General features: G+C 68.2%; 48 protein-coding genes, 2 tRNA genes and 5 pseudogenes (2 of these 55 running past the window's edge). 22 read left to right on the top strand and 33 right to left on the bottom strand.

The window, feature by feature from the left end:
• Window positions 1–970, top strand: the 3' portion of a protein-coding gene (locus ACFQBT_RS05785; protein WP_377821075.1) for a citrate synthase. The gene continues 152 nt to the left of window position 1, outside the view; only the last 970 of its 1,122 coding nucleotides appear in the window; its start codon lies beyond the left edge, outside the window; its stop codon occupies window positions 968–970.
• On the opposite strand, the gene ACFQBT_RS05780 is transcribed toward ACFQBT_RS05785, so the two are convergent.
• Window positions 922–2,088 carry a citrate/2-methylcitrate synthase gene (locus ACFQBT_RS05780; protein ID WP_377821073.1) on the bottom strand — a complete coding sequence of 389 codons (1,167 nt, stop codon included), beginning with the start codon at window positions 2,086–2,088 and terminating at the stop codon, window positions 922–924. The two genes, ACFQBT_RS05785 and ACFQBT_RS05780, sit on opposite strands and share 49 nt — an antisense overlap.
• Before the next feature lie 53 nt (window positions 2,089–2,141).
• Window positions 2,142–2,504 (bottom strand): hypothetical protein, encoded by a 363-nt coding sequence (locus tag ACFQBT_RS05775; RefSeq protein ID WP_377821071.1) that lies wholly within the window; start codon window positions 2,502–2,504, stop codon window positions 2,142–2,144.
• 83 nt (window positions 2,505–2,587) lie between these two features.
• Here ACFQBT_RS05775 and ACFQBT_RS05770 point away from each other — a divergent pair, with 83 nt between their 5' ends.
• The 3 genes from ACFQBT_RS05770 (at window position 2,588) to ACFQBT_RS05760 (ending at window position 4,573) form a co-directional block, all read left to right on the top strand.
• The gene (locus ACFQBT_RS05770; protein ID WP_377821069.1) at window positions 2,588–2,803 is read left to right on the top strand and encodes a hypothetical protein; all 216 of its coding nucleotides are present in this window, start codon (window positions 2,588–2,590) and stop codon (window positions 2,801–2,803) included.
• Between the two features lie 64 nt (window positions 2,804–2,867).
• On the top strand, window positions 2,868–3,830 hold the full coding sequence (locus tag ACFQBT_RS05765; protein ID WP_377821067.1) for an endonuclease/exonuclease/phosphatase family protein: 963 nt from the start codon (window positions 2,868–2,870) through the stop codon (window positions 3,828–3,830).
• Entirely contained in the window at window positions 3,827–4,573 is a 747-nt protein-coding gene (locus tag ACFQBT_RS05760; RefSeq protein ID WP_377821066.1) for a hypothetical protein, read from the top strand. The genes ACFQBT_RS05765 and ACFQBT_RS05760 overlap by 4 nt, the downstream gene beginning before the upstream one ends.
• A 217-nt stretch (window positions 4,574–4,790) precedes the next feature.
• Here the strand turns inward: ACFQBT_RS05760 and ACFQBT_RS05755 are convergent.
• Window positions 4,791–6,472: pseudogene (locus tag ACFQBT_RS05755) on the bottom strand (ribonuclease J).
• A 37-nt stretch (window positions 6,473–6,509) separates the two neighbouring features.
• Window positions 6,510–7,348, bottom strand: a pseudogene (dapA, locus tag ACFQBT_RS05750) (4-hydroxy-tetrahydrodipicolinate synthase).
• Between the two features lie 410 nt (window positions 7,349–7,758).
• Between dapA and ACFQBT_RS05745 the strand changes: the two are divergent.
• Genes ACFQBT_RS05745 through ACFQBT_RS05735 form a run of 3 tightly spaced genes read left to right on the top strand, consistent with a single transcriptional unit; the run spans window position 7,759 to window position 10,027 of the window.
• Window positions 7,759–8,571, top strand: a complete 813-nt coding sequence (locus ACFQBT_RS05745) for a thymidylate synthase (RefSeq protein ID WP_377821064.1) — start codon at window positions 7,759–7,761, stop codon at window positions 8,569–8,571.
• Window positions 8,571–9,503, top strand: a complete 933-nt coding sequence (locus ACFQBT_RS05740) for a dihydrofolate reductase (protein WP_377821062.1) — start codon at window positions 8,571–8,573, stop codon at window positions 9,501–9,503. The genes ACFQBT_RS05745 and ACFQBT_RS05740 overlap by 1 nt, the downstream gene beginning before the upstream one ends.
• Window positions 9,503–10,027 (top strand): GNAT family N-acetyltransferase, encoded by a 525-nt coding sequence (locus ACFQBT_RS05735; RefSeq protein ID WP_377821060.1) that lies wholly within the window; start codon window positions 9,503–9,505, stop codon window positions 10,025–10,027. The genes ACFQBT_RS05740 and ACFQBT_RS05735 overlap by 1 nt, the downstream gene beginning before the upstream one ends.
• A 224-nt stretch (window positions 10,028–10,251) precedes the next feature.
• Here ACFQBT_RS05735 and ACFQBT_RS05730 read toward each other — a convergent pair whose 3' ends face one another.
• The 3 genes from ACFQBT_RS05730 to dapB all read right to left on the bottom strand — a co-directional run bounded on the left by ACFQBT_RS05730 (window position 10,252) and on the right by dapB (window position 11,854).
• A complete protein-coding gene (locus ACFQBT_RS05730) occupies window positions 10,252–10,701 on the bottom strand; it encodes a glutamine amidotransferase-related protein (protein ID WP_377821058.1) in 450 nt (149 codons plus the stop codon).
• Window positions 10,698–10,994, bottom strand: a complete 297-nt coding sequence (locus tag ACFQBT_RS05725; protein WP_377821057.1) for a hypothetical protein — start codon at window positions 10,992–10,994, stop codon at window positions 10,698–10,700. Before ACFQBT_RS05725 ends, ACFQBT_RS05730 begins: the two co-directional genes overlap by 4 nt.
• 116 nt (window positions 10,995–11,110) lie before the next feature.
• Window positions 11,111–11,854: a 4-hydroxy-tetrahydrodipicolinate reductase gene (gene dapB, locus ACFQBT_RS05720; RefSeq protein ID WP_377821055.1), complete on the bottom strand. Its 744-nt coding sequence runs from the start codon at window positions 11,852–11,854 to the stop codon at window positions 11,111–11,113.
• A 139-nt stretch (window positions 11,855–11,993) separates the two neighbouring features.
• Here dapB and ACFQBT_RS05715 point away from each other — a divergent pair, with 139 nt between their 5' ends.
• Window positions 11,994–13,790 (top strand): MFS transporter, encoded by a 1,797-nt coding sequence (locus tag ACFQBT_RS05715; RefSeq protein WP_377821053.1) that lies wholly within the window; start codon window positions 11,994–11,996, stop codon window positions 13,788–13,790.
• Window positions 13,791–13,801: 11 nt separating this feature from the next.
• The gene (locus tag ACFQBT_RS05710) at window positions 13,802–14,713 is read left to right on the top strand and encodes a cytochrome c oxidase assembly protein (protein ID WP_377821051.1); all 912 of its coding nucleotides are present in this window, start codon (window positions 13,802–13,804) and stop codon (window positions 14,711–14,713) included.
• Here the strand turns inward: ACFQBT_RS05710 and ACFQBT_RS05705 are convergent.
• From ACFQBT_RS05705 to ACFQBT_RS05695, 3 genes are read right to left on the bottom strand one after another with little or no spacing between them, the layout of a single operon-like run.
• Window positions 14,700–15,431, bottom strand: coding sequence for a glutamine amidotransferase (locus tag ACFQBT_RS05705; RefSeq protein ID WP_377821049.1), 732 nt, complete (start codon window positions 15,429–15,431; stop codon window positions 14,700–14,702). The two genes, ACFQBT_RS05710 and ACFQBT_RS05705, sit on opposite strands and share 14 nt — an antisense overlap.
• Window positions 15,428–16,105 carry a sirohydrochlorin chelatase gene (locus ACFQBT_RS05700; protein ID WP_377821048.1) on the bottom strand — a complete coding sequence of 226 codons (678 nt, stop codon included), beginning with the start codon at window positions 16,103–16,105 and terminating at the stop codon, window positions 15,428–15,430. Before ACFQBT_RS05700 ends, ACFQBT_RS05705 begins: the two co-directional genes overlap by 4 nt.
• Window positions 16,102–17,052 carry a methyltransferase domain-containing protein gene (locus ACFQBT_RS05695; RefSeq protein WP_377821046.1) on the bottom strand — a complete coding sequence of 317 codons (951 nt, stop codon included), beginning with the start codon at window positions 17,050–17,052 and terminating at the stop codon, window positions 16,102–16,104. The genes ACFQBT_RS05700 and ACFQBT_RS05695 overlap by 4 nt, the downstream gene beginning before the upstream one ends.
• A 36-nt stretch (window positions 17,053–17,088) precedes the next feature.
• Here ACFQBT_RS05695 and ACFQBT_RS05690 point away from each other — a divergent pair, with 36 nt between their 5' ends.
• Window positions 17,089–18,132, top strand: a complete 1,044-nt coding sequence (locus ACFQBT_RS05690; RefSeq protein WP_377821044.1) for a VanZ family protein — start codon at window positions 17,089–17,091, stop codon at window positions 18,130–18,132.
• 34 nt (window positions 18,133–18,166) lie between these two features.
• Here ACFQBT_RS05690 and ACFQBT_RS05685 read toward each other — a convergent pair whose 3' ends face one another.
• The 7 genes and pseudogenes from ACFQBT_RS05685 to mreB form a co-directional block, all read right to left on the bottom strand.
• Entirely contained in the window at window positions 18,167–20,572 is a 2,406-nt protein-coding gene (locus tag ACFQBT_RS05685) for a polyribonucleotide nucleotidyltransferase (protein WP_377821042.1), read from the bottom strand.
• A 122-nt stretch (window positions 20,573–20,694) separates the two neighbouring features.
• Complete coding sequence (gene rpsO / locus ACFQBT_RS05680; RefSeq protein ID WP_377821040.1) at window positions 20,695–20,964, bottom strand: 30S ribosomal protein S15; 270 nt, start codon at window positions 20,962–20,964, stop codon at window positions 20,695–20,697.
• 252 nt (window positions 20,965–21,216) lie between these two features.
• Window positions 21,217–23,579: pseudogene (locus tag ACFQBT_RS05675) on the bottom strand (phosphoketolase family protein).
• Window positions 23,580–23,704: 125 nt separating this feature from the next.
• A complete protein-coding gene (locus ACFQBT_RS05670) occupies window positions 23,705–25,675 on the bottom strand; it encodes a penicillin-binding transpeptidase domain-containing protein (protein WP_377821038.1) in 1,971 nt (656 codons plus the stop codon).
• On the bottom strand, window positions 25,672–26,130 hold the full coding sequence (gene mreD / locus ACFQBT_RS05665; protein ID WP_377821036.1) for a rod shape-determining protein MreD: 459 nt from the start codon (window positions 26,128–26,130) through the stop codon (window positions 25,672–25,674). Before mreD ends, ACFQBT_RS05670 begins: the two co-directional genes overlap by 4 nt.
• A gap of 32 nt (window positions 26,131–26,162) precedes the next feature.
• The gene (gene mreC, locus ACFQBT_RS05660) at window positions 26,163–26,945 is read right to left on the bottom strand and encodes a rod shape-determining protein MreC (RefSeq protein ID WP_377821034.1); all 783 of its coding nucleotides are present in this window, start codon (window positions 26,943–26,945) and stop codon (window positions 26,163–26,165) included.
• A 20-nt stretch (window positions 26,946–26,965) separates the two neighbouring features.
• Complete coding sequence (mreB, locus tag ACFQBT_RS05655; RefSeq protein ID WP_377821032.1) at window positions 26,966–27,970, bottom strand: rod shape-determining protein; 1,005 nt, start codon at window positions 27,968–27,970, stop codon at window positions 26,966–26,968.
• Window positions 27,971–28,230: 260 nt separating this feature from the next.
• Here mreB and ACFQBT_RS05650 point away from each other — a divergent pair, with 260 nt between their 5' ends.
• The gene (locus ACFQBT_RS05650; protein ID WP_377821030.1) at window positions 28,231–28,551 is read left to right on the top strand and encodes a MarR family winged helix-turn-helix transcriptional regulator; all 321 of its coding nucleotides are present in this window, start codon (window positions 28,231–28,233) and stop codon (window positions 28,549–28,551) included.
• A gap of 10 nt (window positions 28,552–28,561) precedes the next feature.
• On the opposite strand, the gene ndk is transcribed toward ACFQBT_RS05650, so the two are convergent.
• The 7 genes from ndk to ACFQBT_RS05615 form a co-directional block, all read right to left on the bottom strand.
• Window positions 28,562–28,972, bottom strand: a complete 411-nt coding sequence (gene ndk / locus ACFQBT_RS05645; protein WP_377821029.1) for a nucleoside-diphosphate kinase — start codon at window positions 28,970–28,972, stop codon at window positions 28,562–28,564.
• Between the two features lie 9 nt (window positions 28,973–28,981).
• Entirely contained in the window at window positions 28,982–30,325 is a 1,344-nt protein-coding gene (locus tag ACFQBT_RS05640; RefSeq protein WP_377821028.1) for a DUF2254 domain-containing protein, read from the bottom strand.
• 26 nt (window positions 30,326–30,351) lie between these two features.
• Entirely contained in the window at window positions 30,352–31,176 is an 825-nt protein-coding gene (locus ACFQBT_RS05635) for an undecaprenyl-diphosphate phosphatase (RefSeq protein WP_377821026.1), read from the bottom strand.
• Entirely contained in the window at window positions 31,173–31,586 is a 414-nt protein-coding gene (locus ACFQBT_RS05630) for a DUF4233 domain-containing protein (RefSeq protein WP_377821024.1), read from the bottom strand. The genes ACFQBT_RS05635 and ACFQBT_RS05630 overlap by 4 nt, the downstream gene beginning before the upstream one ends.
• On the bottom strand, window positions 31,583–32,974 hold the full coding sequence (locus ACFQBT_RS05625) for a bifunctional folylpolyglutamate synthase/dihydrofolate synthase (protein WP_377821022.1): 1,392 nt from the start codon (window positions 32,972–32,974) through the stop codon (window positions 31,583–31,585). The genes ACFQBT_RS05630 and ACFQBT_RS05625 overlap by 4 nt, the downstream gene beginning before the upstream one ends.
• Complete coding sequence (gene ileS / locus ACFQBT_RS05620) at window positions 32,971–36,225, bottom strand: isoleucine--tRNA ligase (RefSeq protein WP_377821020.1); 3,255 nt, start codon at window positions 36,223–36,225, stop codon at window positions 32,971–32,973. The genes ACFQBT_RS05625 and ileS overlap by 4 nt, the downstream gene beginning before the upstream one ends.
• A gap of 334 nt (window positions 36,226–36,559) precedes the next feature.
• Entirely contained in the window at window positions 36,560–37,153 is a 594-nt protein-coding gene (locus ACFQBT_RS05615; RefSeq protein ID WP_377821018.1) for a GAD-like domain-containing protein, read from the bottom strand.
• An 82-nt stretch (window positions 37,154–37,235) separates the two neighbouring features.
• On the opposite strand from ACFQBT_RS05615, the gene valS reads away from it, so the two are divergent.
• The 7 genes from valS (at window position 37,236) to ACFQBT_RS05580 (ending at window position 45,243) form a co-directional block, all read left to right on the top strand.
• Window positions 37,236–39,875 (top strand): valine--tRNA ligase, encoded by a 2,640-nt coding sequence (gene valS / locus ACFQBT_RS05610; protein ID WP_377821017.1) that lies wholly within the window; start codon window positions 37,236–37,238, stop codon window positions 39,873–39,875.
• A gap of 6 nt (window positions 39,876–39,881) precedes the next feature.
• Window positions 39,882–41,357: a cobyric acid synthase gene (locus ACFQBT_RS05605; RefSeq protein ID WP_377821016.1), complete on the top strand. Its 1,476-nt coding sequence runs from the start codon at window positions 39,882–39,884 to the stop codon at window positions 41,355–41,357.
• Window positions 41,358–41,816: 459 nt separating this feature from the next.
• Entirely contained in the window at window positions 41,817–42,065 is a 249-nt protein-coding gene (locus ACFQBT_RS05600; RefSeq protein ID WP_377821014.1) for a DUF4129 domain-containing protein, read from the top strand.
• The gene (locus tag ACFQBT_RS05595) at window positions 42,062–42,487 is read left to right on the top strand and encodes a hypothetical protein (protein ID WP_377821012.1); all 426 of its coding nucleotides are present in this window, start codon (window positions 42,062–42,064) and stop codon (window positions 42,485–42,487) included. Before ACFQBT_RS05600 ends, ACFQBT_RS05595 begins: the two co-directional genes overlap by 4 nt.
• Complete coding sequence (locus ACFQBT_RS05590; RefSeq protein ID WP_377821010.1) at window positions 42,484–43,485, top strand: AAA family ATPase; 1,002 nt, start codon at window positions 42,484–42,486, stop codon at window positions 43,483–43,485. The genes ACFQBT_RS05595 and ACFQBT_RS05590 overlap by 4 nt, the downstream gene beginning before the upstream one ends.
• A gap of 4 nt (window positions 43,486–43,489) precedes the next feature.
• Complete coding sequence (locus ACFQBT_RS05585; RefSeq protein ID WP_377821008.1) at window positions 43,490–44,728, top strand: DUF58 domain-containing protein; 1,239 nt, start codon at window positions 43,490–43,492, stop codon at window positions 44,726–44,728.
• Window positions 44,725–45,243 (top strand): hypothetical protein, encoded by a 519-nt coding sequence (locus ACFQBT_RS05580; protein WP_377821006.1) that lies wholly within the window; start codon window positions 44,725–44,727, stop codon window positions 45,241–45,243. Before ACFQBT_RS05585 ends, ACFQBT_RS05580 begins: the two co-directional genes overlap by 4 nt.
• A gap of 12 nt (window positions 45,244–45,255) precedes the next feature.
• On the opposite strand, the gene clpX is transcribed toward ACFQBT_RS05580, so the two are convergent.
• The 5 genes from clpX to ACFQBT_RS05555 form a co-directional block, all read right to left on the bottom strand.
• Window positions 45,256–46,533: an ATP-dependent Clp protease ATP-binding subunit ClpX gene (gene clpX, locus ACFQBT_RS05575; RefSeq protein ID WP_377821004.1), complete on the bottom strand. Its 1,278-nt coding sequence runs from the start codon at window positions 46,531–46,533 to the stop codon at window positions 45,256–45,258.
• A 147-nt stretch (window positions 46,534–46,680) separates the two neighbouring features.
• On the bottom strand, window positions 46,681–47,310 hold the full coding sequence (locus ACFQBT_RS05570) for an ATP-dependent Clp protease proteolytic subunit (protein ID WP_377821002.1): 630 nt from the start codon (window positions 47,308–47,310) through the stop codon (window positions 46,681–46,683).
• 56 nt (window positions 47,311–47,366) lie between these two features.
• Complete coding sequence (locus tag ACFQBT_RS05565) at window positions 47,367–48,008, bottom strand: ATP-dependent Clp protease proteolytic subunit (protein WP_377821000.1); 642 nt, start codon at window positions 48,006–48,008, stop codon at window positions 47,367–47,369.
• Window positions 48,009–48,195: 187 nt separating this feature from the next.
• The gene (gene tig, locus ACFQBT_RS05560; protein WP_377825375.1) at window positions 48,196–49,683 is read right to left on the bottom strand and encodes a trigger factor; all 1,488 of its coding nucleotides are present in this window, start codon (window positions 49,681–49,683) and stop codon (window positions 48,196–48,198) included.
• A 19-nt stretch (window positions 49,684–49,702) separates the two neighbouring features.
• A tRNA-Pro gene (locus ACFQBT_RS05555) sits at window positions 49,703–49,776 on the bottom strand.
• Window positions 49,777–49,893: 117 nt separating this feature from the next.
• Between ACFQBT_RS05555 and ACFQBT_RS05550 the strand changes: the two genes are divergently transcribed.
• Together ACFQBT_RS05550 and ACFQBT_RS05545 are read left to right on the top strand one after the other, a co-directional pair.
• Window positions 49,894–49,967, top strand: a tRNA-Gly gene (locus ACFQBT_RS05550).
• Window positions 49,968–50,109: 142 nt separating this feature from the next.
• On the top strand, window positions 50,110–50,322 hold the full coding sequence (locus ACFQBT_RS05545; RefSeq protein ID WP_377820998.1) for an antitoxin: 213 nt from the start codon (window positions 50,110–50,112) through the stop codon (window positions 50,320–50,322).
• A gap of 81 nt (window positions 50,323–50,403) precedes the next feature.
• Here ACFQBT_RS05545 and ACFQBT_RS05540 read toward each other — a convergent pair whose 3' ends face one another.
• From ACFQBT_RS05540 to ACFQBT_RS05530, 3 genes and pseudogenes are all read right to left on the bottom strand, one after another.
• Window positions 50,404–50,826, bottom strand: coding sequence for a PP2C family protein-serine/threonine phosphatase (locus ACFQBT_RS05540; protein WP_377820997.1), 423 nt, complete (start codon window positions 50,824–50,826; stop codon window positions 50,404–50,406).
• Window positions 50,827–51,596: 770 nt separating this feature from the next.
• Window positions 51,597–52,063, bottom strand: a pseudogene (locus tag ACFQBT_RS05535) (ribose-5-phosphate isomerase).
• A 26-nt stretch (window positions 52,064–52,089) separates the two neighbouring features.
• The gene (locus tag ACFQBT_RS05530) at window positions 52,090–52,695 is read right to left on the bottom strand and encodes a mycothiol-dependent nitroreductase Rv2466c family protein (protein WP_377825373.1); all 606 of its coding nucleotides are present in this window, start codon (window positions 52,693–52,695) and stop codon (window positions 52,090–52,092) included.
• 108 nt (window positions 52,696–52,803) lie between these two features.
• Between ACFQBT_RS05530 and pepN the strand changes: the two genes are divergently transcribed.
• The gene (gene pepN / locus ACFQBT_RS05525) at window positions 52,804–55,383 is read left to right on the top strand and encodes an aminopeptidase N (protein ID WP_377820995.1); all 2,580 of its coding nucleotides are present in this window, start codon (window positions 52,804–52,806) and stop codon (window positions 55,381–55,383) included.
• A gap of 6 nt (window positions 55,384–55,389) precedes the next feature.
• On the opposite strand, the pseudogene malQ reads toward pepN, so the two are convergent.
• Window positions 55,390–57,551: pseudogene (gene malQ, locus ACFQBT_RS05515) on the bottom strand (4-alpha-glucanotransferase).
• Window positions 57,552–57,591: 40 nt separating this feature from the next.
• Between malQ and ACFQBT_RS05510 the strand changes: the two are divergent.
• Window positions 57,592–57,671 carry the 5' portion of a mechanosensitive ion channel family protein gene (locus ACFQBT_RS05510; RefSeq protein WP_377820991.1) on the top strand. 871 nt of this gene lie beyond the right edge of the window, so only the first 80 of its 951 coding nucleotides appear in the window; the start codon lies at window positions 57,592–57,594; the stop codon falls past the right edge of the window.

Here is a 57,671-nt window from a genome sequence, read left to right as displayed (position 1 = left end):
CCTCGTGCAACGCCGCAAACGGACCCGAGCAGGGACCTTCGAGATCGCGGTCCAGACGCAGCTCACCCGGATCGATCCGGCCGGCCGGTTGTTCTATCGCGGGCGGGATGTCGAGCATCTCGCAGCCACGTCGCACTTCGAGGATGTCGCCGAACTGCTTTGGGACACAGAGGTTATCTGCCCCTGGCCCGCTGTCGACATCGGTGTCGACGAGCGCGCAATGCCCCACGGGGACCGCATCCGGGCCGCCATCCTCGACGCCGGTCTGGCCCGGCAGGACGACTTCCCCACCGCGGCCGTGCGGTCCATCAACGCCGCCATCGCGTCACTTCCGACGCTGGGTACCACGACCGGCGATTCCGTCGCAGCCCGCCTGTGGCCGAAACTCACTGCGCAGCAGGCAGATCGGGAACGTATCCGTGCGCTCGACGCGGCGCTCATCCTGCTCGCCGATCACGAGTTGGCCACCTCGACGGTCGTCGCCCGCGCCACCGCCGGGACCCGGGCCGACCCGTACCACGTGCTACTCGCCGGTGCCGCCGCCCTGGCCGGAGCGGCGCACGGCGCAGCCTCCGGCGCGGCGTACGACGTGCTGACCGGATCGCACGAACTGCACCAGGTGCCAGCCGGTTTCGGTCATCTTGTCTATCGCGACACCGATCCGCGATTCGATGCCCTCATCGCGAGGGTCGAGCCCTGGGCGCCGCAGGTCGTGAGCCGGGTCGACGACCTGACCATCGCCGTACGCCGTGCACATGGCGCCGCGCCCAACGTCGATCTGGCGCTCGCCGCGTTGAGCGTCGCTGCGGGAGCGCAGCGGTGGGCCGGTGAAGTCGTCTTCCTGATCGCGCGCATGGCGGGATTCGCTGCCCACGGGATGGAGGAGCAGGGCCAGCCGCTGCGGTTCCGGCCGCAGGCGGACTACGTCGGAGATCCCGGCACCGGCACGGGTGCGGCCGGGCCGACGTAGTGCGACGACGGGCGGATGATCTTGGTATCCGCCGCCTGCTCCAGGATGTGCGCGGTCCATCCGACCACCCGGCTGACCGCGAAGGTCGGCGTGAACAGCATGCGATTCACACCGCAGGCGTCCATGACGACTCCCGCGTAGTACTCGACGTTGGCCCGCAACATCCGGCCCGGTTTGACTTCGTCCAGCACGGCCACCACCTCGTTCTCAGCGGCGATCGCGAGTTGCGCTGTGTCACCGCCTAATTCGGCGGCGGTCTCACGCAGTAACTCCGAGCGAGGGTCCAGCCCGCGGTAGATCGCGTGCCCGAAACCCATCACCCGGTCCCCCGCCGCGAGCTGGGCGCGCGCCCACGCAGCGGCGCGGTCCGCAGTGCCGATCGCATCCAGGGCATCCAGCGCCCGGCTGGGTGCGCCACCGTGCAACGGACCGGACAGCGAGCCCAGGGCGGCCACGACGCACGCAGTCGTGTCCGCTCCCGTCGAAGCCACGGTGCGGGCCGTGAACGTCGAGTTGTTGAACCCGTGGTCGATGGTCAGGATCAGGTAGCGGCTGAGCGCCTGCACCTGCTGCGCTGACGGCTCCGCCCCGGTCACCATCCACAGGTAGTCACCGACGTGGCCCAGCTCCGGTCGCGACTGCCGGGGCTGCTCTCCGCGGGCGATCGCGTGGCAGGCCGCCACCAGCCAGGGCAGGCGGGCCGCGACAGCCAGCGCCGCCGACTCGCGTTGCGGCGCCGTCAGATCCCACAGCGGACGATCGTGGGTCAAGGCGCCGAGAGCAGAAAGAGCGGTCCGTAGATCGGCCAGTGGCGTCCCGGACGAAGCAGCCCTGATCGTGGCCAGAATCGAATCTCGCACTGCTGCAGGAATATCCGCGGCAGTGCGGATCGTATCGCGCCATGCGTCAGCGTCATGCTGCGTGGCCGGCAGCGCGCCCCGAAGGACCAGATGCCAAGCGTCCTCGAAGGTGCGGTGGCGCGCGACCTGCGTGGCGTCGTACTGGCGATAGTGGAAGAAGCCCTCCTGCCCGCGAACGTCACCGATCGTGGTGTCGGCGACGATCAGGTCGGCCAGTCCTCGCGGCGCGCGCGGCGCCGTCTGCGTGTCGATGCTCATGCGACACAGCCTCCGCGCGGTCTGCGGCCCGGCCAATGTTGACGTCGTCAACCTCACAGCCGGCGTAGCAGCGAAGCATCCCGCACGATCGCGTCCAGACCGTCCCGGTGTGCGCGCTGACTGACCGCCGAGGCCGAGATGCCCTCAGCCGCGGCGATCTCCCGCTTGGTCTCCTGCTGCAACAGGCGGTGCAGGATGCGCAGGGACCGCTCATCGAGCCGGGCCAGGAGATGATCCCGGGTGGCCAGCGCGGCGTTGACGGCGTCCTGCAGCTGCTGCCGGTCCGGGCCCAGGTGGGCGATCGTGCGCACCGTGCGTGTGGACGGGACATTCTCCAACCGCTCGGCCTCCTCGATGGCATCCCGGGCCGACCACCAGCCGGGGCCGTCCTGGACGCCGGTACGCCGATCGAGCACCTGCACACTCCCCAACCGATCCCGCAGCGCAGGTCGGCCTCCGGCTGCCCGATCCGTAACCGCGTGCGGATGAGCAGTGCCGCGTGCAGAGCGGCGCCGATCGTATCGAAGCCGCCCTGGAATTCGTCGCCCACCGTGATCTGCAGCGGTGCCGTCGCCACCAGGTCGTCGCGCAGCGCGTCGGCGCCGGTCTTCAGCGCACGGGTGAGACGATCGTGCAGACCTCGACGGTCGGCGGCCTCTCGCGACGCCACGAGGTCGCAGATCAGGGTCGCTATCACGTCACTCGGCACGAATGAAGGATATGTCTTCACATCTTAAAAATGAAGCATTCAGCTTCATTCGATGCATATGAAGCGATTCGTGCGAGGCCTCGGGTGGTTGGTCCTCGCGCTCACCACGGCAGCATTGTCCACCCGCTGGATCGACGTCGCCAGGTGGCGGGTCCCGGTCATCCAGTCCGCCTTTCCCGTCGCGGGCTGTGTCGCCGTGGCGCTGCTGGCCGTGGCGTTGGTGGCGGGCGTCGTCACCCGGCGCTGGCGGTTCGCGATCGCCGCCGCCATCGTCGCCGCCGTGCCGCTGGCCCTCTCCGGGGCAGTGGTGCGCTCGGACACGACAGCCCCCTCGGCGTCCGACGATGTCGTCATGTTCTCCAACATGCGGGCGGGCGGCGCGGACCCGGCCACCCTGGTCGGTCTGGTCACCCGGCACCATGTGGCCACCCTGGTCCTGGCCGAGGTCACGGCCGATGGGCTGGCCGGCCTGGACCGTGCCGGCCTGGCCGCACTCCTGCCACACCGCGAAGGACGCACCGCCTACCCCTACGCGGGCACCATGGTGCTCAGTCGCCACCCCCTGACCCTGCGCGGGCTGGGCACCGAGAGCGGCGGCTTCTACCAACCGATCCTCACGGTCCATGCGGATCACGAGTATGTGCTGCACGCGGTCCACACTTACGCTCCGGTCGCCCGCAACGCCTCGTTGTGGCGGGCGCAGTTGCGGGCCCTCCAGCAGTGGCGGGAGGCGCAGCCGCCGACCGAAACCGTCGTGATGGCCGGCGATTTCAACGCCTCCAGTGCAATGCCGGGATTCCGTAACATCGCGCAGACCATGACCGACAGCCTCCGGGCCACCGGTGCCGGCTGGGTGCGTACCTGGCCCAACGAGTCCCGGATCCCGCCGTTCATCCAGTTGGACCACGTCCTGGTGCGGGTGCCCGGTCGCACATCGCCGGTCGTCGACTCCGGAGTGGACCGGGTCGCGAACACCGATCACTACGCGGTGTGGGCCAGGTTGTCGGTAGCACCTGCCACGATCAGTTCGTGACCAGCTTCGCCATCACCCTGATCGCGATCGGTCTCGCGGATCTGACCCGCGGTGCCGGTCCGGTGCGCGGTGCCCGGCTGCTGGTCGGACCTGCTGTGATCCTGCTGCTGGGTGCCCTGACCGCGGCGCACGGCGCGTCGATCGGGTTGCTCATCGTGGGCGCCCTGACCTGCGTGGCCTGGCAGGTGCTGTCCAGCCCCGGCGATACGGGTACGCCGCACCCCGCCTTCGCGTTCACCGCGCTCGCGCTCGGGCTGGCAGTGCTTCTGCTGGGGTGGAACGCCGGCCCGCCGGTGGGCGGTCTGCTGTCGCACTGGGCGCAGCACGCGGCCATCCCCGGCCTGGACCGGGTCGGCGTCGACGGAGCCGCCCTGATCATCGGACTGTTCCTGGTGCAACTGGGCACCGGGAACGTCATCGTGCGCCTCATTCTGCGCGCGACCGGCGCGATCCGAGCGCCCGGGCAACCCCAACCGTCCGATACGTTGCGCGGGGGCCGATTGCTCGGACCCTTGGAACGGGTCTTCATCCTCGGACTGGCGTTGGCCGGTCAGGTGACCGCGGCCGGAATTGTCATCGCTGCCAAGGGCCTACTGCGTTTCCCCGAGCTGACCGTCCGCCGGGACCGCAGCGAGACCCACGGCGTGGGCATCGATGCGGTGACCGAGTACTTCCTGGTCGGCAGTTTCGTCAGTTGGCTGGTCGCGCTCAGTTGCGTCGCAGCGGCGCACCTGCTGATGTAGCGCCGACCCGTCCCCTGACCGGCACCGGGCCCGAGTGACCCACTCATGCGGCACCACCGGCCACACAACCCCGCGCACCCGGTCGAGTGACCCTCTCATGCGGCGCCACTGGCCGCACAAGCTCCCGCATCGGGTCGAGTGACCCTCTCATGCGGCACCACCGGCCACACAACCCCGCGCACCGGGTCGGGTGACCCTCGTATGCGGCCGAGTGCGGCTACGCGTCGATCACGATCGGGATGATCATCGGCCGGCGACGCAGTTTGCCCCCGACGAATCCGCCCACGGTCCGCCGGATGATCTGCTGCAACTGATAGGTGTCCGAGATCCCCTTGGCCCGCGCCTCTTCGAGCGCCTGCTCGACCTTGGGGCGGACCTTGTCGAAGACGGCCTCGTCCTCGGCGAATCCGCGGGTCTGGATTTCCGGTCCGGCCGCGATCTTGCCGGAGGCAGCGTCGCGCACCACGATGATCGTCACGAAACCTTCGTCGCGCAGGATCCGCCGATCCTTCAGCAGGGTCTCGTCCGTCGTACCGACCAGGGAGCCGTCCACGTAGATGTAGCCGCACGGCACCGCACCGGTGATCGCCGCCTTGCCGCGCACCAGGTCCACCACGACACCGTTCTCGGCCAGCAACACCTGCGAGCGCGGGACCCCGGTGGCCACCGCGAGCTCACCGTTGGCCTCGAGGTGGCGCCACTCCCCGTGGATCGGCAGCACATTCTTGGGTTTGACGATGTTGTAGCAGTAGAGCAACTCCCCCGCCGAGGCGTGACCGGAGACGTGCACCAGGGCATTGCCCTTGTGCACCACCTTGGCGCCCAGGCGCATCAGCCCGTTGATGACCCGGTAGACGGCGTTCTCGTTACCGGGGATCAGCGAGGATGCCATCAGCACGGTGTCGCCGGGGCCAACGTCGATGTTGTGATCTCGGTTGGCCATTCGCGACAGGGCCGCCATCGGCTCACCCTGGGAGCCGGTGCAGATCAGGACGATCTTGTCGTCTTCCAGCTTGTCCAACTTCTTGGCGTCGACCAGCACGCCGTCGGGCACGTGCAAGTAGCCCAGGTCGGCGGCGATGCCCATGTTGCGCACCATCGAACGGCCGACCATCGCGACCTTGCGACCGTGCTTCTGCGCCGCGTCCAGGACCTGCTGCACGCGGTGCACGTGGGAGGAGAAACACGCCACGATGATCCGGCGTTCGGCCTGCTGGAAAACCTGCTCGATCGCCGGGGTGATGCTCTTCTCCGGGGTGGTGAAGCCCGGGACCTCCGCATTGGTCGAGTCGGTCAGGAAGAGGTCGACTCCTCCTCGCCCATCCGCGCGAACGCCCGCAGGTCGGTGATGCGCCCGTCCAGCGGCAACTGGTCCATCTTGAAGTCTCCCGTGCACAGCAAGGTGCCACCGGGGGTCCGGATGAACACGGCCAACGCATCCGGGATGGAATGGTTGACCGCGACGAACTCGCAGTCGAAGTTGCCCAGCTTCTCGCGCTGCCCCTCGCGAACGCCCATGGTGTACGGCGTGATCCGGTGCTCCTTGAGCTTCGCCTCCACCAGGGCGAGGGTCAGGGTCGATCCGATCAGCGGGATGTCCGGCTTGAGGCGCAGCAAGTAGGGAACGGCGCCGATGTGGTCCTCGTGGCCGTGGGTAAGAACAATCGCCTCGACGTCGTCGAGGCGACCCTCGATGTATTCGAAGTCGGGCAGGATCAGGTCGACGCCGGGGTGGTCCTCGGGGAAGAGCACGCCGCAGTCGACGATCAGCAGCCGGCCGTCGTACTCGACGACCGTCATATTGCGGCCGACCTCGCCCAGTCCGCCGAGGGCGACGACCCGGACGCCGTCGCGGGCGAGTGGGGGCGGCAGGGTCAGATCGGGGTGCGGATGACTCACCGCTCTATCGTGCCCTATCCCCGGTGACGACCGACGGTCAGGACAATCCGGAGGCCGCGAGCGCCGTACGCAGCAGGTCGTGCTGTTCGTCGGTGGCGGGCAGCAGCGGCAGCCGGCAGAAGTCGGAGTTGATCACGCCGAGCTGCTTGAGGGCGGCCTTGGCCATGATCGCTCCCTGGGTCACCGTCATGATCGCGTTCATCGCCGGGATCAGGGCGGTGTGGATCGCCCGGGCCGTGGCCAGGTCGCCGCGGTCGACGGCTTCGATCATCGCCCGGAACTGGTTGCCCGCGACGTGACCGGTCACGGCTACGTGTCCCACGGCGCCGATCGCCAGCCAGGGCAGGGCCAGGACATCGTCGCCGGAGTACCACAGCAGGTCGGTCTCGGCCATCAACTGGCTGGCCGCATAGAGATCGGCTTTGGCGTCCTTGAGGGCGAGCACCTGCGGGATCTGCGCCAGCGCCCGGATCGTGTCACTGGCCAGCGGCACCCCGGTGCGACCGGGAATGTCGTAGAGCATGACGGGCACGTCAGCGGCCTGGGCCACGGCCCGGACGTGCTCGACGATGCCGGCCTGCGGCGGCTTGTTGTAGTACGGCGTGACGACCAGCGCGTTGTGGGCGCCGGCGGCGACGAGGGCCTTGGCCGCCGCGACCGAATGCCGCGTGTCGTTGGTGCCGACACCGGCGGTGATCCGGACCCGGTCGCCGACGGCCTCGACGACCGCCCGGACGGTCTCCACATTCTCGTCGTCGGTGGTGGTCGCGGACTCCCCGTCGTGCCGTTGACCACCAGGCCGTCATGTCCGTTGTCGGCCAGGTAACTGGCCAGCTTCTGCACTCCGTCGAGATCCAGGTCGCCGTCGTCGGTCATGGGCGTGACCATCGCGGTGATCATGCGCCCGAACGGAGTGTCTGTCATGACGTCAGGTTAATCCGCCGTGGCAGGTGCACCGGACTCCAGGAATCCGCGCCATCCCGCCGTTCCCGGGGTTTGCCGCAAGTCATGCGGAGCAGGTGCCTCCAGGGCCGGATCCTGCCGCGGCGACGGGTCCAAATCGGAAGAAATCGATCCGCGTGCGGCCGCGTCGGGCCCGGGAAGAATGAAATCGCGTTGTCACCCGCTCGGGGGTCCGGGTGACAACGCGATCACCAGGTACATCGTGGGGAGTCCACGCAGTGTTACTCAAAGTTTCAAACAATCTCCGGAACAAGCCGACAGCTGCGGGGACAGACCCCGTGCGGCCGCCCGCGATGTCAGGCAGCGCCGCTAGGGTTGGCCTCGTGCGGCAATACCTCGATCTGCTCAATCACGTCCTCGAGCACGGCCAGGCCAAGCAGGATCGGACCGGCACCGGCACGCTGTCCACCTTCGGCTACCAGATGCGGTTCGATCTCGCGGACGGCTTCCCGGCGCTGACGACCAAGAAGCTGCACCTGCGCTCGATCATCGGTGAGCTGCTGTGGTTCCTGCGCGGCGACACCAACGTGGCGTGGCTTCACGAGCGGGGAATCAGCATCTGGGACGAGTGGGCGGATGAGAACGGCGACCTGGGGCCGGTCTACGGCCACCAGTGGCGTTCGTGGCCGACGCCGTCCGGCGAGACCGTCGACCAGATCGCCAACGTGATCGAGGCGATCCGCACCAATCCGGATTCCCGGCGGCTGATCGTGTCGGCCTGGAACGTCGCCGAGGTGGACGAGATGGCGCTCCCGCCGTGTCACACGATGTTCCAGTTCTACGTCGCCCCCGCCGACGCGCGGGGCCAGCGGCGGTTGTCCTGCCAGCTCTACCAGCGTTCGGCCGACGTGTTCCTGGGCGTGCCGTTCAACATCGCCTCCTACGCCCTGTTGACGCACATGGTCGCCCAGGTGACCGGATTGGTCCCCGGCGAGTTCGTGCACACCCTGGGCGACGCCCACTTGTACAGCAACCACATCGAGCAGGCCCGGTTGCAGCTGACCCGCGAGCCGGGCCCGCTGCCCACCCTGCGGCTGAACCCGGCCCGTCAGGCGATCGACGAGTTCGACCTGGCGGACATCACCTTGGAGGGCTACGTCGCCGCCCCGACGATCAAGGCCCCGATCGCAGTCTGATGACGATCTCGTTGATTGCCGCCGTTGCTCGCAACGGCATCATAGGTCGCGCCGGCGCAATGCCGTGGAAGGTGCCGGGCGAGATGGCGCACTTCAAGAAGACGACCATGGGGCACCCGCTGGTCATGGGCCGCACCACCTTCGAATCGGTCGGTGTCCTGCCCGGCCGCAAGATCGTGGTCCTGACCTCCGACCCGCAGTGGTCGGCTCGGGGTGTAACGGTCGCGCACAGCATCGACGACGTCCTGCTGCTGAGCCAGGAGAAGGACATCTTCGTCGCCGGCGGGTCGAAGGTCTACAAGGAGTTCCTCCCGTACGCCGATCGCCTGGTGATCACCGACATCCCGTTCGACGCCGAGGGAGACACCTCGTTCCCCGGCTGGCCGATCGCCAAAGACCCCGCGTGGCAACGGGTTTCGAAGGAAGATCATCCGGGTTTCAGCGTGCTGACCTACGAGCGTGCGCGACCGCGCACGCAGGTCTTCCGCGCTCCGTGGGCCGCTTCCGGTGCCGACAAGAAGGTCGGGGCCAGCTGCGCCATCATGCGCGATGGCCGGTTGCTGCTCACCCGCCGCGAGGACAACGGTCTGTGGTGTCTGCCCGGCGGGGGTGTCGAGGCCGGCGAGACCTGGGCGCAGGCCGCGGCCCGGGAGGCGGCGGAGGAGACCGGTCTGCAGGTGCGGATCGACTCGGTGCTGGCTGTCTACGCCGACCCCGATGCCGTGATCGTCTACGCCGACGGCCGGCGCAACCAGGTCTTCGGCGTGTGCTTCCGGGCCAGCACCGAGGACGAGGCGGGCCTGTCCGACGAGGTCACCCAGGTCGGCTGGTTCACCCGCTCGGAGACGCTGCGTCTGCCGATCGTGATCACGCATCGCCCGTTGGTCGATGCCGCCTTCGAACCCCTCGACACACCAACGGTGTTCACCTGATGGCTGACGCATCCGTCCGGTTGGCCGGACCCCAGGACGCCGCCGCGATCGGCGCGGCGCAAGCGGACCTGTTCCGGTCGGCGTACGCCGAGGTGTTGGCCCCGGAAGTGCTGGCCGCGATGACCCCGCAGGCGTTCGCCGACGGCTGGCGGGCGTCGCTGACCAGTCCGCCGAGCAACGAGCATTTCCTGCTGCTGGCCTCGGACGAGCGCGCGGAGGTCGTCGGGCTGGCGGCGGTGGTTCCCAGCACCGAGCACGGCGTTGCCGAGCTGAGTCTGTTCGGTGTGCGACCGGATGCTCGCGAGCAGGGCCACGGTTCACGATTGTTGAACGCGGTCGCCGATCTGCTGAAGGAGGGCAACGCCACCGCGGTCCAGGTCTGGATCCCGGCTGCCGACGAGCAGTTGCGTGCGTTCCTGACCGCGGCGGGGCTTGCCCCGGACGGTGCCTGGCGTGATCGCGAGGTCGACGCCGACGGGCGCACGACACGCGAAGTCCGCCTTACCGCGACGCTCGGCGACTGACGCACAGGTCGGCGAACCGGGCGAACCAGGTCGACCACGTTTGCTCGAGTTCACCTGCGGCAGTGGCGGCCTCGGCTCGTACCTGCGTGGGATCGAACCCTCCGGTCCGGATCGATTCGTCCGACCAACTCTGCACCCGCTCGCCCGAGGCTTCGGGGTGGAACTGCACCCCCAGGCTGCCGACCCGACGCGGAACGCCTGGTGGGGCACGCGCTGTGAGGACATCAACCAGGCCGCTCCCGGCGGCAGCGCGGTGATCTGGTCCCGATGACTCTCGACGGCCCGTACCTGCCCGGGCAGTTCCGCGAAAACCGGATCACCGGCCGCGGCGGGACTGACCCGCAGCTGCGTGACCCCTTCTCCGGCAGCCCGTACGCCGGTGTGACCTGTCCGCCGCACGTGTACGCGAGCAGCTGCGCGCCCAGGCAGATCCCCAGTAGCGGTGTCTGCGAGTCCACGGCCGCCTCGATCAATGCCCGCTCGGCCGGCAGCCACGGCGCGAGGTCGTCGGCGTCCGGCATGAAGCCACCGCCGAGCAACACGAAACCGTCGAAATCCGTTGCCGCCGGGAGGCTTTCGCCGGCGTGCGCGTGCACCACCGTCGCTGTGGGACACCACGCCATGAGCCGACCCGGTCCACTGTCCGGGTCGTTCTCGATCAGCGCGAGCCTCACGCGTCGTACCCATGCTCGCTCAGCCACGCCGCCGAAACCTTCTTGGGCACGCGCAGGATCCAGCCGTCGAGTAGCACTTCCTCCAACCGCTCGGGGTCGATCCGGTCCAGCACCAGCAGGACCGAGGGCCACGACCGGAAATGCGGGATGGTGAAGAACACCGCCGGGTCCTCGTCGATGAGGGCCGCCCGCTCGTCGATGGAGGCCACCCGGACAGCGATGGTGGTCCCCTCGGGCCAGCTGCGCCCCTCATCGGCGAGTTGGTCGATGTCGGACTGGTTCGCCGAACGCACCCACGCGATCTGGCCCGCCTTGGTGCGCCAGTTGTGGGCGCCCCAGCCGTTCTCTCCTCGGTGACGCCCGGCAGGTCGGCCAGCACCCGGCGTACGTCCTCGATCGTGGCCACGACTCAGATGTTCAGGTAATGCTCGAGCCCCACCGTCAGACCCGGATGGTCGGCGACGGCTCGGACGCCGGCGAGCACCCCGGGCATGAAGGACGCCCGGTCGAACGAGTCGTGCCGGATCGTCAGCGCCTCCCCCGGACCGCCGAAGAGGATCTCCTCGTGGGCGACCCGGCCGCGTAGCCGTACCGCGTGCACCGGGATCCCCTCGACGCGGGCTCCCCGCGCACCCAGCGGGTCCGAGGTCGTGGCGTCCGGGACGTCGCCCAGCCCGGCCTCGGAGCGAGCCTGCGCCAGAACGCGGGCGGTGCGGCCCGCCGTACCCGAAGGAGCGTCCACCTTGTCCGGATGGTGCTGCTCGATGACCTCCACCGACTCGAAGTACGGCGCCGCCTTCCGGGCGAACTCCAGCGCGAGCAGCGCACCGATGGCGAAATTGGGGGCGATGAGTACGCCGACCGAGGGCTTGCCGGCCAACCGGGTGCGTACGGCGTCCAGCCGCTCGTCGGTCCAGCCCGTCGTGCCGACCACGCAGTGCACACCGCGGTCGATGCAGTGCGCGACGTTGCCCGGCGCGGCGTCGGGCACCGACAGGATGACCGAGACGTCGGCACCGCCGAGGTCGCCCAGGGCGTCGTCCTTGTCGAAGGCACCGACCAGTTCCAGGTCGTCCGCCGAATCCACCGCCCCGGCGGCCTGTGTGCCCATCCGGCCTTGCGCACCGATCACTGCCACCTTGGTCCTGGTCACAGGCGTCAGCCTACGGGGGCCGGGTTGCCCGGCGCGGACCATCCGTTCTATATTGATTACCTAAGTTAACTTTCTCGCGACGTGACACCGGCGTCCCGCGCAGCACACGTAACCAACGATCAACGACAAGAGACTTTTTGTGAGTTCCGTTCCCCCAGAACCCGTCACCGAGCCCGGCGAGACCGCCACCGACGCGCAGCAACGCGTCCGTCGGCGTCGTTACGAGGCCGGTCACCCGCGGTACAAGTGGATCGCCCTGTCCAACACCACCCTGGGCATCCTCATGGCCACGATCAACTCCTCGATCGTGATCATCTCCTTGCCGGCCATCTTCCGCGGCATCAACCTCGACCCGCTGGACCAGGGCAACGTCAGCTATCTGCTGTGGATGCTAATGGGCTTCCTGGTCGTGTCCGCCGTGCTCGTGGTCACCCTCGGCCGCCTCGGCGACATGTACGGCCGGGTGAAGATCTACAACCTCGGTTTCGTCGTCTTCACCGTCGCGTCCCTCGCTCTGTTCCTGTGTCCCTTCGACGGCAGCGCCGGCGCGTTGTGGTTGATCTTCGGGCGCATCATCCAGGGCATCGGCGGCGCGATGCTGATGGCCAACTCGGCCGCGATCCTGACCGACGCCTTCCCCGCCCACCAGCGCGGGATGGCCCTCGGCATCAACCAGGTCTCGGCCATCGCCGGATCATTCCTCGGTCTGATCATCGGTGGTGTGCTGTCCGAATGGCACTGGCGCGCGATCTTCCTGGTCAGCGTCCCGATCGGGATCGCCGGCACCATCTGGGCCTATGCGTCACTGCACGAGCTGGGCACCACGCGCCGCGGCAAGCTGGACGTCCCCGGCAACCTGACCTTCGGCATCGGACTGACCGCGATCCTGGTCGCGATCACCTACGGCATCCAGCCCTACGGCGGTCACCTGATGGGATGGACCAACCCCTGGGTGCTGGCCGGACTGATCGGCGGCGCGGTGCTGCTGGTGGCGTTCTGCATCATCGAGTCCAAGAGCAGCGACCCGATGTTCTCGATGTCGCTGTTCAAGATCAAGGCGTTCAGCGCCGGCAACCTCGCGGGGCTGCTGGCCTCCATCGGCCGCGGCGGCATGCAGTTCATGCTGATCATCTGGCTGCAAGGTATCTGGCTGCCGCTGCACGGTTACGACTACGAGTCGACGCCGTTGTGGGCCGGAATCTACCTGCTGCCGTTGACGATCGGCTTCTTGATCGCCGGGCCCGCCTCCGGCTTCCTGTCCGACCGCTTCGGCGCCCGGGCCTTCGCCAGCGGCGGTCTGCTGCTGAACGCGGTGACCTTCATCGGCCTGATCCTGATCCCCGTCAACTTCTCCTACCCGGTGTTCGCGCTGCTGCTCTTCCTCAACGGCATCGGCTCTGGGATGTTCTCGGCGCCCAACACGACCGCCATCATGAACAGCGTCCCGGCGGGTCAGCGCGGCGTCGCCTCCGGGATGCGCGCCACGTTCTTCAACGCCGGCACCTCCTTGTCGATCGGCATCTTCTTCTCCCTGATGATCGTCGGCCTGTCCGGCTCGCTGCCCGACGCGATGCACTCCGGCCTCACCGGGCAGGGCGTGCCGGAGGCCATTGCGACCGGTATCGCCGCGTTGCCGCCGGTGGCGATGCTCTTCGCGGCTTTCCTGGGGTACAACCCGATCGAGTCGCTGCTCGGCCCATCCGGCGTGCTGCACCGGCTGCCGGCCGGCAATGCAGACACGCTGACCGGCAAGGAGTTCTTCCCGCACCTGATGTCCGGGCCGTTCCACGACGGCCTGGTGGTCGTCTTCGTCGCGGCCGCGATCATGATGCTGATCGCCGCCGGGGCCAGCCTGATGCGCGGCAAGAAGTACGTGCACGACGACTCCTCGCCCGATGCGACCTCTTCTGAGAAGGAATCCCAGCTGGCTGGGTGATAATCACCGCCGTGAACGCACCGGCCCCCTCCGCCTGGCTGACCTCGTGGTCATTCGACGCGGTGGGGGCCGTCGGCGTCGTGCTGGCCCTGGCGCTGAGCATCACGTACGCCGTGGGCCTGGTCCGTGCCCACCGGGCCGGGACCGCGTGGCCGGCGTGGCGCACCGCGGCCTATCTGCTGCTCGGGATCGGCAGTCTGCTCTACGCGACGTGCGGTCCGATCGGAAGTCTGCGATCGGCGTACCTGTGGATGTTCGCCCTGCACGTGTCGGTGCTGGGGACGGTCACCCCCGTGGCGCTGGCGCTGGGCGACCCGGTGCGGTTGATGGGCTGGCAACGCCTGTTCACCGGACGTCTCGCGCGGCTGGTGACCTTTCCGCTGCTCGCCGTGATCGTTGATGCTGCAGGCATTCTCGCGGTCTTCCTGACCGGGTACGGGCAGGCGGCGTTGGACTCCGGGGCGGTCGGCGTCATCCTCGTGTTGCACATGCTCATCGTGGGTCTGGTCTTCTCACTGCCGCTACTCGAGGAGGGCGTGCTGCCGCAATGGGCGACGCCGCCGGTGCGGACGCTGATCGCTCTCGGCGACGGTCTCGTCGACGCCATCCCCGGCATCGTCGTCATGACCACGACGACCCTGCTGATGCCGCGATTCCCCGGCTTCTCACGTGCGGGCGCCGACCCGCACCTGCAACAGAGGTGGGCCGGCGGCGCACTGCTGGCGACCGCTGAATCCATCGGACTGCCCATGATCGCAATCCTGTTCGCGCAGTGGATGCGACACGACGAGCGGCAGGCAGCGCGGGTCGATCTGGTGCTGGATGCGATCCGACCGGTCAGCGACGACCCCGACGAACCGGAGACCGACCGGCCGTGGTGGCTGGACGACCCGCGCTTCGCGCACCGGTTCAAGCAGGACTGAAACTCCTGGCGAACGCGACGAACCGGCGCAGGATCTGCGGCGGATGGGTGACGTCGGTGTTTCGGGCCAGCGCCATGATCGCGTCCGCCTCCTGCGGATCGAAGTGGCCGGCGTCGCGATACGTCGTCATCCGCACCAGCAAACCGTCAGCGTCGAGTTCGGGGTGGAACTGCGTCGCGTAGGCGGCGCGGCCGACTCGTAGCGCCTGGACGGGCGCGCCCGGCGAGCCCGCGAGAACGACGCTGTCCGGGGGCGGCGTGGACACCGCTTCCTTGTGCCCGACGATGGCGTTGAATACCTCGGGTAGACCGCCGAAGACCGGGTCCGCACGGCCGGCATCGGTCAGTGATACCGGCACCGCGGCGATCTGCTCCCCGAACTCGGCGTCGACCGCCCCGCCCTCGTGACGGGCGATCAGGCCCAGCCCGTAGCACGCGCCAAGGAGCGGAATCCGTTGCTCGAGAGCGACATCGACGACCCGGTTCAGATCGTCTTCGACACGCTGCTGGTTCGGTGACTTGTCCGTGTCGCTGACGTTGAATGGGCTGCCGCCGATGATGATTCCGGCGTAGTCCCGCGGGTCGCGGCTGAACGGTTCCCGATCGACGGGGTGCCGCTGTAGGTCGGTGCCCAAACCGGTGAACCGGGCAAACGCGGCGTATTCGTCGTCCGCAGCGGCTTGTTCGGGTCGGACACCGAGCAGCAGGAACGGTTTCACCGGGCTTCCTCGAAGCGGCGCACGATCAGCTGAGCCAACCGCGGGTCCGCTCCCAGCGGGTCGGTGACCAGGTCGGCGCCAGCATCGTGCAGCTTGTCGTGGAAATGCCCTGGTGCCAACAGGTATGACGCCAGGACCACGCGCCCGGCCTGCGGGCGGGCTGCTCGAACCGCGTCGGGCACCGTCGGCTGGGCGGAGGCGCCATAGCCCACGGTGACCGTTCGGCGCAGGCGCTGCGCCAATTCGCGAGCCGCCTGCTCGGGTGCTTCCCGTGCCTCCGGCCGGCTCGATCCGGCCGCCGCCACGACCAGAACGTCTCCTGGCGCGACTCCGGCTTGCTCGACGCGCTCGGCCAGGATGTCCGACAGGACCGGGTCGGGGCCGAGCGGGGCTGTGCTGCGGGTGTTTCCGAACGGAGCGACCGCCTCTGCGATGTCCACCTGTACGTGATAGCCGGTTGCGAGCAGGACGGGGACCACTACCACTTCGGGCGCCACCGGCGCCCAGTGCGCCACGACGTCCACCACCGAGGGTTGTTGCACGTCAACGAAGGCCAATTCGACCCGCAGATCCGGCCGTAGGTCGCGGACCGCGGCATACAGGGCCGAAAACACCTGTTGCCCCTGAGGATTGGCGGTCCCGTGCGCGCACAGGACCAGCACCGGAGGCGTCATCGTTTCGGCCTCCGGCTGCGGCGCACGACATAGGCGGTGGGGGTGACCTTGTTGTAGCGCACGACCCGCTCGGCCACGACCTTCAACCCTCGAGCGCGCTGCACCGCTTGCTCGAAGAAGCGTTTGTCGTCGGTCAGCAGGACCGCGCGACCGTCGGGGGTGAGCACCCGCTCCACTTCGCGCAGGATCGCGGGATACAACACCCGGTTCTCCTGGTTGGAGCCGACCTTCTTTCCGAACGGCAGGTCGCACACCACTCGGTCCACCGACAGATCAGGCAGGTCGAGTGCGGCGGCGTCCCCTCGGCGTACGTCGATCCGATCGATCAGGTCGCGCTCGGCGACGTTGGCGGCCGCGTCGGCGACAGCGGCCGGGTCGGCATCAATCGACCAGCCGTGCCCATCGGGGCGCTCGATCGCGTCGACGATCGGCACGGTCGCCACTCCCCCGCACGGATCCAGCAACGTCATCCCGGGTTTGAGCTTCGCCAGGCGCAACAATCCGGCGGCGACGGGCGGCGGGGTGGTGGCCGGAAGTCGACGCATGCGGCCGAACCGGGCCGCCCACGCCAGCGGCCCGATCTCGACCCTGCCGCGAGCCGGATCCAGATTGACCTGCCACGCGCCGGGCCGGTTGACCCACCCCGTAGCTGCGGCGACCGAGTCGATCAGTTCGTCGCGCGCGGCTGGGTCGGCGGACTGCACCCGGAACCCGGACACGGTGGGCACGTGCGGCGACACGATGGACGGCAAGTTCGCCGGGTCACCGTCCCAGGGCACAGCCACGGTGTCGATCATCGTGTTGAGCCGGGGCGGAAGCTGCTCGGCGGACACTTCACCGGGGCTCATCTGACGGGACCGGACGGCGTACTGCTCCATCAGGTCGCCGCGCAGCAGATCCTCGAAACCCACCGCGCACGTCAGAATCGCACGGTTGTCCTCAGGCACCCGTTCAGCCTAAGCCCCGCCCGTAAACTCGCCGACGTGCACGACCAGGCCGCGCTCGCAGCGATCGCTATCGCACTTGGAGTTGTGGTCTCGGTCGCACTGTTCGTGCCGTTCGTGTGGTTCAGTTACCGCCGGCTGGGGACGCTGAGTCTTCGGACGGTTCTGATTTATCTGGCCGTACTGGTCTACTTCTTCGCCATCTGGGTGTTCACCCTGCTGCCACTGCCGGACCCCGACACGCTGCAATGCGCCGGCCGCAACCTGCGCATCACCGCGTTCGTCGACGACATCCGTGGAGCAGTGTCTCGCGGTCATCCGCTGACCGATCCTGCCGTGCTGCAACTGGTGTTCAACGTGGCCCTCTTCGTGCCGCTGGGCTTCTTCGTGCGGTTCGTCGCACGCCGAGGCGTGGTGGTCGCCTTCCTGATCGGGCTCGGCACCTCCGTCTTCATCGAGTGCACCCAGGGCACCGGGGTCTGGGGGCTATATCCCTGCGCCTACCGGGTGTTCGACGTCGACGACATGTTGACGAATACCACTGGTGCCGTAATCGGTTCGCTGCTCGCGCTGCCCTTCCATCGCCGCCTGATCGATCCCGCGGTGGTGCATCAGCCGCGCCCGGTCACGCGCGGGCGCCGTCTGGTCGGCATGGTCTGCGATCTGATGACGGTCACGATCGCCAGCATCCTGCTCTCCGTCGCGACCCAGCTGGTGCTGCGGTACGCGATGCATGCCGAATCGGCAGTTCGCTCGGGTGAAGTGGCCAGTACCATCGGCGATTTCGGGACCGTAGCCCTCTTCGTGATCCTCGTGCTGATGACCGGGCGCACGGTGGGCGACTACGCCGTGGAGATCCGTTTCGGCGAACTCGGCGTCGGCCAGCGGCTCATCCGGTTCTTCGGCGGTATCGGCGGATATCTGGTGTTGACCCTGCTGCCCTACGGCCCGCTGCTGGGTGTCGTGTTCGCACTGGTTTGCGTCGTTGCCATCTGGCGCGGAGACCACAGCGGCCTGCCCGGGCTGGGCGGTCACCGCGTGCGCGACGCCCGCGCCCTGACCGAAGAGGCCCGGCTCCCCTGAGGGGGAACCGGGCCACTCGGCGTACGTCGATCAGTTACTCGGCGTCGGCGCTCACCGGCGCATCGCCGGACTGCTCACCTTCACCGCGGTTGCGGTTGCCACCGCCGCGACGGCGACGGTTACGCGGGCGACGCTCGCCTCGCTCGTCAGAGGAGTCCGAAGCGTCCTCCGGCGCAACGTCATTGGACGCTTCGCCGGTCTCGGGCTCCTCGGCGGGAGCAGCCTGCGCAGGCGCGTCAGCGGCCGGAGCGTTCTCCTCCACGACACCCAGCGATAGCTTGCCGCGCGGGTCGATCTCCTTGAGCTCGACCTGGACCTTCTGGCCGACCTTGAGGACATCCTCGACGGCGTCGATCCGCTTGCCGCCGACCAACTTGCGCACCTCGGAGATGTGCAGCAGACCGTCCTTGCCGGGCAGCAACGAGACGAACGCGCCGAACGTCGTGGTCTTGACCACGGTGCCCAGGAAGCGCTCGCCGATCTCCGGCATCTGCGGGTTGGCGATCGCGTTGATCGCGGCCCGCGCCGCCTCGGCCGAGGGACCGTCGGTCGCACCGATGTAGATGGTGCCGTCGTCCTCGATCGAGATGTCCGCGCCGGTGTCGTCCTGGATCTGGTTGATCATCTTGCCCTTCGGGCCGATGACCTCACCGATCTTGTCGACCGGGACGGTGACGCTGATGACGCGCGGGGCGTACGGCGACATCTCATCGGGTGCGTCGATGGCCTCGTTCATCACGTCCAGGATGTGCAGACGCGCGGTGCGCGCCTGGGTCAGAGCACCGGCCAGCACGTCGGCGGGGATGCCGTCGAGCTTGGTGTCCAACTGGATCGCGGTGACGAACTCGCGGGTGCCGGCCACCTTGAAGTCCATGTCGCCGAAGGCATCTTCGGCGCCCAGGATGTCGGTCAACGCGGCGTACTGCGTCTGGCCGTCGAGCTGCGCCGAGACCAGACCCATCGCGATACCGGCGACCGGTGCGCGCAGCGGCACACCCGCGTTCAGCAGCGACAGCGTCGAGGCACACACCGAACCCATCGAGGTCGAGCCGTTGGAGCTCAGCGCCTCGGACACCTGACGGATCGCGTAGGGGAACTCCTCACGCGTCGGCAGCACCGGCACCAGAGCACGCTCGGCAAGTGCACCGTGGCCGATCTCGCGGCGCTTGGGCGAGCCCACGCGGCCGGTCTCACCGGTGGAGTACGGCGGGAAGTTGTAGTTGTGCATGTAGCGCTTGCGCGTCACCGGCGACAACGTGTCCAGCTGCTGCTCCATGCGCAGCATGTTCAGCGTGGTGACACCCAGGATCTGGGTCTCCCCGCGCTCGAAGATCGCCGAACCGTGCACCCGCGGGAGCACCTCGACCTCGGCGGACAGGGCGCGGATGTCCGCCAGCCCACGACCGTCGATGCGGACCTTGTCGCGCAGGATGCGCTCGCGGACCAGCTTCTTCTGCACCGAACGGTAGGCCGCAGAAACTTCCTTCTCCCGGCCCTCGAAACGCTTGCCCTCACCGGCCAGTTCAGCCTTCAGGGCGTCCTTCAGCTCGTCCAGCTTCTCCTCGCGGTCCTGCTTGCCGGCGATGGTGAGCGCAGCGGCGACCTGCTCGGAGGCGTCCTTCTCGACGGCCTCGTAGACGTCGTCCTGGTAGTCCAGGAACAGCGGGAACTCCTGCACCGGCTTCGCGGCCTGCGACGCCAGCTGCTGCTGCGCCTCGCACAGCACGCGGATGAACTTCTTGGCTGCTTCCAGACCCTGCGCAACGATCTCCTCGGTCGGAGCCTGCTTGCCCTGGTTCTTGACCAGGTCCCAGGTCGACTCCGTGGACTCGGCCTCGACCATCATGATCGCGACGTCGTCACCGACGATGCGACCGGCCACGACCATGTCGAAGGTCGAGCGCTCGATGTCGGAGAAGTTCGGGAACGCCACCCACTGGCCGTCGATGAGCGACACCCGGGTCGCACCAATCGGGCCGGAGAACGGCAGACCCGAGATCTGCGTCGACGCCGAAGCGCCGTTGATGGCCAGCACGTCGTACTGGTGGTCGGGGTTCAGCGACAAGACGGTGATGACGACCTGGACCTCGTTGCGCAGACCCTTCACGAAGGCCGGGCGCAGCGGCCGGTCGATCAACCGGCAGGTCAGGATCGCGTCGGTCGAGGGGCGACCCTCACGACGGAAGAAGCTGCCCGGGATCTTGCCCGCGGCGTACATCCGCTCCTCGACGTCGACGGTCAGGGGGAAAAAGTCGAACTGGTCCTTGGGCTGCTTGCCCGCGGCCGTCGTCGACAGCAAGGACGTCTCATCGTCCAAGTAGCACAGGACCGCACCAGCGGCCTGCTTGGCCAGACGGCCGGTCTCGAACCGCACCGTGCGGGTGCCGAAGTCGCCATTGTCGATGACGGCTTCAGCGAACGTGATTTCTGGACCCTCCATGGGCCCTCCTCTTCTTGTTTCTCTGCTCAGACCGCACATCATCGTTGTGCGCGGGCTTCCTACATACGCCGAAGAGACGGCCACCCGGTGGGTGACCGCCTCTCGGTCGTAACTCTGTGAATTCAGCGACGCAGACCCAGTCGCTTGATGAGCGAGCGGTAACGCTCGACGTCAACGGACTCCAGGTAGCGCAGCAGACGCTTGCGCTGGCCGACCAGCAGCAGCAGGCCGCGGCGGCTGTGGTGGTCGTGCGGGTGCTGACGGGAGTGCTCGGTCAGGTCGGAGATGCGCTGCGTGAGCATCGCGATCTGCACCTCGGGCGAACCGGTGTCGCCCTCTTTGGTCCCGTATTCGGAAATGATCCTGGCCTTGGTGGCGGTGTCCAACGGCATGGTCGGGCGACTCCTTCTGTGCTCGGTTGCGCGGTGCACCTGGGCATGTCCACCAGGGCGCTCTTGATCCGCGGCCGGTTGTACGGCGATACCAGGCTACCAGCGGCGCGCGCACCGACCGAATCGGCGGCGGAGACCCGATCCGCGCGGGTTGTCCACGTTCGCGCGGGTTGTCCACGTTCGCGCGGGCTGTAACCCGCGCGTCTGTCGACAACCCGCGCAAACCTGAGTTCAAGGACCAACCAGACCTGATCAGCCGGGCCAGGACCACCCGCTGATCTCGGGGTCGTCCTCGCCGTGCTCCCGGGTGTAGGCGCGCGCCGCCAACCGCGCATCGGACATCTCCTGACGCAGCACCGCCTGCGTCGATCCCAAGCCGGGGGTCCGGTCGATCACGTCCATCACCAGGTGGAAGCGATCCAGGTCGTTCAACATCACCATGTCGAACGGCGTGGTCGTGGTCCCCTCCTCCTTGTAGCCCCGCACGTGGATGTTGTTGTGGTTCGTACGCCGATAGGTCAGGCGGTGCACCAGCCACGGGTAGCCGTGGTAGGCGAAGATAACCGGCTTGTCCTTGGTGAAAAGAGCATCGAAATCGCGGTCGTTCATGCCGTGCGGGTGCTCGGTGTCCGGTTGGAGCCGCATCATGTCCACGACGTTGATGAAACGGACCTTGAGATCAGGCAGGTGCTGCCGCAGCAGGTCCACGGCCGCGAGCGCCTCCAGCGTCGGAATGTCCCCGGCGCTGGCGATCACCACGTCGGGCTCTTCGCGGGTGTTGCACGCCCACTCCCAGATGCCCAGTCCGCGGGTGCAGTGCGCGATGGCCTCGTCCATCGACAGGTAGGTCAGCGCGGGTTGCTTGCCGGCGACGACCACATTGACGTACTGCCGGGACCGCAGGCAGTGGTCGGCAACCGACAGCAACGTGTTGGTGTCCGGCGGGAGGTAGACCCGCACGACCTCCGCCTTCTTGTTGACGACGTGGTCGATGAAACCGGGGTCCTGGTGACTGAAGCCGTTGTGGTCCTGGCGCCAGACGTGTGAGGAGAGAAGGTAGTTGAGCGACGCGATGGGCCGTCGCCAGGGGATCGAGTCGGTGGTCTTGAGCCACTTCGCGTGTTGGTTGAACATCGCGTCGACGATGTGGATGAACGCCTCGTAGCAGTTGAAGAGTCCGTGCCTGCCGGTCAGCAGGTACCCCTCCAGCCAGCCCTGGCACAGGTGCTCGGACAAGACCTCCATCACGCGGCCGTTCGGCGCGAGATGCTCATCGGTGGGCAGGGTGGATGCTTCCCAGGCCCGGTCGGTCGCTTCGAACACCGCCTGCAAGCGGTTGGATGCGGTTTCGTCCGGCCCCATGATGCGGAAGTTGTCCGGGTTCATCCGGATCACGTCGCGCAACCAGGTGCCGAGCACCTTGGTCGCCTCGCTGATGGTCACTCCCGGCCGCTCGACCTGGACGCCGTAGTCCCGGAAGTCCGGCAGCACCAGGTCCCGCAACAGCTCGCCGCCGTTGGCGTGCGGGTTGGCACCCATGCGTCGGTCCCCCTCCGGCGCCAGCGCGGCGAGGGATTCGATCAGCGCACCGTCTTCGGTGAACAATTCTTCAGGCTTGTAGGAGCGCATCCACTCCTCGAGCTGGGCACGGTGCTCCGCGTTCGTGCGGGTCTCGGCCAGCGGCACCTGGTGCGCACGCCAGGTGCCCTCGACCGGCAGGCCGTCGACCACCTTCGGACCGGTCCAGCCCTTCGGGGTGTTCATCACGATCGCCGGCCAGGCGGGACGCTCCCCTCGTGGCCCTCACGGGCATGGGCCTGGATGGCGTGGATCTGATCGACCGACTTCTCCAGGGCCGCGGCCAACTGCTGGTGTACCGATGCCGGTTCGTCGCCGGTGACGAAGATGGGCTCGTAGCCATACCCCTTCAGCAGCTCGGTCAGCTCCGACTCCGGGATGCGCGCCAGCACCGTCGGGTTGGCGATCTTGTAGCCGTTCAGGTGCAGGATCGGCAGCACCGCGCCGTCCTGGGCGGGATCCAGGAACTTGTTGGAGTGCCAGCTCGCGGCCAGCGGGCCGGTCTCTGCTTCCCCGTCGCCGATGACGCACAGTGCGATCAGGTCCGGGTTGTCGAAGGCTGCGCCGTAGGCGTGCACCAGCGAGTAGCCCAACTCGCCGCCCTCGTGGATGGAGCCGGGGGTCTCCGGAGCGACGTGGCTGGGGATGCCGCCGGGAAAACTGAACTGCCGGAACAGTTTTCGGATGCCATCCTCTGACTTCCCGATCGCCGAGTAGAACTCCGAGTAAGTCCCCTCGAGGTAGGTGTTGGCCACCAGGCCGGGTCCGCCGTGACCCGGACCGGCCAGATAGATGACGTCGAGGTCGCGCTCCTTGATCAACCGGTTCATGTGCGCGTAGATGATGTTCAGACCCGGCGTCGTTCCCCAGTGGCCGAGCAGGCGCGGCTTGACGTGTTCGGGCTTCAAGGGCTCGCGCAGCAACGGATTGTCCAGCAGGTAGATCTGCCCCACCGACAGATAGTTGGCTGCCCGCCAATACGCATCGATCAACTGCAGTTGTTCGTCGCTCAGCGGTGCGGTGCTGGTGTCAGTCATCTGTGCCTCCCGGCCCTGAAGGATGAACCCATGTGTTCGTGCAAACCCAACGTAGCCCGACACCACCGTGCGGGTGCGCCCTCAAAAGAGGGATTGACGTACGCCGCGTGAACAGTTGGCGACCATCAACCCAGCGTGCGCAGCACGTCCCAGATCTGCCGCGCCACAGGGGCCGCGGCGTCCGCACCGGTACCCGCCTGCTCCAGCATCACCGCCACGACATACTGGCGACCGTCGGCGGTCTTCGGCCCGTAGGACACGAACCAGGACGTGGGCTGCTTGCCGAAAACCTCTGCGGTGCCGGTCTTCCCGCACACCCGGTAGCTTTCCAGGTCGAACCCCCGGAAGGCCGCGAACGCCGTACCCCGGCTGCCGCCGGTCACCTCGCACAGCCCGGTCTCCAGGGTGGTCCGAGCGGGTGCTGTCAATCCCACCGAGCCGGTCTTCACCGCGGCCACCGGCCGGGTCTTACCGGCCGCCGAGATCGTGGCGGCGGCCACATGCGGCTGCCACAGCGTGCCACCGTTCGCGATCGCGCCGTAGGCCACGGCCATCTGCAACGGCGTCACCGACACCGAGCCCTGCCCGATCACGAAGTTGACCGCGTCACCTGGCTGCCACTGGTAGCCCGCCGCGCAGTTCTCCTTCGCCACCGCGGTCAGGTAGGCCGCGCGGGCCTTGTCGGTGATTTCCGGGTACCCCTTGGCCGCCCGCTCGCAGACCTGAGTCTTGGTCTGCTCCCACTGCGCCACCTTCCACGCCCGGTCCGGGATCAGACCGGCCGCCTCGGCCGGGAGGTCGACACCGGTCTGTTGCCCGAGGCGGAAGTCCCGGGCCGAAACCGCGAACGGACTTGTTGTCGAAGCGGATGCGGCCAGACCACCCTCCTTCTGCCATTGCTGATAGGCCCACCGGTAGAACACGGTGTCGCAGGACACCTCCAGCGCCGTCGTCATCGAGATCGAGCCGTAGGACTCCGACTCGAAGTTGGTGAAGTCGCGGTTGCCGATGCGCACCGACGATGGACACGAATAGGTCCCTGAAGGGTCGACACCCGCCGCGATCGCCCCGGGCAAGGTGACCGCCTTGAACGTCGATCCCGGCGGCTGCACCTGCGAGATCGCCCGGTTGGGCAGGGCGTTGCTGATCTTGGTGTACTCCGCCTGGGAGATACCGCCGGTCCATACCGCCGGGTCGTACGTCGGCTGGCTGCTCATCGCCACGACGCCGCCGTCGGTGGCGTCGAGCACCACGACAGCGCCGGCGGGCGCCTTGGCCTTGGCCAGACCCGCAGCCAATGCTGCCTCCGACCGCTGCTGGACGGCGGGGATCAGATGGGTGCGCACGGTATCGCCCTGCACCGGGGCGGTCTGTGCCGCAACGGAAATCGGCAGTCCCCGGTCGTCGACGGCGTAGGTGATCGTGCCCGGTGTGCCCTGCAGTGCGGCGTTGTAGGTGCGCTCCAGACCGGCGCGACCCACCACGTCCTGCGCGGTCAAGCGGGGGTCTGCCGCCAGCTCCTCCCGGTCCACCGAACCCAGGTATCCCAGCACCTGCGCGACGTTCAGACCGCCCGGGTGATCCTGCGGGTAATCGCGCTGCGGCACCTGCTGCAGCGCCAGGCCGGGGAACGTGGCCGGTTGCTCGAGCATCCCCAGGACCTGGGTCATCGGCGGGTCATCCATGATCGGGACCGGCGCCACCGGGCTTGCGCTGAAGCACCGCGGCACAGGCGCGGCGCCCTTGGTCCCGCAGACCTTGCTGCGCCCGATCAGATCGGTGGCCGGCACCCGCAGCTGGGCGGCGACGCGGCTCAGCAGCCCGGTCCCGCCGTCGCTCTGGTCGGCGAGGACCGTGGGGCTGATCGTGAGCACCGGGTGCAGGGTGTTGCCGACCAGAACCGTGCCGTCGGCCGCCTGGATCTGCCCGCGGGGCGCGGTCACCGGGATGGAGCGAGTCGCGTTCTGCCCGAGCAGCGCCGAGCCCGGTGTCGCGTCGGTCAGTTGCACCTGCCCCAGCCGCAGGATCAGGCCCACACAGACCAGGACAGTGACGGCGAGTACAGCTACCAGACGCGCCGCCGATCCTCGCCTCATGCCCACCGCCGCACCGCGAGCCGGCGCTGCCACACCACCAGCGGCGGCAGCAGCAGCGCACCCAGCAGCGCAGTCAGCACGACGATGCCGAGGGCTGCACCGATCGGCAACGGCGCTCCGAGCGCCGCCCGGCCAAGGAGCCGGATCACCTGGACCACGGTTGCCGCCGCCGCAGCGATGAGCGCGGGCGCCAGTGCCGACGTACGCCACCATCGCGCGCACGCCGCACCCAGCAGACCCACCAGCAGGTAGCTGATCGCCCCCGCTCCGAGAGGTTGACCGCCCGGAGGCACCAGGTCCAGCAGCCAACCGACAGCCAGGCCCGCCGCGGCACCGGTCACCGGCCCCGCACTCAGCCCGACGGACACCACGAGCACCGCCAGCAGGTCCGGTGCCAGCGGGAAGCGGGGCAGCACCGTCCCGGCCAGGAGGACGCCGACCAGGGCGAAAGCCACGCGCCAGGCCCGTAACCCCGGCGGCCACAGCCTCATGAGGTCAGCACCCCCACGATGTCGAGACTGCTGAGATCGATTGCAGGCCGAACGGTCGCCGAGGGCGGCCGGGTATCACTCGCCGGGTCGACTCCGGTGACCGTTCCGATCGACAGACCCGCCGGGTACGGCGTGCCACCGAGGCTGCCGAGCGTCGTCACCCGGTCGCCGCGTGCGACCTGTCCCCCGCCGACGACCACCACGCTGACGTCGCCGGGCGGGTGCGCCGCCACACCGGTGGGCGACCTGCCCGTCACCGTTGCCAGTACGCCGCTTCCCACCCGTGCGGCCACCACACTCGAGGGGTCGGTCACCAACGTGACTTCGCAACTGGTCTTCGCGACCGAACTCACCCGCCCCACCAACCCGTCCGCACTGATCACGGCGCGGTCGCTGTGAATTCCGTCGTTACTGCCCACGTCCAGCGTGATCCGTTGCACGACAGCGGTTCTGGCATTGGTTTCGAACGCGATGACCTGAGCGGCGCGCACCGTGTGACCGGCGGCGGCAGCCGAGCCGAGCAGCCTCTCGACCGCAGCGCGGTCACTGCTCCATTGCCGGGCGTCGGCCAGTTGCCGGGTTGCGGCATCCCGCTCGGCGGTCAGCGTCCGCACCCGCTCGTCGGTCGTGCCCACGGCCCGTTGCAGCGGCGACCACACGTCGGCGGCCACGTCACGCACCGGTGCGAGCAGGTGCGGGCTGGCCTGGTCGACGACCGCGATACCCAGGGTCGCCGCCGCGGCCACCCCCACCCACGCCCTCGCCGACGGTCGTCGCACCGCTCAGCGCACACTTTCGGTCAGCATGGAGCGCATCCCCGGAAGTCCTCGACGCAGCGGCCGACGCCCAGCGCCGTACTCCATCGGGGGTTGTCGGCGACCCGGACCGGGACCTGCAGCGACTCGGACAAGTGCTGCGCCAGTCCGTGCAGGAGCGCGCCTCCCCCGGTCAACGTCAGGCCACCGCCCACGAGATCGCCGGCGAGTTCCGGGGGTGCCTGCCCGATCAGCGCCGCGAGCGCCTCGCGCAGTTCGGCGACCGCAGCAGCCAGCGCCTCCCGCACGTCGTCCGGGCTGACGACCACGGTGCGCGGCAGCCCGGAGTCGATGTCGCGACCGCGCACCCGCATCGGACCGGCGGGGCCTCTCGCGCCTGCCGAACCGATCCGGACCTTGATGTCCTCCGCCGTCCGGGTGCCCAGGAGCAGTCGGTGTTGCCGGGTCATCCATTCCACGATCGCGTGGTCGAGCGTGTCGCCGCCGATCGGCAGGGTGCGCGCCACGACCGTCCCGCCCAGGCTGATCAACGCCAGGTCGGTCTTGCCGGCGCCGATGTCGGCGATGAGGCACGCCGACGGTCCGCTGACCTGTTCCTCGGCACCGATGGCCGCAGCCAGCGTGCCGTCGACGGTGAAGACCGACCGGGCACCGCTGCGCAGGACCGCGTCCTCGACGGCGGCCCGCTCCAACGGGCTGACGTGACCGGGCAACGCCACCGCCATCCGCGGTCGCACGATCCGGGAGGGCCGCAGCGAGGTCACCAAGTGGCGCACCATCCGCTCAGCGGCCACCGGATCCCGGATGACCCCGCCGACCAACGGGCGCACCAGTTGCACCTGACCGGGAGCGCGGCCGAGCATCTCGTACCCGTCCCGGCCCACGGCCAGGAGCGCGCCGGTGCGGGGATCGGTGGCGATCAACGAGGGTTCGTCGAGCATCACTCCTGCGCCGCGCTGGTAGATGACGGTGGTCGCGGTGCCGAGGTCGATGGCCAGATCCGCACCGAATCCCCACCGCGTCGCCACTGGTGAATGCTAACCGCCCGACGATGGATCCCGAGGGGACTGGCAAGATGGTGCGCCATGAGCCCGCGCAGACCGCCGCGCGCCAGCGCCACGGCGGTGTACGAAGCCGAGGTCGCCGCCTACATCGCGGCCGGCGGCAACGAGCAGACCCAACGCGTCATCACGGCGGTCCACGGACTCACGCGGCGCCTGTCACAGTTCTACACCGCCCAATTGGTCGACCTCGACGTGTCCGCGGGCGAATGGGGGTTATTTCCCGCTTGGCGACGACACCCAAGGACGCGATCAGCACGCCGTCGTCGCTGGCCGCCGCGCTGGCGATCGCACCGTCGTCAATGACCCACCGGTTGGACAAGATGTCCGAGCGGGGGCTGATCCTGCGTACACCCGACACCACCAACCGGACCCGGATGATCGTCACCCTCACGTCGGCGGGCTGGGAGATGTTCCGCAAGACCATCCAGGCCGGCGATGTCGTCGAGTCCGATGTGCTCGCGCAGCTCAGCGAGACCGAGCGGGAGACGCTGGCCGATCTGCTGGAACGCGCGATCGCCGGACTGGACGACGCGCTGGGCAGCTGACCTCAGCCGGTCAGAACCAGATCGCGATCTCGCGCTCTGCGGACTCCGGTGCGTCCGAACCGTGCACGATGTTGGCCTGCACCTTCTCGCCCCAGTCACGACCGAGGTCACCGCGGATGGTGCCCGGCAGGGCAGCCGTGGGGTCGGTGGCGCCGGCGAGCGCCCGGAAACCCTCGATGCAGCGGTGGCCTTCGACGATGGCGAACGTGGCCGGGCCCGAGGACATGAAGTCGATCAGCGGCTCGTAGAACGGCTTGCCCTCGTGCTCGGCGTAGTGCTGCGCGAGGCGCTCTCGATCCGGGGTCTGCACGGTCAGCGCGGCCAGGGTGTAGCCCTTGGCTTCGATGCGACGCAGCACCTCCCCGGTCAGGCCGCGGCGGTAGCCGTCGGGTTTGACAATGACCAGCGTGCGTTCACTCACGGTGCAACCCTAGCCACGCAGCGCGGGCGGTCCGCCCGCAGCCTCGGCGAGGGCGAACACCCGCCCGGCGAGCTCGTCGTACTCCCGTGACCGCTCCGGTCCCGGCTGCTGCGCGCGGACGGCGTCCAGCGTGCGCCGCGTCTCCTCCTGGATCGCCGGCAGGTGATGGGTGTCCTGGGCGATCCAGGCCAGTTCCCAGCAGGCGGTGAGCAGCCGCTCGGCGACCTGCGGGTCGCCGGAGCCGTAGTGGCGCGGCTGCTCGAAGCCCAGCCGCAGCAGATCGCGGATGTCATGGACGCGTACGACGAGCCGGGGCCGGCCGTCCTCGTCGGCGAGGACCGCCGGCTGCTCCGGAAGGACGACCAACGAGCCGAGAACGGCCGTGATGTGGCTGAGAGCGTGCACCGCCGTGGTCGGATCGTTGACCCCGGGCGACAGCGCCCTGATGCAGACGTCCACGAGTTGCCGCAGGCCGAAGCCGACGTCGGCGACGCCGGTCCGCTCGTACCCGAGGACCACCGCGGCACGTCCGGCCTCCGCGACCCGGGCAGCACGGTCCGGATCGGCCGGGGTGTGCGGCTGCGTGGACCACCACTGCAGCAACGGGGTACCGGCGATGACGCTGTCGCCCACCGGGTGCAGCTCCCGGAAGACGACGCCGAGCTCCTTGGCGCGCTCGATGAGAGCGCTGCGCCGCATCTCGGTCACGAAGCCGCTGTCCTCGGCCTCGACGACCGCGACGAACTGACCGTCCTGCGGGTGGGGGACCTCACGCGGATCCGCGTCCTTCGCCTGCGAACACACGACGTCGATGGTGCGGTTCGTGGTCTCGTGGACATCACGCATCATCGTCTCGAGCCGCAGCAGGCTCGCGACGTGGCCGAGGAACATCACCAGCACTACGACGCAGATCAACGTCATCAGGCAGGCGACCGTGACGGAGAAGCGCGGAACCACATCTCCGTGGACCGACCGCAACAAGGTCAGGGCGAAGGCGAACGTCCCGAGGAAGATGGCCAGCGTGAGCTGCACCGCGCGATCCTGCGAGAACTGCCGCAACAACCGCGGCGAGGCCTGGCTGCTGGCCAGCTGGAAGGCGACCACGGTCAGCGAGAAGGTCAGCGTGGCCGCAGACACCAACGAACTGGCAATCGCCGACAGGACCGACCGGGCGGCGCTGGCGTCACCTTCGAAGATCAGTGTTCGCGGCCAGCCGGACAGTTGGCCGGAGTCGACCGTCGGAAGCAACACTCCGGCGATGGTCCCCAGCAGGACACCGAGAGCAGGAAGCGGCCAGAGCCGCGTGGACAGGCCATCGACGACCCGGGCACGCCAACGCGAAGTGTTGTCCACCCGCCCGAGTATCCCTGACCGGTCGATCAGGTCGGCGACAACGCCCCGACGCCCAGCAGCACGAACAGCAGGACCGCCAGCAGGATCCGGTAGTAGACGAACGGCCGGAAGTCGTGACTGGAGATCCACCGCAGGAACCAGGCGATCACGGCGTACCCGATGACGAAGGAGATGACGGTGGCCAGAATGATCGGCCCCCAGCCGCCGTCGTCGCCGGCGTGCGCGCCCTTGAGCTCGAACAGACCGCTGGTGAGAACCGCTGGGATCGCCAGCAGGAAGGAGTATCGGGCCGCCGACGGCCGGTCGTACCCCATGAACAGACCACCGGAGATGGTGCCGCCGGAGCGGGAGACGCCCGGGATCAGCGACAGCGCCTGCCACAGACCGAAGAAGAGGCCGTCCTTGACGTTGAGGTCGGCCAACGTCTTGTCCTGGCGAGCGGTGCTGTCGGCGACCGCGATCACCAGCGCGAAAATCAGCAGCATGCTGGCGGTCAGCCACAGGTTGCGTGCCGGCCCTTCGATGGCGTCCTTGAACACCAGGCCCAGGATGCCGATCGGAATGGTGCCCAGGATGACGTACCAGCCCTCACGGGCCTTCGGGTCGCCGCGGGGCAGTTTGCCGGTCAGGGAGAAGAACCAGTGTTTGAGGATCGTGCCGATGTCGCGGGCGAAGTAGACGATGACGGCTGCCTCGGTGCCCAGCTGGGTGACGGCGGTGAAGGCAGCGCCGCCGCCGTCGTTGCGGAAGAACAACCGGGAGACGATCAGTTGGTGGGCCGAGGAGGAGATCGGCAGGAATTCGGTCAGACCCTGCACGATCCCCAGGACGATCGACTGCAACCAGCTCACGCGCGCTCCTGTTCGTTCGGGTGGGCGGCCGCCCAATCGGCGCTCAGCCGGTCCATCTTGCGGCCCTGCACCAGCGCTGTCATCCACAACGCCAGAAAGATCACCCCGACCACGAGCATCATCGGCACGATCAGGGCCGAGGCGAGCGTAGCCAGTTGCAGCAGCCAACCCAGCGTGACACCCCAGGGTCGTCGCAAACTGCCCGCCGCGACGATGCACGCGATCATCAGGACAAGACCGACGATCAGGTACGCCGAGTGGCCGGTTTCCCCGTTGGTGCGTCCCAGTTGGAAGGCGACCAGGGTTCCGAAGAACACGACCAGGGACTGACAGCCGATGACGACCGCGGCCAGGCGCCGGGTCATCTTCTCGCCGACGCCGTAGACCAGCATCGAGCCGACGTACCTCACGTCTCGTCGGACTTCCCCAGGAGCGCCCTGACATCGGCTGCCGTCATGATCGATCCGGTCGCGATCACTCCGGCACCGACCCCGGCGTCGTCGGCCAGGGCCGCGGCCCGGTCCAACGCATCCACCAGGACCGGTTCGATCCGTACCCGGTCCTCGCCGAAGATCTCGACCGCCAACTCACCCAGTGACTGGGCCGACAGCGAGCGCGGGGAGGAGTTGCGGGTCACGACGACCTCGTCCAGCACCGGCTCGAGGGTCGTCAGCATCGACTCCGCGTCCTTGTCCGCCAGCACCGCGAGCACTCCGACAAGGTGGGTGAAGGCGAAGGAGTCGGTCAGCGCCTCGGCGAGGGCGATCGCGCCGCCGGCGTTGTGCGCAGCGTCCACCAGCACCGTGGGGCTGCGCCGGACGATCTCGAGGCGGCCCGGTGAGGTGACCTGCGCCAGCGCCGACTGCAGGAGCTCAAGATCCAAGGGCTGCTCCCCGCCGCCGATGAACGCCTCGACCGCGGCGATGGCCGTGGCCACGTTGTGCGCCTGGTAGTCACCGAACAACGGCACGAACAGGTCCGGATAGACCGCAGCCAGCCCCTGCACGGTGATCTGCTGGCCGCCGATGGCCTGATCCCGTTCGGTGACTGCGAAGGCCTCGTCCTCGCGCAGCATGGTGGCCTCGACCTCGACGACGTGCTCGCGGATCACCTCGTCGACTTCGGGCAGTTGCCGCCCGATGACGGCCAGCGCACCCGGTTTGATGATGGCCCGCTTCTCCGTCGCGATCTCCTCGACCGTGTCGCCGAGCAACCGGGTGTGATCCAGCGAGATCGGTGTGACGACGGCGACCTTGCCGTCGGCGACGTTCGTCGCGTCCCAGAGTCCGCCCAACCCCACCTCGACGACGGCCACGTCGACCGGTGCGTCGGCGAAGGCTGCGTAGGCGATGATCACCAGCAGCTCGAAGTAGGTGGTCCGGGGGCCGCCCTCGGCGACCGAACGCTCGTCGACGATGTGCACGTAGGGCAACACATCGTCGTACGTCGCCACGAACCTCTCGGGCTCGATCGGCTGACCGTTGAAGGCGATTCGCTCCCGGACGTCGTGCAGGTGCGGGGAAGTCATCCGTCCGGTGTTCAGCCCGATCTCACGCAGGATGCGCTCGATCACCCGGGTCGTGGTGGTCTTGCCGTTGGTCCCGGTCAGATGGATGACCGGGTAGGCGTTCTGCGGGTCTCCCAGCAGTTCCATCACCTGGCGGACCCGCTCCAGCGACGGCTCCGGCATGTTCTCCGGAGCTCGGGAGTTCAGGTCCCGCTCGATCTCAGCCAGCCGCTTGCGCAGCTCCAGCTTGCGCTCTGCCTCGCGGCGCGCGGCGTCGGGCGCCCCGCTCACGATGTCACCTTTGCGACCACGATCTGCGCCTTCTTCCCATCTGCGAGGTCCACCGACTCGGCGTCGACCGGTGTCCCGCTCGGTGCCGCACCGACGCTGACTGCCAGCGTCTCACCCATCACCAGCGCCTGGTGCGCCGCCAGCGCCGCCAGCACATCGCTATCCCCGACAACGGTCAAGGAGATCCGGTCGCCGATGTCCAGGCCGGCGTCACGCCGGGCCTGCTGAACGGCGCGAACCAAGTCCCGCGCGAGACCTTCACCGCGCAACTCGTCGGTGATCTGCGTGTCGAGCACCACGAACCCGCCGCCGGGCAGCATCGCGGGCGCACCAGCACCGGAATCCTCGGAAACCACTGTCTCCAGGGTGTACTCGCCCTCCTGCAGCGTGAGGCCGCCGCTGGTGACGGTGCCGTCCGGTGCCACGGACCAGTCACCGGACTTGCTGCCCCTGATGGCCGCTTGCACGTCTTTGCCCAGCCGCGGCCCGGCGGCCCGGGCGTTGACGGTGAGTCGCTGCGCCACGCCGTACTCCTGGGCGCCGGCACTGGCAAGGTCGACGAAGGTGACCTTCTTGACGTTGACCTCATCCGCAATGAGCGCCGAGAACGGTTGCAACGCAGCGGGATCAGCACTCACCACGGTGAGTTCGCTGAGCGGCAACCGCACCCGCAGGCCCCGCGCTTTGCGCAGCGCAGAGGCGGTGGAGCAGATCTGCCGCACCCGGTCCATCGCGGCGACCAGCTGCGGGTCGGCGGGCAGGTCGTCTGCGTCCGGCCAGTCGGTCAGATGCACCGAGCGGCCGCCGGTCAGGCCGCGCCACACCTGCTCGGTGGTGAACGGGAGCAGCGGGGCCGCAGCGCGGTTCACGACTTCGAGCACTGTGTAGAGCGTGTCGAAGGCCGCGGTGTCAGCAGCGGCACCGGTCGCCCAGAAGCGGTCGCGAGAGCGACGGATGTACCAGTTGGTCAGGACGTCGACGAAACCGGCGACCGCCTCGCAGGCACCGGCGATGTCGTACTCGTCCATGCGCGTGGTCAGGTCCGCCACCAGGTCGTGGGTCTTGGCCAGCAGGTACCGGTCCAGCAGGTCACTGCTGTCGGTCCGCCAGGTCGCCTCGTAACCGCTCTGCCCGAAGGAGTTGGCGTAGAGGGAGAAGAAGTACCAACTGCTCCACAGCGGGATCATCACCTGGCGGACACCGTCGCGGATGCCCTGCTCCGTGACGGCCAGGTTGCCGCCGCGCAGGATGGGGCTGGCCATCAGGAACCAGCGCATCGCGTCGGCGCCATCGCGGTCGAACACCTCGTTGACGTCGGGGTAGTTGCGCAGCGATTTGGACATCTTCTGCCCGTCACTGCCCAGCACGATGCCGTGGCAGATGACGTTCTCGAAGGCCGGTTTGTCGAAGAGCGCCGAGGCCAGGATGTGCAGCGTGTAGAACCAGCCGCGCGTCTGGCCGATGTATTCGACGATGAAGTCGGCCGGGTAGTGGTGCTCGAACCACTGCGCGTTCTCGAACGGGTAGTGCACCTGGCCGTAGGGCATCGAGCCGGAGTCGAACCACACGTCGAGCACGTCGGGCACCCGGCGCATCACCGACTGGCCGGTCGGGTCATCGGGGTTGCGACGGGTCAACTCATCGATGTAGGGCCGGTGCAGGTCGGTGACCTCGACCCCGAAGTCGCGCTGCAACTCCGCCAGCGAGCCGTAGACGTCGATGCGCGGATAGGCCGGATCGTCCGAGCGCCACACCGGAACAGGACTGCCCCAGAAGCGGTTCCGGGTGATCGACCAGTCGCGGGCATTCTCCAGCCACTTGCCGAACTGCCCGTCCCGGACGTTGTCCGGCACCCAGTTGATCTGCTGGTTGTTGGCCAGCATCCGATCCTTGAACTTCGTGACCTCCACGAACCACGAGCTCACCGCCATGTAGATCAGCGGGTTCCGGCACCGCCAGCAGTGCGGGTAGGAGTGGTCATAGGTCTCGCGGCGCAGCAGCACCGTGCCCTCGGTGGTGCGGCCGCCGCCCAGGCCTTTGGTTTGGGATTTCAGGTCGTCGATGATGTGCGGGCTGGCGTCGAAAACCTGCATCCCGGCGTACTCCTGCACCGGGAACGTGAACCTGCCGTCCGGACCGACCGGCACCACGGACTCGATGCCATGCGCATCGGCCAACACCTTGTCCTCCTCACCGAAGGCGGGAGCCAGGTGCACGATGCCGGTGCCGTCCTCGGTGGTGACGTAGTCGGCCGCCAGCACGACGTGACTGTTGGGGTGGCCGACGTAGTAATCGAACGGCGGGGTGTAATGGCGTCCGACCAGCTCAGTTCCTTTGAGCCGCTGCACGATCCGGTCGCCGACGTCGTCGCCCAGCTCCCGCGTGTACGCCGCGAGGCGGGCTTCGGCGAGCACGTAACGCTCCGTCGTACCCGTGAAGTCGGACTCGACCACGACGTAGTCGACGTCGGGGTGCACGGCCATCGCGAGGTTGGAGGGCAGCGTCCAGGGCGTGGTGGTCCAGATCAGCGCGAGCTCGCCGGTCTCCAACCGGTAGCCCACGGTGACGGCTGGGTCCTGGCGCATCTGATAGACGTCCTCGTCCATCCGCAACTCGTGGTTGGACAGCGGCGTCTCGTCGTTCCAGCAGTAGGGCAGTACCCGGAAGCCCTCGTAGATCAGACCCTTGTCGTACAGGCTCTTGAAGACCCAGAGCACCGACTCCATGAAGGACAGGTTGAGCGTTTTGTAGTCGTTCTCGAAGTCGACCCAGCGGCCCATCCGGTGGACGTACTCCTCCCACTCCCCGGTGTAGCGCAGGACCGAGGCGCGGGCGGCGTCGTTGAACTTGTCGACGCCCATCTCGAGGATCTCGTCCTTGGTCTTCAGACCCAGCTGGCGCATCGCCTCCAACTCGGCGGGCAGTCCGTGGGTGTCCCAACCGAAGCGGCGTTCGACGCGCTTGCCGCGCATCGTCTGGTAGCGCGGCACCAGGTCCTTGACGTAGCCGGTCAGCAGGTGGCCGTAGTGCGGCAGGCCGTTGGCGAAGGGCGGCCCGTCGTAGAAGACGAATTCGTTGTCGCCGTCCGTTCCGGGATCGCGGGCTTCGACCGACGCGCGGAAGGTGTCGTCGCGCTGCCAGTAGTCGAGGACGGCCTGCTCGATGGCCGGGAACTTCGGGGTGGCCGCAACACCGCGACCGGCACCATCGGACGCGGTCAGATCGACCTTGGGATACACATTGCCGGACATCGGGTGGCACCTTCGCTAGCTCGTCGCTCAACCTGGTGCGAGGACGAAAGCATTGCCTCCGCGGTACCACCCCGCTTGCCGGGTCACCCCGGCCTCTTGCTCCTGAGCGATGACGGGCTCGTCCCGTCCGGGTCTAGTAGGCGGTGGGCCGCTGTTCTTCCGGAAGCTCGCCGCTGATGACGGCTCGAATGCTGTTGCGCATCAGTGTACGGCGCGTCCACCGCCCGCCGCGAATGCGTTACGTCCGCAGACGCGCGGGTTAGCAACGTTTGCGCGGGTTATAGCCGGCGCAAACGTTGCTAACCCGCGTGAATCGGGCCGCACCCTGCCCGGATCAGGTGTGCAGCCGAGCGGCTGAGGTGTGAATCGCGACCAGTTGCGCCACCCCGTCGCCCTTGTCCAGCGAATCCGGCGACACATGCCCCCCGTCGACCAGGGCCGGCGTGAAGTAATAGGTCTCGCCGGGTTCCAGCGGACCCAGCTTCGCGCGAGCGCCATCCCTCGGGCCGGCCAGATCCGCCAGGTGCGACGACGGCCCGGGTAGATGCTCGTTGAAGAACTCGGTGACGGATCCGGCGACGACCGTGTTGGTCTGGAAGTGCGGGTCGAGGCACTCCACGGTCCCTTCGGGCGTCACGTGGTAGAGGTGCCCGAAGCTGCTGACAGCGACCGGCACGCTGGTGACGCCGGAGCCGAACCAGGCCTGCAACGCCGGCAGCCACACTCCCGGGTCGATGATCGCGATCCGCTGCTCGCCGTAGAACCCCAGGCCGTGGGTGCGCCACAACTGGACGATCTCGTGCGGCAGCCGGCCCTCGGCGTACGTCAGGAAATCCTCGTCCGGGACTTCGACGTCCGGGTCCGGCGGCAGGGCGGCGACGAACGGTTCGAGCGCGATCGGCTCTGCGGGCTGATCAAACTGGGTCACGACGTCAATGTAGCCGGGGGCGCATCGCGACGCCGGGAATCCGATTCGCCCGCGTCGCGGTGCGGATGGGACGATACGGGGTATGACTGATCCCACCCACGCCGCACCGCAGGGCATCCCCGACAAGCCGACCGTCGACGGCCTCGAGGAGCGCTGGGGCGCGGTATGGCAGGAGCAGAACACCTACGCCTTTGATCGCTCGCGCGCGCTGGCCGGCCCTCGCGAGCAGCTCTTCGTGATCGACACTCCCCCGCCCACCGCGAGCGGCAGTCTGCACGTGGGCCACGTCTTCTCCTACACCCACACCGACTGCATGGCCCGCTACCAGCGCATGCGCGGTAAAGAGGTGTTCTACCCGATCGGCTGGGACGACAACGGCCTGCCCACCGAGCGCCGGGTGCAGAACTACTACGGGGTGCGCGGCGACTCGACCAAGGAGTACATCGCGGACTACACCCCGCCGCTGCAGGGCGCGCAGGGCAAGTCGGTGAAGGCTGCCGACCAGCAGCCGATCAGCCGCGCCAACTTCATCGAGTTGTGTGACGAGTTGACCGTCAAGGACGAGGAGACCTTCGAGTCGCTTTTCCGCCGCCTCGGCGTCTCCTTCGACTGGAGCCAGAGCTACCGGACCATCGACGAACGATCGCGCGCGGTGGCGCAGCAGGCCTTTCTGCACAACGTGCAGCGCGGTGAGGCCTACCAGGCCGAGGCGCCGGGTCTGTGGGACGTGACCTTCCAAACCGCGGTCGCGCAGGCCGAGTTGGAGGCGCGGGACTACCCGGGCGCCTACCACCGGGTCGCGTTCCACCACGTGCCCGACGGTGCGCCGATCTACATCGAGACGACGCGCCCGGAGTTGATCCCCTCCGTGGTGGCCCTGATAGCCCACCCGGACGATGAGCGGTACGCCGATCTGTTCGGTACGTCGGTGACCTCACCTTTGTTCGGAGTGCAGGTGCCGATCCTCGCGCACCCGGCGGCGGAGCCGGACAAGGGTGCCGGTATCGCGATGTGCTGCACCTTCGGTGACCTCACCGACGTGCTGTGGTGGCGTGAGCTGCAGTTGCCGACGCGGTCCCTGGTGACCCGCTCCGGTCGGATGCAGTCCGAGACGCCGTCATGGATCGCGGGCGGCCCGGGTGATGCCCTGTACGCCGAGCAACTCGCGGGCAAGACGATGTTCTCGGCCCGCGAGGCCGTCGTGACCGCGCTGCGCGAGTCCGGTGACCTGGACGGCGAGCCGAAGGCCACCCAGCGCAAGGCGAACTTCTTCGAGAAGGGCGACAAGCCGCTGGAGATCGTGACCAGCCGCCAGTGGTACATCCGCAACGGCGGCCGCGAAGCCGACCTGCGCGATGCCCTGATCAAGCGCGGTGAGCAGATCGACTTCCACCCGGCCTTCATGCGCAGCCGCTACGCCAACTGGGTCGCCGGCCTCAACGGCGACTGGCTGATCAGCCGGCAGCGCTTCTTCGGTGTGCCCTTCCCGGTCTGGTATCCCGTCGACGCGGAGGGCGAGACCGACTACGAGCACCCGATCCTCGCGGCCGAGGACACCTTGCCGGTGGACCCGGCGACCGACGTACCGCCCGGCTTCACCGCCGAACAACGAGGCGCAGCAGGCGGATTCATCGGCGACCCGGACGTCATGGACACCTGGGCCACCTCGTCGCTGACCCCGCAGATCGCACTCGGCTGGCCGGTCGGCAGCAACGCCGGCGGCCGCAACGACGCGGAGTTCTTCGGGGTCGCCTTCCCCGCCGACATGCGCCCGCAGGCCCACGACATCATCCGGACCTGGTTGTTCTCGACGATCGTGCGCAGCCACTTCGAGCATGACAACGTGCCGTGGACCAACGCGGCGATCAGCGGCTGGATCCTGGACCCGGATCGCAAGAAGATGTCCAAGTCCAAGGGCAACGCCGAGACCCCCGAGGACGTGGTGCAACAGCACGGCGCGGACGCTGTGCGCTACTGGGCCGCCTCCGGCCGCCTGGGCACCGACGCGGCGTACGACACCGGTCAGATGAAGGTCGGCCGGCGACTGGCGATGAAGCTGCTGAACGCCAGCAAGTTCGCTCTGACCATGGGCCAGCCGGAGGGCGACCTGACCGCGTTGGTGACCCACCCGCTGGATCTGGGGATGCTGGCCAACCTGCGTACGGTCGTCGAAGACGCCACCCGCGGCTTCGAGTCCTGGGACTACACGCGGTCCCTGGAACTGACCGAGCACTTCTTCTGGACGTTCTGCGACGACTACATCGAGCTGGTCAAGGACCGCGCCTACGGGGCGCAGGGTCCCGAGGCCGCCGCGAGCGCGCAGGCCGCCCTGCGGATCGCGCTCGACGTCCAGTTGCGGCTGTTCGCGCCGTTCCTGCCCTATGCCACCGAGGAAGTGTGGTCGTGGTGGCAGGCGGGCTCGGTGCACCGCGCGCCGTGGCCGCTGCCGCAGGAGTGCGGCGCCGGGGGTGACCCGGCTGCCCTGGAGGCGCTCGGCGCGGCGCTGGCCGGTATCCGCAAGGCCAAGTCGGACGCCAAGCTGGGCATGCGCGCCCAGGTGACCGCGATGACCTTGGCGGCACCGGCTTCGGTGCAGGACCTGGTCCGTGCCGCCGAGGCGGACCTGCGCGCGGCCGGCAAGGTCGAGGATCTGACGTACGCCGACGGTCAGGTCCTCGAGGTGCGTGACGTGGAGTTGGTGCCCCCGCCGCCGCGCAACTGAGCCCGCATGGCTGGCCTGCTCGTCGCTGGGACGACCTCGGACGCGGGTAAGAGCACGGTCACCGCCGGGCTCTGCCGTGCGTTTGCTCGCCGGGGTGTGCGCGTTGCGCCGTTCAAGGCGCAGAACATGTCGAACAACTCCATGGTCGTGCGTGCTCTCGACGGCACGTTCGCGGAGATCGGCCGAGCCCAATGGATCCAGGCAGTTGCCGCACGCGCGGTGCCGGAACCGGCCATGAATCCGGTTCTGCTGAAACCCGGTTCGGATATCGGCAGCCACGCCGTGGTGATGGGTCAGCCGGCGGGAACCGTATCCGCTGCCACCTGGCGGGAGGACCGAGCGCCGTGGGCGGCGATTGCCTACGACGCGTTCGACGACCTGGCGCAGCGGTACGACGTGGTCGTGGCTGAAGGTGCGGGCAGCCCCACTGAGATCAATCTGCGGGACAGCGACTACGTCAACATGGGCCTGGCGCAGCACGCATCGCTGCCGACGCTCGTGGTCGGCGACATCGACCGCGGTGGCGTCTTCGCGGCCCTCTTCGGCACGCTGGCGCTGCTGCGTGCCGCGGATCAGGCGTTGATCACCGGATTCGTCATCAACAAGTTCCGCGGCGACCTACGGCTGCTCACCCCCGGCCTGGACTCCCTGCAACAACTCACCGGACGCCGGGTGTACGGCGTGCTGCCCTGGCATCCGCAGGTCTGGCTGGACTCCGAGGACACGCTTGCGGTGCCCGCTCACGTGGGCGATTCCACTACCGCCATCCGGCGGGTGGCTGTCATCCGGCTACCGCGGATCAGCAATTTCACCGATGTCGACGCGTTGCGGTTGGAGCCTGCCCTCGACGTGCAGTTCGTGTCCACGCCGGCCGATCTGGCCGGCGCCGATCTGATCGTGATCCCGGGCTCGCGGGCAACGGTCGCCGACCTGGACTGGTTGCGTCAGCGCGGCCTGGACCATGCGGTCGTCGCCCACGCCCGGTCCGGCGGCGCGGTGCTCGGCATCTGCGGTGGGTTCCAGATGCTGGGTGAACAGATCAGCGATCCCGCGGAGGTCGAGAGCGACAGACCGACCGTTCGAGGGCTCGGATTGCTCGATGCACGAACGGTTTTCAGCACCGGGAAAACCTTGGGCCTGCCGGTCGGAACCGTGTGGGGCGTCCCCGTCGAGGGCTACGAGATCCATCATGGCCGGGTCGAAATCGATGGCGCTGAACCGTTCCCGGGCGGGGTTCGACAAGGTCGGGTTTTCGGCACCATGTGGCACGGCATCTTCGACAGCGACGCCTTCCGGGCCGCTTTCCTCGAACAGGTCCTCGGGGCACCCCCGTCCGGTGTCTCTTTCGCCGAGGCCCGTGAGAGCAGGCTCGACCTCCTGGCCGATCTCATCGAGCAGCACCTACCCGCCGGGCACCTCTTGGAACTAGCCCGCCGCGGAGCGCCCGATGACCTGCGCAGCGTTCCACCCGGCGGCGCCTGAGGCGAACTACGCTCATCCTGTGCCGCGCAGCCTTCAACGACCTCAGGGCCGCGGCGTCGTTCTCGCCGCAGGGGCGGCACTGGCACTGATCACGATCGCGGCCGTCGTCGTCGGGTCACCTGCGATGATCCATGCGCCCAGCAAGGATCGCGACTTCGCCCTGTTCCACTACCAACCCAGCTACAGCATCCGCAGCCAAACCATCTCCGAGAGGCGTCACGCCGGCAGCGACCTGGTTCCCGACGCCGTCTCCGGCGTGGTCATTCTGGCGGCGCTGATCCTGCTCTTCGTGATGATCTTCGGCCTCGGTTGGCTCGTGCTTGCGTGGTGGGATCGCCGTCCTCGTCGACCCGAGACCCGGGCACGGGTCGCCGAGCCGGTGCCGGAACTCCTGGCCGGCGTGAACGAAGCTCAGCGCCGACTGCTCGGGGGCCGCCCGGCCAACGCCATCGTCGCCTGTTGGATGGCCGTCGAGGAGTCGGCTGCCCGCAGTGGTGTCCCCCGTTGGCCAGCGACACCTCGTCCGAGTTCACGCTGCGCCTCCTGGACTCCCTCGACGTGGATTCCGAAGCGCTGCAACAGCTTTCGTTGCTCTACCGGCGTGCCCGGTTCGGCTCCGATCCGATCGGCGAGGCCGACCGTGAGCTGGCTGCGCGCTACCTGGAACGCATCCGCAGTGACCTGGACACCCGGGTGCCGGCGCGATGAGCACCCAGACCCGGCGCTGGGTACGCCGCGGGCTTGCCACCGTCTTCGTCGGCACCGTGGCGTGGCTGGTCATGTCCTACTTCTACCTCGGCCCCTGGTTGCCCGGGATCCTTGCCGTCGCGCTCGCCGTGGTGGCGATCGCGGGAATGATCCGGGACGCCGGGCCGGCGTGGATCGAGGACCGATGGCCGATCGAGACAGCAGAAGATCCCGCTGCAGCCGCGGCACTACCCGGCGATGCCCGGACCCGGCGGCTACGGCGGTTGTGCGCCCAGGTGACCAGCGGTGCGGCCACCGACGCCGAAGCGGCGGAGCTAGCCCACGTGCTCGCTGACCTTGCCCCGGGGCGGCCGGTACCCGACGTACGCCGCATCGACACCGCCTCCCTGGCCCGCATCGTGACATTGATCGAGGAGACATGAGCACACCACTCATCGCGCACGACGTTCCGACCACCGCGGCCCTCGCCGGGCGGGTGCTGGACCAGGTCGAACAGGTCGTCGTCGGCAAACGGAACGCCCTGGAGCTGGTCCTGGCCACCGTCCTGGCCGGCGGGCACGTGCTCATCGAGGACAACCCGGGACTGGGCAAGACGCTTGCCGCCCGCAGCCTGGCGCAGTCCCTGGGGCTGGAATTCACCCGGGCCCAGTTCACCCCCGACCTGCTGCCGGCAGACCTCACGGGCTCGTTCCTGTTCAACCAGCGCAGCGGTGAGTTCGAGTTCCGCCGGGGCCCGATCTTCACCGGGCTGCTCCTGGCCGACGAGATCAACCGGACCCCGCCGAAGACCCAGGCGGCGCTCCTGGAAGCCATGCAGGAGGGACAGGTCACCATCGAGGGCGAAACCTTCCCGCTCCCCCGCCCCTTCCACGTCATCGCCACCGCGAATCCCGTTGAGTACGAAGGCACCTACCCTCTCCCCGAAGCCCAGCTCGACCGGTTCCTGACCCGGGTCAGCTTTGGTTACCCCACCCCGGCCGAAGAGTTCGACGTGCTGGCCCGCCGCGTCGGCCGCCGCAGCGAGCAGGTCGACCTGGACCCGGTGATCGATGCCGAGGGATTGCCGGCCATGCAGCGGGTCGTCGAAAGCCTCCCGGTCGAGCAAACCGTAATGAGCTATTGCGTCGACCTGGCCGGAGCGACCCGCGGCGACGAACGGCTGGCCATCGGATCCTCACCACGCGGGTCCCTCGGCCTCCTGCTGCTGGCGCGCGCACTCGCCGTACTTCGTGGACGCAACTACGTGACCCCGGAGGACGTCAAACACGTCGCGATCCCGGTCCTCGCCCACCGGGTCACGGTCCGACCGGAGTTGTGGATGACCCAGGTGGACGGCACGAGCGTCGTCCGGGACATCATCGCGACCGTGCCCACCCCGCCCACGCACGGGGCGGTCGGCGGCACCTCCGACGAGGACTGACCGCGTGGCACAAGACTGGCGACCCACGTCGTGGCTGGTCGGCGCCGTCGTCGCCGGCATCACGGGATTGGCGCTGGCTGTCCTGTTGCGCCGCCCCGACCTGCTCATCTTGTCCTTCGTGCCCGCCGGAGTGGCGCTGTGGTCGTTGGTCACCCGCCCCGCGGTGACTCCCGAGATCGACCCCGCCGGAACCTCGCCGACGACCGCCACCGGGCAGCAGAGCGTTTGGTCCTTGCACGGCCGGCATCTCGGCCAGGCCGAACAATGGTGGACCCAGTGTGCGCCCATCAGCGGAATTCGTTGGGAGCAGGACATTCTCGGCGGCTACACGCACACCGCGGCGGCACGGCTCGAGGGCCGGTGGACCGCCGAGAGGATAGGCGCGGCCAGCGTCGGCGCCGCGGTCACCGAACTCATCTCACCCTGGGCCGCCTACCGGGTCGGGCCGATCCGGATCCCGGCCACCGAGGTCCGGGTGCGACCCCGCCCCTCCCCCATCGGCAGCCAGCTGCAGCTACCCCACCCGATCGGATTGGTCGGCGTCAATCGCAGTACGTCGCGCGGTTCCGGATCCGAGTTCGCCGACGTGCGCGCCTACCGGCCCGGCGATCGGCTCCGCGCCATCCACTGGCCGCGGACGGCGCGCACCGGGCAGTTGCACGTCCGGGACAACTACGCCGAGCAGGACGCTGCCGTCCTGGTGGTCGTCGACGGATCCGGCGGCGGGCAGAGTTGGCAGCGCGGCCTGCAGGCAGCGGCCACCGTCGCCGAGTTCTTCATCCGGCACGGCGATCGGGTCGCCCTGGTGGTCCTCGGGGCCGGCCGCCCGGCGTACCTGCCCTACGGTGCCGGCCAGCGTCACTACCATCGCATCGCCGATGTGCTCAGCACCGCCCGCGAACCGGCGGCCAGCGAGCCGCCACGTCAGGTGCGGTTGCCGGTCCAGGCCGGCTGCACCGTATTCGTGGTCTCCTCCGTCCTCACGCAGGTCGCCCCAGCAGTCGCGGTGGGATTGGCCCAGCGCGGGCTCCCGGTGATCGTGCTGGACACCGTCCCCGACGCCGGCGGTATCGCCGAGCCGGTGGACCAACTGACCATGCGGCTGCGGCTGCTCGAGCGGCGCCGCGTGATCGACCGGCTCACCCAGGCCGGTGCCCAAGTCACCGCCTGGGACGGTCCGGGAAGTCTGGAACTGCCGATGCGCCGGCTCGTGCGCCGGCCACCGCTCCGGGTGCGCGCATGACCTGGTGGCCCCGCCTGGCGGTCCTGGACCGCACCCGGATCGTTGCCTATCTGTCGGCCGCGGCGGCTGCCCTGGCCTTCATCGGATGCGCTACTGCAGCAGGGCATGTGGTCTTCTGGGGTGCGCTGTTGGTCATGCTGGGCTGGCTCGGGGCGCTGGTCGACGGATCGGCGGCCGGGCTCGTCCTCTTCACGGGCGCGCTCGTCCTGGACTGGATCGTGAGCGACACGCCCCCGACCACCTGGTGGGCGCTGCCGGCTGCAGCCCTGCTGGCGCTGATCTGGTCGGTCTGCGTGCTGGCCGGGGCGGGCCCGCATGCCGCCGCGCTGCCGCCCGGACTGGTGCGGGTCTGGCTCATCCGTACCGCGTGGCTGGCAGCAGGATGTTGCCTGCTGGGTGCGCTCGTGCTGGCCGCTACCGGCCGGATCAGCGTGGGGTCCCCGGGGCTGGCCGCGCTGGCTCTGCTGGCGATAGCCGGTGCGGCCGTGTGGTTCTCGGTCCGCGGCGCCGACTGAGTAGGCCGCCGGTCAGGCGGATTCCTTGCGGGGTGCGCGCTTGCGGATCGGCGCCTGTTTGCGCACGATCGTCGGGTTCACGTTGTCCAGGACGACTTCCCGGGTCACCACGACGCGGGCGATGTCGTCGTCGCTGGGCACGTCGAACATCACCGGCAGGAGGACTTCCTCCATGATCGCCCGTACGCCGCGTGCGCCGGTCCCGCGCAACATCGCCTGGTCGGCGATCGCCTCGACCGCGTCGTCGGTGAACTCCAACTCCACGCCGTCGATCTCGAACATCCGCTGGTACTGCTTGACCAGGGCGTTGCGCGGCTCGGTGAGGATCGACACCAGGGCCTCGCGGTCCAGGGGCTCCACGGTGGTGATCATCGGCAACCGGCCGATGAATTCGGGGATCAGGCCGAACTTGACCAGGTCCTCGGGCAGGACGTCGGTGAAGCTCTCCAACTCGTTCTTCTTGCTGCGCAGTTGCGCACCGAAACCCAGACCCTGACGGCCGATGCGGTCCTTGATGATCGTCTCCAGCCCGGCGAACGCACCACCCACGATGAACAGCACGTTCGTGGTGTCGATCTGGATGAACTCCTGGTGCGGGTGTTTGCGGCCACCCTGCGGCGGCACCGAGGCGGAAGTCCCTTCCAGGATCTTCAGCAGCGCCTGCTGGACTCCCTCACCGGAGACGTCCCGGGTGATGGAGGGGTTCTCGCTCTTGCGGGCGACCTTGTCGATCTCGTCGATGTAGATGATGCCGGTCTCGGCCTTCTTCACATCGAAGTCCGCAGCCTGGATCAGCTTCAGCAGGATGTTCTCGACGTCTTCACCGACGTACCCCGCCTCGGTCAGTGCGGTGGCGTCGGCGATCGCGAACGGCACGTTCAGCATCCGCGCCAGGGTCTGCGCCAGATAGGTCTTGCCGCAACCGGTCGGCCCGATCAGCAGGATGTTGGACTTGGCCACCTCGACGGCGTCACCGTGTTTGCCGATCTCCTCGGCGACCCGGATCCGCTTGTAGTGGTTGTAGACCGCGACCGCGAGCGCACGTTTGGCGGTCTCCTGGCCCACGACGTACTGCTCGAGGAAGTCGAAGATCTCCTTCGGCTTGGGTAGGTACTCAAGGCCCAACTCGGAGGTCTCGGACAACTCCTCCTCGATGATCTCGTTGCACAGCTCGATGCACTCGTCGCAGATGTAGACCCCCGGGCCGGCGATGAGCTTCTTGACCTGCTTTTGGCTCTTGCCGCAGAAGTTGCACTTCAGCAGGTCGCCACCTTCACCTATGCGTGCCACGGGCGGGCTCCTTCCCCTGCTGTGATCATCGTGCTGCGGTTGTTCGTCCCATTGAACTATCCCGACCCCATTGTGACCGGGTGGCCGGCCAGCGCGTCGAGCGTGTTTGCTCAGGGCGCAACCGGCCGGCGACCCGGCTGAGGTCCATCAGGGCTGCAAAGACGCCTTGCGGCTGGACAACACCTGGTCGATCAGGCCGTACTCCACGGCCTGCTCGGCGGTCAGGATCTTGTCGCGCTCGATGTCGTTGCGGACGTCCTCCTCACTGCGACCGGTGTGGTGGGCCAGGGTCTTCTCCAGCCATTCACGCATCCGGAAGATCTCGTTGGCGGTGATCTCCAGGTCCGTCGCGGTACCGCCGGTGCCTTCCATGGCCGGCTGGTGGATCAGGATCCGGGCGTTGGGCAGCGCGAACCGCTTGCCCTTGGCGCCAGCGCCCAACAAGATCGCAGCGGCCGAGGCTGCCTGACCGATCACGAAGGTCTGCACATCCGGCTGGATGTACTGCATCGTGTCGTAGATCGCGGTCAACGCGGTGAACGAGCCGCCCGGTGAGTTGATGTACATCAGGATGTCCCGATCGGGGTCCTGGCTCTCCAGCACGATCAGCTGGGCGATGATGTCGTCCGCGGACGCGTCGTCGACCTGCACCCCGAGGAAGATGATGCGGTCCTCGAAGAGCTTGTTGTAGGGGTCGGACCGCTTCATCCCGTAGGACGTGCGCTCCTCGAACTGGGGCAGGATGTAGCGCGAGGTCGGCGCGCTGAGGTTGTTCATGGAGACTCCTCCTGGCAGGTGAACGGCGGAACCGTAGGCGTCGGGCAACTGGCCGGTCATTCCGCCACCCCGCCCGCGTTGCTGTCCGGTGCGTCGGTCGAACGCTCGAAGACGTGGTCGACGAAGCCGTACTCCTTGGCCTCCTCGGCGGAGAACCAGCGGTCCCGCTCGGAGTCCGCGGTGATCTGCTCGACGGTCTGGCCGGTGTGCTCGGCGATCAGCTCGGCCATCTGCCGCTTGATGAAGACCAACTGCTCGGCCTGGATCTTGATGTCCGAGGCCGTACCGCCGATGCCTCCGGACGGCTGGTGCATCATCACGCGGGCGTGCGGCGTCGCGTACCGCTTGCCCGGGGTGCCCGCGGACAGCAGGAACTGACCCATGCTGGCGGCCATACCCATCGCGACCGTCGCGACGTCGTTGGGAATCCAGTTCATGGTGTCGAAGATGGCCATTCCCGCGGAGATCGAACCGCCCGGGGAGTTGATGTACAGCCAGATGTCCTTGTCCGGGTCCTCCGCGGCCAGCAGTAGCAACTGCGCGCAAATCGCGTTCGCGTTGTCGTCGCGGACGTCGGAGCCCAGAAAAATGATTCGTTCCTTCAGCAGCCGGTTGTAGATCTGGTCATCCAGTCCTCCGGCCGGCTGGGTGGCCGCAGTGGGCTGCGGCAGGTGTGCCTGGTTAACGGCGTTGCTCACGTCATCCCTCTTCGATCAAGGCACCTTCTCGGGTGCTCTCGGTGCGCTTTCATTGGACCCTAACGCCAGCCGCGGACGCGTTCGTCCCGGTTACGGGTGGTGTTCGCCAGCAGCGCAAGAGCACCCCGGCAACACCCGAGCCCGCCACCTGAGGGGCAGGTGGCGGGCTCGGGGCGCGAGGAGCGGTTCAGGCAGTCGGCGTGGGCTCGTCCTGCTCGTCCGCCTCGGCGACGATCTCCTCGGCGACGATGTCGTCGGCGTCCTCGGCGTCAGCCTCGTCCAGCTCGACGTCCTCGACCTCGTCGTCCAGTTCGTCCTCGAGCTCGGTGTCCAGTGCGTTCAGGTCGACGACCTCGCCGTTGGTGTCCTTGATGGTCACCTTCTCCAGGACCGCGGCCAACGCCTTGCGGCGGCCGACCTCGCCCATGATGGCCGGGATCTGGCCCTGCTGGTCCAGCATCTGCGCGAACTGGTTGGGGTCCAGACCGTACTGGCCGGCGCTGGCGATGATGAACTCGATCAGGTCCTGCTGGCCGACCTCGACCTTCTCGTCCCGGGCGATCCGGTCCAGGACGAACTGGGTCTGCAACTGCTTGCGGGTGGACTCGGTGACCTCGGCGCGGTGCTCGTCGTCGTCCAGGCGCTCCTCGCCCTCGAGGTGGGAGTGCACCTCGGCCTCGACCAGGGCGTCCGGGACCGGCAGGTCCAGCGTCTCCAGCAGGTGATCGAGCACCTTGTCTCGAGCCTGGATCCCCTGCTCCATCTTCTTGCCGCGCTCGACCTGCTCGGTGATCGCCGAGCGCAGTTCCTCGAGGTTCTCGTAGTCACCGGAGACGGTGGTCGCGAAGTCGTCGTCCAACTCCGGCAGCGTGCGCTCGGAGACGGAGTTGACGGTGACCGTGATGTCGGCATCCTCGCCCTCGTGCTCGCCACCGATCAGCGGGGAGGTGAAGTCCTTGGTCTCCCCGGCCGACAGACCGACGACGGCCTCGTCCAGACCGTCGAGCATGTTGCCCGCACCGATCAGGTAGTCGACCGCCGCGACATCGTCGATCTCCTCGCCGTCGATTTCGGCGCGCAGACCGATGTTGACCGTGTCGCCGTCCTGGGCGGCGCGGTCGACGGCGGCAACGGTGCCGAAGCGCTCGCGCAGCGCGTCCAGCTCTGCGTTGACGTCGTCGTCGGTGACCGACACGGGGTCGACCTCGACCGTCACCTCCTCGAAGGCGGGCAGCTCGAAGTCGGGAACCACGTCGACCTCGACGGTGAAGCTCAGGTCGTCCCCGTCAGCCGCCGGGACCGCGGTGACGTCGACCTCCGGCTGACCGATGGGCTGAATCTCCTGCTGGTCGACCGCCTCGCTGTAGAACTGCGGCAGCGCCTCGTTGACCGCCTCCTGCACGACCGCACCGCGACCGACACGCTGGTCGATGATCCGCGCAGGAACCTTGCCCTGCCGGAATCCGGGCACCTGCACCTGGCTGGCGATCGTCGCGTACGCCGCGTCCAGACTTGGCTTCAGTTCCTCGAACGGTACGTCGACGGTGAGCTTGACCCGGGTGGGGCCGACATGTTCTACGGCACTCTTCACTGCTGCGATCTCCAAGCTGAGTTCGGGGTGGTCATCAGAGGTTGCTCTGACATCGATCCGGACGGCCTTCACATGCCGCCACACCAAGAGCCCATGCTAACGGTCGGGGTAGCCGGATTCGAACCGGCGGCCTTCCGCTCCCAAAGCGGACGCGCTACCAAGCTGCGCCATACCCCGCAACGGATCGTCCGTTTTGGGCGGTACGACCTGCGGGCAGTAGGCTAACCGCTCGGCGGATCCAGCCGTTGGCCGGGCTCCATCGCGGGGGCCGGACAACACCGCAGGACCGCCAACGCGGGTGTAGCTCAATGGTAGAGCCCCAGTCTTCCAAACTGGCTACGCGAGTTCGATTCTCGTCACCCGCTCCACCGTTCATGGCTTTCCCACGTTCAATTCACCACATTCGAGCATTACCTTCCGCCCGCACCCTTTGTGGGGTTGACTTGAATCAACTCCATCTGGAGGCAACGAGACCGCCGTTCGGGGCGGAGAGCAACGAAGGAGAACACCATGGGATTGCTTGACGACGCGAAGGAAAAGCTCGAAGAGGCCAAGGACAAGGTCGAAGAGTTCATCCACGAGCACAAGGACGACGCCGAGGGCGCCATCAACAAGGCGGGCGACTTCGTCGACGAGAAGACCGGCGGCAAGTACGCCGACAAGGTCGACCAGGCGCAGTCCTTCGCCAAGGAGCAGGTGGACAAGGTCGACGGCGCCAAGTGAGCCGTTGACGTCACGCAGCAGGGCCGGGACATCGTCCCGGCCCTGCTGCGTTATCCGCGGGTCGACGTCCTGCGCGTCGGCTCAGGTCCGCCAGAGCAGAACGATCGCGCGGTCATCGGTCTCTCCCGACCGGGCCGCCGCGCAGAGGCGGCCGGCAGCGCCGCTGAACCCGGTCGCGGCGGCGCGATCCGCCTGACCGAGCAGGCGGTCAAGACCCTGGAACAAGTCGAATCCAGGGGCTTCGATCACGCCGTCGGTGAACAGCAGCAGAGCGTCACCGCGTTCCATCACGCCGTGAGCGCGGGGGTAGTCCTCCGGACTCTGCTGATCCAGGACACCCAACAGCACGCCACTGGCGCCCGAGACCGGTTGCCACCGACCCCGGCCGGCCTGGAAGTGCACAGCGGCCGGGTGCCCCGCAGAGCCCACACTGAACCGCCCGGTCTCGAGGTCGATGGCCGCGTGGATCGCGGTGGCGAAACCCTCGGACCAGCCCTGCCGCACGAGGTGCTGGTTGGCGGAGGAAGGAAACGGTCCGGTTCGACCGCGCCGAGAAGCCCCGACAGCGCACCACCGAGCAGGAGCGAACGGCTGCCGGCGGTGCAACCCTTGCCGGAGACGTCCACCACCGCGATTTCCAACGTGCTGTTCGTCGGGCAATCCGCCACGACGAAGTCACCCGAGAAGCTGTCACCGTGCGCCGGGGCGATGCAGGAGTCCAGATTCCAGCCTGCTGGCAGGACGGGTAGCCGGCCCTGGGCGCGCAGCCGCTCGCGCAGGTCGACCAGCATGGACGTGCCGACCGCTGGCGGAATACCCACCTCGCTGCGCCGACGGTCGGCGACCAGCAGGACTCCCATCGTGACCGCAAGGACCGCCAGGAAACTTCCGACGGTGTGTTTCGGGGTCTGCGGCAACAGACTGCTGATCACTCCCGCCACGGCGAGTGTGACGTAGCTGGCCAGCAACTGGGTGCCGTGCAAAAGGGTTGCCGCCGCGACAGCGACGAACACGAACGCCGCGTATGACACGGAGTGGGGAAAGCGAACCACGAGAGCTGTGATCGAAGCCGTGAGAGCCACGATGACCGCTGCCATCGCCCAATCGCGAGTGGGGCGTGCCGTCGATGTGTCACGACTCAGCAGACGGCGTGGCGCGAGCGCCGCGTCGATAACCATGTTCGGAAACTACGATGTGTGAGCGTCTGAGAGTAGTTTCTTTACCGTGTTCTTAACTCGTCAAGACACAATCTGGAACCGGCCCGGGCGCAGCATTCACCCCTGCGGAGGCAGCGCGCCCGTCTCCTCGTAGGCCGCCACCTCGGCGAGGCGCCGAGCATGGCGTTCGACACCGGAGAACGGCGTCTCCAGGAAGATCTTGGTCATCGCCTTGGCCTGCTCCAGCGTCGTGAACCGTCCGCCGAAGGAAATGATCTGCGCGTCGTTGTGCTCCCGGGCCAGCTGCGCCAGTTCGGTGGTGTAGCACAGCGCCGCCCTGATGCCTTTGACCTTGTTCGCCGCCATCTGCTCGCCGTTGCCGGAACCGCCGAGTACGACGCCCAGCGACCCCGGGTCGGCCGCCACCGCTTCCGCCGCCCGCAGCACGCACACCGGGTAATCGTCCTCCGCGTCGTATTCCACCGGCCCGTGGTCGACGACCTCGTAGCCCTCCCCGGCAACCAGGCCACCAGGGCCCGTTGCAATTCGTACGCCGCGTGATCGCCGCCCAGATGAACTCGCATCGTTCGCTCCTTGTGAGGGGGATGGGTCAGGAGAAGTCCGGACCCTTGGTCCGGGTCCGCTTCAACTCATAGAAACCGGGGGTACCTGCCACCAGGACGCAGCCGTCCCAGAGCTTGCCGGCTGCTTCACCCTTGGGAGCCGGGGTGACCACGGGGCCGAAGAACGACGTACCCGCAACGGTGATGACGGGGGTTCCCACGTCCTCGCCGACCAGCGAGATCGCCCGGTCGTGGGAGGCGCGCAGCGCGGTGTCCACCTTGTCACCGGGCACGGTGTCGAAGGCGTCGATGAGGTCGGGCGGTAGGCCCACCTCGGCGAGGGACTCGACCACCACGGCGCGCAGGTCGTCGGCGTCCTTGCCCCGGCCGCCGGGGTGAAGGCGGGTACCGATCGCGTCGTACATCGGCTTCTTGACCTCGTCGCCGTGCGCCAGCGCGGCCGCCGTGACCACACGCACCGGACCCCAGCCCCGGTCGAGCATGGCCCGGTAGTCCTCGGGCAGGTCGCGTCCCTCGTTCAGCACGGACAGACTCATGACCGACCAGGTCACCTGGATGTCGCGGACCTTCTCGACTTCCATCAGCCAACGCGAGGTCATCCACGCCCACGGACACAACGGGTCGAACCACATTTCCACGTTCTCGGTAGTCACCGCCCCATCGTGCCGCACCCGCCTCGCGTCCGCACCACCGGAGCGCAAGGCCGGGTGGCGGCCCGGGTGCGTGTAAGGATGATCAGCATGCCGGGGACCAACTTGACCCATGCCGAGGCCCACGCTCGGTCACTGCTGGTGGACGTCGTCAACTACGACGTCCATATCGACGTCACCCAGAGCGCCGAGTTCTTCTCGACGCACACGACGATCGCCTTCCACTGCTCCGAACCCGGGGCGTCGACCTTCCTCGACTTCATCGGGGAATCCGTCGAATCCATTGTGCTGAACGGCGAATCCCTCGTGCCTGCAGCGCTGTACGACGGCTCACGCATCGAGCTTCCGCAGCTCGGAGTGGACAACGTCGTCGAGGTGCGCGCCACGGGCCGCTTCATGAACACCGGTGAGGGGTTGCACCGGTTCGTCGACCCCGCCGACCAGGAGGTCTACCTCTACACCCAGTTCGAGGTCGCCGACGCACGCCGGATGTTCGCCGTCTTCGAGCAGCCGGACCTGAAGGCCACCTTCACCTTCACCGTCACCGCACCGGCCCGCTGGGAGGTGCTGTCCAACCAGCCGACGCCGGAGCCCGTGCCGGCCGAGGGCAGCTACACCGGACCGGGCGGAACGGTCGAGCCGGTGGCGACGTGGCGCTTCGACCCGACGCCGCGCCTGTCGTCCTACGTGACCGCCCTCGTCGCCGGGCCCTACCACCTGGTCCGCTCGACGGCTCAGACCCGCAACGGCGATCTGCCCCTGGCGGTGGGCTGTCGCCAGTCGCTCGCGCAGTACCTCGACGCGGACAACATCCTCGACGTCACGCGGCGCGGATTCGCCTACTACGAGGACATGTTCGACTACCCCTACCCGTTCGCGAAGTACGACCAGATTCTCGTGCCGGAGTTCAACGCGGGCGCGATGGAGAACGCCGGATGCGTGACCTTCGCCGAGGCGTACGTCTTCCGCGGCGCCGTCACCGAGGCCATCGTGGAGGCCCGGGCGCAGACGATCCTGCACGAGATGGCTCACATGTGGTTCGGCGACCTGGTGACCATGCGCTGGTGGGACGACCTGTGGCTCAACGAGTCCTTTGCCGAATGGTCGGCGACCACCTGCGCCGCGGAAGCCACCCAGTGGTCCGCCGTGTGGACCTCCTTCGCGGTCGCCGACAAGGCGTGGGCCTACAACCAGGACCAGTTGGCCTCGACCCACCCGATCGTGGCGGACATCCCCGATCTGGAGGCCGTGGAGAGCAACTTCGACGGCATCACCTACGCCAAGGGCGCCTCCGTGCTCAAGCAGTTGGTGGCGTACGTCGGTCGGGACAATTTCGTTGCCGGACTGCGCAATTACTTCCGAAAGCATGCCTTCGGCAACACCCGGTTGGACGATCTGCTCACCGAACTCGAGGCAACCTCAGGTCGCGATCTGCGAGCCTGGAGCGCCCTGTGGCTGGAGACGGCCGGTGTGAACACGCTGACCCCGATCGTCACGGTCGACGACGAGGGCCGTTACTCGCAGGTGGTCCTGGAGCAGACCGCGCCGGCCGAGCACCCGACGCTGCGCCCGCAGGCCATCGCGGTCGGCCTCTTCGATCTGATCGACGGCACGCTGCACCAGCGTCTGCAGGTGCGCCTCGACGTCGACGGTCCGCGCAGCGTCGTCGCCGATCTGGTCGGCCAGCCGCAGGCCGACCTGCTGCTGGTCAACGACGAGGATCTGGGCTACACCAAGACCCGGCTTGACGCGCGGTCGTTGCAAACGGTGGTCGCACATCCGTTGGCGCTGAAGGACTCCCTGGCCCAGGCGGTCGTCCTGGGCGCAGCGTGGGACATGACCCGGGACGCCGCCATGTCCGGTCGTGACTTCATCACCATGGTGCTGGCCAGCATCACCGATCCGATGAGTTCGATGATGCTGCGCACCGTGCTGCGCCAGATGTCGTACGCCGCCCGCTTCTTCGTCGCCGCGCAGCATCGGCCCCAGGTCGACGTGCAGATCGCCCGGGACCTGCGGACCGCGGCGCAACAGGCGCCGGCCGGCAGCGATGCCCAACTGCAACTGGTCAGCGCCTTCGCTGCCGCAGCGACCGATCCCGATGACGTAGCGTGGGTCGGTGCGCTGCTGGAGGGCACGGCCGACCTACCGGGGCTCGCGGTCGACACCGAGATGCGGTGGACCCTGCTGACCGGGCTGTGCTCGGCCGGTGCCGCGGGCGAGGAGCAGATCGCGGCGGAACTGCAACGCGACCCCTCTTCCACCGGCCACGAGCGTGCGGCCCGGGCGCGGGCGTCCATTCCGACCCCGGCGGCGAAGCAGGCCGCCTGGAACACCTTGGTCAACGACCCCACGGTGCCCAACCAGACGATCAACGCCATCGCGTTGGGGTTCAGCACCCCGCACGACCCCGAGCTTCTGCGACCGTTCGTGCAGCCGTATTTCGGGCAACTCGAAAACATCTGGAAGACAAGGACATTCGCGATCGCCCAGGCGATCACGTCCTTGTCGTTCCCCGCGGCGCTGGCCGATCAGGACCTGCTGGACGCCACCAACGCCTGGCTCGACGAGCATCCGCAGGCGTCCTCCGGCGCCCGCCGGGCGGTCGCCGACCACCGGGACGGCCTGAAGCGGGCACTCACCGCCCAGGCGTACGACGCGTCCGCCTGAGCGCGGTCAGTCACCGTCGGCGGCGCGGACCGCGTCGTTGAACGCACGCAGCAGCTTCTTCCCGCGCCGGGACCGCGTGACGTCACCGAGCAGGAGCGGCGTACGGTCCGGACCGCCGATCGGAAGACGCCAGTTCGGGTATTCGTCGTTGGTGCCGGGCTGGTTGATGGTCCGCACGTCGCCGACCAGATCGTTGACCGAGACACCCAGCAGCCGACTGGGCGCCGCGGCCAGGTACACGTACAGCGCTTCGACGATGTCCTCGATCGAGGCGTCCTGACCGATCAGCCCGGCGTCGCGTAAGGCGTTGACCATGGCGTCGCGCTGGGCACTGTCCTCGGCGACCTCCTCCGACCAATCGCGCGTCAGCAGACCCAGCCGTCGACGCACCTGCAGATGCTCGCCCTGCAGGTAACCGGCGGTGGGCGGCAGATCGTGCACCGTGACCGTCGCGAGCGCCAGCGGTCGATACGAGGACGGCGGTCGCGGTGTACGGCCGTCCTCCTGCCGCTCGAACCACAGCACCGACGTACCCAGTAGTCCTCTGTCCGTGAGGTAGTCGCGCACGTTGGGCGCCACGGTGCCCAGGTCCTCCCCACGACCACGGCGCCCGCACGCTGGGCTTCCAGCACCAGCACGCTGATCATCGCCTCGTGGTCGTAGCGCACGTAGGTACCGTCGGTCGGCTTCATCCCCCGGGGGATCCACCACAGCCGGAAGAGGCCGAGAATGTGGTCGATGCGCAACCCGCCGGCCATGGCCAGGGTGGTGCGCAGCATGTCGCGCAGTGGCCGATACGCCTGCTGCTCAAGGCGATCGGGTCGCCACGGCGGTTGACTCCAGTCCTGCCCGAGCTGGTTGTAATCGTCGGGCGGCGCCCCCACCGACACCCCGGCGGCGAAGATCTCCGGACCGGCCCACACCTCCGCTCCGCCGGGGTGCACACCCACGGCGATGTCGTGGACCACGCCGACCCGCATGCCAGCGGCCCGGGCCTCGCGATGCGCACCGGCCAACTGGTCCTGCACGACCCACTGCAGCCAGCAGTGGAAGTCGATCTCGTCGGCCAGTTCGCGGCGCGCGGAGGCCACCGCATCGCTACGCGGATCCTGCAACCGGGCGGGCCATTGCTCGGCGGGCAGACCGTACTTCTCGGCCAGCGCGCACCAGGTGGCGAAGTCGCTCAGCGACTGCCCCTCGCGGGCGCAGAACGCGGCGAAGTCACGGGAGTGCCGCCCGCTGCGCTGACCGCGATGCAGCACGCGCAACGCCGCCCGCTTGGCCGCCCACGCCGCGTCGCGGTCCAGGAAGTCGAACTCGTTCAGCCGGCGCGCGTCGTCGGCGTGCCATTCGATCAGCTGTCGTTCGGCGGCCCCGAGGTAGCCGATGTCGGCGACTTCCTCGACCCGGATGTAGAGGGGATTGACGAACCGGCGCGAGGTCGGCAGATACGGCGACGGCTCCATCGGCGGGATCGGCTCGGCCGCATGCACCGGGTTGGCCAGCACGAAATCGGCTCCGTTACCGGCCGCCCAGGTCGCCATCTCCGCCAGATCGGCCGCGTCACCCAGGCCCCACGACCGCTCGGAGCGCACCGAGTACACCTGGGCGGCTAGACCCCAAGCCCGTTGCCGGCTCAGGGAATCGGGCAGTTCCAGCGTGTTCGGCGCGACGATCACCTCGACGCTGTGCGTGTCCTTCCCGGCGATACTCACCTCCAGGCGGTGATACCCGGTCGGCAGGTCACCGGGTAGGACCACGGCGGCTTCCCCGATGAGTTCCCCGTCGATGGTGCGCGGCTCGACGACGTGCTCGCCTGCGGGTGCGGGCGCCGTACTGCCGTCCTCCAGCCGCAGCGAAGCGGTGAACTCCTGCCCGTGCGGCAGGTGGATCAGGACCGTCGGCGTCCAGCCTTCACGGGCGACGACCACCGGGGGCAACGTACGCCGCCACGCAGCGGAGCGCTGCTCCTGCACCGCCGCCTCGGCCGAGTCGTCATCCGTGACCTCGACCCCGAGTGCCGACAGCACGGCTCGGATCGTGTCGGCACTGACCCGGACGTGTTTGCCGGACCAATCGTGATATTCGGTAGCGACACCGAAGACACCGGCCAGTTCCAGCAGCGTCGCGGAGGGTTGCGGGTCAGTTGTCGTGGATTCCGCCGGCATGATTCAAGTTTGTCAGAGCCAAGGGCCCAAGATGGGAGCCATGCACGCCTTGGACTGGCTCTGGCACTTCGACGCACCACAGATGAGCGGTGAATCGCTTCGTGACTGGTTGCTCGGTAC

Source organism: Branchiibius cervicis (assembly GCF_042661605.1).
Lineage (GTDB): Bacteria > Actinomycetota > Actinomycetes > Actinomycetales > Dermatophilaceae > Branchiibius > Branchiibius cervicis.
The sequence above is the reverse complement of the archived record's forward strand: the minus strand, read 5'-3'. Positions and strand labels throughout refer to the sequence as shown.

Bases quoted from the DNA above. Each gene is read 5' to 3' on its own strand.
- ACFQBT_RS05590 (WP_377821010.1), top strand. From the start codon at position 42,484: ATGAGCACACCACTCATCGCGCACGACGTTCCGACCACCGCGGCCCTC.
- rpsO (WP_377821040.1), bottom strand. From the start codon at position 20,964: ATGCCGTTGGACACCGCCACCAAGGCCAGGATCATTTCCGAATACGGG.
- ACFQBT_RS05595 (WP_377821012.1), top strand. From the start codon at position 42,062: ATGAGCACCCAGACCCGGCGCTGGGTACGCCGCGGGCTTGCCACCGTC.
- ACFQBT_RS05735 (WP_377821060.1), top strand. From the start codon at position 9,503: ATGGCTGACGCATCCGTCCGGTTGGCCGGACCCCAGGACGCCGCCGCG.
- ACFQBT_RS05700 (WP_377821048.1), bottom strand. From the start codon at position 16,105: ATGACGCCTCCGGTGCTGGTCCTGTGCGCGCACGGGACCGCCAATCCT.
- ACFQBT_RS05545 (WP_377820998.1), top strand. From the start codon at position 50,110: ATGGGATTGCTTGACGACGCGAAGGAAAAGCTCGAAGAGGCCAAGGAC.
- ACFQBT_RS05670 (WP_377821038.1), bottom strand. From the start codon at position 25,675: ATGAGGCGAGGATCGGCGGCGCGTCTGGTAGCTGTACTCGCCGTCACT.
- ACFQBT_RS05570 (WP_377821002.1), bottom strand. From the start codon at position 47,310: ATGAACAACCTCAGCGCGCCGACCTCGCGCTACATCCTGCCCCAGTTC.
- ACFQBT_RS05605 (WP_377821016.1), top strand. From the start codon at position 39,882: ATGGCTGGCCTGCTCGTCGCTGGGACGACCTCGGACGCGGGTAAGAGC.
- ACFQBT_RS05685 (WP_377821042.1), bottom strand. From the start codon at position 20,572: ATGGAGGGTCCAGAAATCACGTTCGCTGAAGCCGTCATCGACAATGGC.
- ACFQBT_RS05740 (WP_377821062.1), top strand. From the start codon at position 8,571: ATGACGATCTCGTTGATTGCCGCCGTTGCTCGCAACGGCATCATAGGT.
- ileS (WP_377821020.1), bottom strand. From the start codon at position 36,225: ATGTCCGGCAATGTGTATCCCAAGGTCGATCTGACCGCGTCCGATGGT.
- ACFQBT_RS05580 (WP_377821006.1), top strand. From the start codon at position 44,725: ATGACCTGGTGGCCCCGCCTGGCGGTCCTGGACCGCACCCGGATCGTT.
- ACFQBT_RS05530 (WP_377825373.1), bottom strand. From the start codon at position 52,695: ATGTGGTTCGACCCGTTGTGTCCGTGGGCGTGGATGACCTCGCGTTGG.
- ACFQBT_RS05780 (WP_377821073.1), bottom strand. From the start codon at position 2,088: ATGAGCATCGACACGCAGACGGCGCCGCGCGCGCCGCGAGGACTGGCC.
- valS (WP_377821017.1), top strand. From the start codon at position 37,236: ATGACTGATCCCACCCACGCCGCACCGCAGGGCATCCCCGACAAGCCG.
- pepN (WP_377820995.1), top strand. From the start codon at position 52,804: ATGCCGGGGACCAACTTGACCCATGCCGAGGCCCACGCTCGGTCACTG.